We start from the raw sequence: 56,526 nt of genomic DNA on the forward strand, positions 1-56,526 counted from the left end.
GCGAAAGCTATAACTCACCGGCACCATCGAGCAGGGCGCGGAAGGCGATCAAGGGCTGGGACACCGCAGACCATGGAGGTCTGCCTCGGCCTGCGGGAGTTGCCAGCCACAGCCCAGGCAGCGCGGCTGTCCCGCGCCGCTCTCGCCGGTTCGCTCTGCCCGGCCTCGGCGGCGCCCGTCGGCCGATGCGAAATCCTGACGCCGTCGAGGAGTAGAGAGCGGTCCTCATCCCCGGTTGCCCTTACGGGCGCGGTATAAGTGCGGCCCGGCGCGGTCGTAGCGCAGCCAGGTCCGCCGGAAGGTCAGCTCTCATGTGGTCAGCACGCGGGCGCGCAAGTGAATGCCTCGGCGTGGCGCGCGGCTCGTAGCGCCGGCCCGCTGACCAGCTCTGCCGCCGTCAGCCAGCGCGGGCCAGGACGTTCGCGCGGGCCACGGCGTACCGTTCGCGGATCGCCGGCACGGCGCCCGCCTCGTGCGTCTCAACCTGCCCGACCGTCCACGATGGCGGCCGCTGCCCGCCCGACAACACCCAGGCCGCCTGTTGTGCACCGATTGGATGAGGAATCCCAGCCCGTCGGGGGCGTTCTCCAGTCGCCAGCCCTGCCAGGGCTCATCGTGACGTTCCCACTGGGTGGATGATCTGATCCGTGATCGGCACGGTCGCGTCGATGACCAGACCGCCGGCGGCCGACACGATCACTGCTTGGCCTTTGGACCCGCTCGGTGACAGATACCACAGCTGCAGGGGCTGCCCGTGCGCGTTCCACATGTGGGGACGGCCGCCGAGGTCGTGGTGCAGGGCGGTGTCCAGGGCCAGCCCGCTGGCACGGTTGAGCAGGATCTAGGGTCCCGCTTCCCGTGACCGTGCTTTGAGCGGGGAGCGAGCCTCGGTGCGCACATCGTCGACGCCGATGGTGATGAACGGCAGACGGATCTCAACTTTCCAGCTCGCCATGCGGTGTCCGGCTGGCGCCGCGGAACACCAGGTGGTTGGAGCCGGCGTAGTTGAAGAGCATGCCGGCGGCCACCCCCGCTGCCGCGGCGGTGGAGATGCCGGTTGTGCGGTAGGTCAGGGTGAAGATTGCGGTGTTCGCGCAGAGGGCAGTCAGGGCGGTCGCGTTGTAGGCGAGTAGCCGGGTCAGTATCCGGCGGGGGGATCCGCTGGGGCGGTCCTTCCAGGTCAGGAGTGAGCTGAGGGTGAAGTTGAGCTGGGCTGAGATCGCGATGCCCACCGCGTTGGCGATGGGGGCGCGTACGCCCAGCACCATCAGGCTGGTGAGCAGGAGGTACTGGACGGCGAAGCAGGTGCTGCCGACGCCGGCGAAGGTGGCCTTGCGGCGGTGCCGGCGAAGTAGGGCCGTCGCGGCGGCGGAGATGGTGGCGAGACGGCTGTGCCGGAGGGCACCGGGATTCCGCCCGTCGTCCTGGTCCGGTGGCTGGTCGGGGGGTTCGCTCGCGGTCCGGTAGGTCAGCTGTCGCATGCGATCCCATTCCGGTCGGGGTCCAGCCGATGTCGGTCGCGCGGGTTGTTGACGGTGATCCCAGCGAGTTTGTGTGCTCGGATCCAGTCGCAGCGGGTCTCGCCTTTGGCCAGTTTGGGGAAGTCCCAGGGCACGCACTGCCCGGCCGTGCCGTAGGCGTGGTCGCAGCCGTCGATGCTCGCCGGGATGTCGAGTTTCTTCGGCCGGGCGGCGAGGCGCGGCCGGGGTGACCGCAGCTTCTTCGCGAACGGGAGCACGTGCGGGCCGGGAGTGGCACGGACGACAGGTGCCGGGCGCGCGTCGGGGGCGCCGGAGGCCTGGGCGGCGAAGAGCACGGCGGACGGCACCGCGATCGCGGCGGCCGTCAGGGCCACCGCGAGCCTGGTCACACGGGTTCTCATCAGGCGCCTCCCACGTGTACCCAGCTGGCCGCCGAGGGCACCCCGGCCGCGTCGACCACGGTGAGCATGTACCAGCCGGGAGGTGCGATGTTCGGGTTCGTCGTCAGGTTCAGGTCGATCACGTTGTCGGGGAACACCGTCAGGGGCAGGTCGACGTACCGCTGGTTGGGGTCGGAGGAGTGGGTGACGGCGGCCGGGCGGATCAGCGACGCCTTGACGATGGGGCCGTCGGTGACGATGCGCTGCGCCGTGCCGTACGTCCAGTGGGTGTTGGGGATGGACACGATGACGGGACGGGGGCCGCGGAACAGGTACGGCGGTGAGTACATCGAGATGCGCAGGTCGAAGCTGCCGTCGCCGGGGTTGTTGCCGAAGGTCATCACCCGGCCGTCGGGCAGCAGCACGGCCGAGGAGTGGTAGGTGCGGGGCACCGGGTCGGTCGCCATGCCGGGGGTGAAGGAGTTGGTCGCGGGGTCGTACATGGAGGCTCCGAAGACCGGGGTCTCGCGGTAGGTGTGCAGGGCGCCGCCCGTCTCGAAGACCTTCCCGTCCGGGAGGATCACCGTGGACAGGTAGACCTTGCCCTCCGCGCCGGTCTGCGGGGTGCCGTCGGCGTAGTGGCCGTGCGGCAGGTCGGGGCCTGGCACGTACGCCGGCGTGGGCTGTTTGAGGTCGATCAGGTCGGTCAGCCGGTGCGCGCTGGGGCTGATGGTGTGGTTGCCGCCTCCCACGGTGAGCACCTTCTGGTCCTGCGCCGGCGGCAGCAGCACGCTCATCGACTGGTCACGTTCGTCCTTTCTGCGCAGCCCCGGCACGTCGGTGATGGTGCCCGCGTCGTAGTCGTAGACGGACGCGCCGGTGCCGGGCAGGCCGACCCCGAAGACGTGCGAGCCGGTGTAGAACAGCCGCCCGTCCTGGAGCAGGATCATCGCCGGGTACAGGCCCCAGAAGCTCCACGCCTGCTTGGCCTGGCCCATCGGCAGCCACTGTCCCTGCGCGGCGGAGAAATGCTCGTTGACCACGGTGCCGGAGGAGTCCTCGGCCAGCCCGCCCAGCGAGATGACGTCGCCGTTGCCCATGATCGTGGCGGACGGGTACCAGTGCCCGGCGAGCATGTCGTTGGTACGGGTGTAGGAGTTGGTGGCCGGATCGAAGATGTAGGAGACCTTCAGGCCCTTGTATCCGACGGTGCCGTCCGGGGCGGCGTAGTCCTTGTTTCCGCCCATCACCAGCACCCGGCCGTCGGCGAGCTGGACGTGGCCCGCGCAGAAGAAGTCGGCCGGCGTGGGCACGTCGGTGAAGGTCCCGGTCACGGGGTCATAGATGCTGGTCTTGAAGTCGCCGGCCTGGAACAGGTCGGTGTCGTTGCCCGATCCGGCGATGAGCAGGACCTTGCCGGTGCGCAGCAGCACCGCGTGCATGGCCCGCGCGGGCGACTGTTCGGGGCGTATCTGCCACTGGCCGACGCATTCCGGGCCGATGCCGGTGCACGGCGGGTCGGGGACGAGGGCGGCGGCGTCCACCATGGCGTAGTCGTCGGTGACCAGGGTTCCGACGCCGTAGTTGGTCACTCCCCAGGTGAGCCGGTCGGTTCCGGGCGGCACCGGCGGGGTGCGTACCAGGGCGCGCTGGAACGTTCCGGTGACCGGCAGGGCGGCCAGGTCGGTCCACCACTGCCAGCCGGCCGTCGTGTCGTGCCGGAACACCGTGATCACGGTGTTGGGCTGAGAGGTCGTGTACCAGACCGACAGGTCGTACTGGTGTCCCTCGGTCACCGGCGGCGCGCAGTCCGGGTTCTCCGTCATCATCGCCTTGCGGTCGCCGCCGGCCAGCCGGGTGATGGTGAGGTCCAGCGCCCGGGAGCCGCCGTGTGCCGTCCCGGTCACCGTGAAGGTGTGGTCGTTGTCGCCGTATCCGGATTTCTCCCAGCACTGCGGGAAACCGGTGGTTCCGTCCAAGATTTCCAGGCCGGGGTTCTTGAGCAGGTTCACGTCGGCGACGGCCATCGGAGTGCCGAGCGCAGCCAGGGCCAGCGCGCCCGACACTCCCAGCACCACCCGCACCCGGGCGCGCCGGGTCCTGTGTCGGTACGGCCAGGCCATCAGGCCTCACCCGGTCGAGCCAGGGTGGCGGAGCCGGTGGAGATCCGGAGCCGGGCGAGGTGCCGGAGGAACCGCACCCCCTCGCGTACCGAGGATTTGGAGTCCCCGGTGGCGCGCTCGCGGAAGCCGTACGGGACCTCGCTGATCCGCCGGATCTGGCAGCGCACGATCACCTCCAGCAGGACCTTGTAACCGACCGGCCGCAGGCGGTCGGTCCGCAGCGCGGTGCGGCGGACCGCGAAGTAGCCGCTCATCGGGTCGCTCACCCGGTACAGGCGGCGGAACAGGACCTTGGCCGCCAGGGTGGACAGCCGGGAGGCCAGCACCCGGTGCCGCCCGGCGAGCCCGCCGTGGTCGCCGCCGGGGATGTAGCGCGAGGCCACGACCAGGTGCGCGCCGGTCCGCTCGCCCTCGGCGATCAGCGTGGGGATCACCGACGGCGGGTGCTGCAGGTCGCCGTCCATCACCACCACCCAGGAGCCGCGGGCCACCCGCAGGCCGTCGGCGACCGCGCCGGCCAGCCCGCCGGTGGCCGCGGCGCGGTGGATCAGCGACACGCTGCCGCGCCGGCCGGCGGACTGCCGGCTGATCACCTCAGGGGTGTCGTCGGTGCTGTCGTCGACGAAGATGATCTCCACCGCGGTCCGCGCGTCGATGGTGTCGTCGATCTCGGCGAGCAACGGCGCGATGTTGCCGGACTCGTTGAACGTGGGTATCACGATGGAGAGGGACGGGGTCACGATGCCTCCCGTTCGGGGCGTGTGGTCGTCGTCACTTCGCGGACCTCGATCCGGCCGCCGCCGGTGCCGAAGGTCGCCACCACCCGCGAGTGCGCGAGCGCGCCCGCGAGCGTGGGGAGCTGCGCGGCCTCACCGCGCACCGCCGGGGTGGAGACCACGTAGTCGACGTCGCGCCAGCCGTTCGGCAGGGTGCTCTGCACGGCGGGGTCGAGGTCGATCTTGTAGTGCCAGATCGCCCCGAGGCCGGGCGCGTGCCCGGCGCGGACCAGGTCCACCCAGAGCACGCCGTCCACGATGGTGCGCTGTCCCGGCCGGACCGGCATCTCCTCCCGGAGCCATCGGGACGCGGCCGTGTATCCGTCGTTGGTGGACTCGGTGAGCATCCGCGCGTCGGTGACCGGCCAGCCGGTGAGCGCGATCGCGCCGGTGACGATCAGGACGGTGGTGACCAGCGCGCTGCCGAACCCGCGTTCGGCCCGGATGACGATGGCGGCCGCGACCCCGGCCACCGACAGCGCCAGGAACGGCACCAGCTGGACGATGTACATCTTCGGCAGGTATCCGCCCGGCCGCAGCGCCACCACCACCAGCAGCAGCACGGCGAGCGCGGGGGCGCGCGCGGGACGCACCGCCAGGCCGGCGACGGCCGCGGCGAGTCCGCCGATGAGCAGGACCGGATCGTTGGCCAGCCAGCTCATCAGCAGCTCATGCGCCTCCGTGCCGGGGACGAACACGCTGCCGGTGCCGGCCCGGTCGTGCAGCTGGAAGGCGAGCGTCCCCAGCAGCGACACGTGGTCCTCGCCGGGGAACAATTCGCCCTTCAGCGCCGCGTAGAGCGGGTACAGCGACGCGGTGAAGATCATGCCGGAGAGGAAACCGGCCAGCGAGAAGCGCCGGGTGCTCGGGTGGCTGCCCTGCCACAGCGCCACGATCACCGCGGGGACGGCGATCGCGATGGTCTCCTTGGAGAGCACCGCGAAGCTGGTGGCCACCCCCGCCGCCACGTGCTGCCACAGGTGCGTACGCGGCGACAGGGCCAGCGCGAACGCGGCCAGCAGCCACATGACCGCGAAATTGTCCAGATACACCTGGTGCTGCATGCTCAGCGCCAGCGGAGACAGCCCGGCGATCGCCATCGCCAGCAGCGCGGTCCAGCGGGTGCCTTGCAGCCTGCGCGCCACCGTGTACACCAGCAGCAGGGTGATCGCGAGCACCACGAGCATGGCGATCCGGCCGTGGACCAGCGCCGGCAGGCCGGGCAGCAGCCACTGGCCCGGCCAGGACAGCACGGCGAGCTGGATCCAGCCCAGCGGCGGATGGTCGTACCAGTAGGTGTAGTGCGCGAGCTGGCCGTGCTGTACGGCCCACGCCTGGGAGATGTACGCGCCCTCGTCGTCGTTGGGGAAGGGCTGGTCGGCCAGGTTCCAGGCGTGTGCCGCGATCAGGATCACCAGCAGCACGGCGACCGGCAGGAACCGGCGGCGGCGCGGCGGGCGGGCCGGGGCGCCGACCGGCGGGGTGGCGGGCGCCAGCAGGACGGCGGTCATGTCTCCTCCCGGAGCCGCAGGTGGGCGCCGGCATGATAGGTGAGCTCCCAGTCGCCCCTGCCGGTGGACTCCCGCCAGACCGAGCGCAGCGCCGCCACCGCCAGGATCGCCTGGTAGAGCGGCAGTCCCGCGATCAGCTTGGCGTAGTGCCCGGCCCGGACCCGCACGCCGTACTGCCTGCCGAAGTCGTGCAGTCCGGCCAGCTCGAAGGCGAGCATGGTCAGGGTCGGCAGCAACGGCAGGAAGGTGATCAGCGCCACCCCGTCGGGCACGTCCAGCAGGAACCCGGCCAGGATGCCCACCGGGATGACGGCGCCGGTGAACGCCTGAATGAACGGTGAGGTGAGGGTGAACCTGGCCAGCAGCCGCTGGCGCAGCGTGGGCAGCGCCTTCCACTCGCCCTTGCGCAGCACCTGCAGGAACCCCTGGTTCCACCGGGTGCGCTGCTTGACCAGCGCCTTGATCGAGCCGGGTGTCTCCTCCCTGGTGACCAGCACCGCGTCGTAGGCCACCGCGAACTTCTTGCCCCGGGTGGAGAGCCGGACGCCGAGATCGCAGTCCTCGGCGAGGCAGTCCTGGTCCCACCCGCCGTTCTCGCGCAGCACCTCGGTACGGACGAACACGGTGTTGCCGCCCAGCGGGATGAAGCCCATCCGGGCGTGCAGATGCAGCCGGCTGCGGAACCAGAAGAAGTACTCCATGCAGTTGCGCAGGCTGTACCAGCTGGAGTGGAAATTGATCAGCTGCACGCCGCCCTGCAGCACGTCGGCGCGGGTTTCGCGGAACTCGTGGTCGACGTGTTCGAGGAGCAGCGGATGGACCTCGTCCTCGGCGTCGAAGACCCCGACGATCTCCCCGGTGCAGTACGGCAGCGCGGTGTTGAGCGCCTTGGGCTTGTTCTTGCGGGGGTTGACGTCGGTGATCACACGGACCTGGTCCGGGTGGTCACGGGCGAGGTCCGCGGCGATCGCGGCGGTGCCGGGATCGTCGTGGCCGACGATGACGAGGATCTCGAAATCCCGGTGGGTGGACTGGAGCAGGCCGGTGACGGTGGCGGCGAGGACGTTCTCCTCCATGCGGGCCGGAACCAGCAGGGAGAAGGACATTCGCTGCTCGCCGTCGGGAGCGGAGAAACGGGTCGCGTTCAGCGTTTCGGGGGTGCGCCACGCGTGCAGCATCCACCACATCGTCAAGGCTGCGGAGGCGGTCAGAATGACGGAAATGAAGATCGCCATAAAGGAGATCATCATGGTCGGAAGTTATGTCGCATGGATGTCCTTAAGGCGGGCGATCTTCAGTTTGGTACGTGCCAATCGTCAGGAGCGCTCATAACAGAACGGAATCTCCAGGGTAATGGGGACGTAAACAAGGGAACCGTCCGTCGAGAAAATACGCAGTGACATATGTGTCGCGGCAATTACATATTTGTTATGCCGGTCCAGAATGCGGAAACAAGCGCGATCTGGGGCCTCGGCTGTATGCGGGCACGTCAGCGCACACCAATGCGCTCACCGCCAACCAGTCACTTGAGCCACTTCTGACAACCCCGAGCGCCTTCATTGACAGGCCGTGGATCCCGTCGTATTTTCTTAGGAAGGTTTCCTAACAAAAATGCAACGTCTGGGTCGAAACGCGGGGCTGACGCGGCCTATCCGGCGCGTCCCGGCGAGTTGCCGTGGATGCGCCCGTATTCGATCTTCATTCGGTGGCCGGCTGATAGACTCATAGCGCGAATGGCGACAATTGAGTTCGCGCTTCGACATCCTGGCCATTAATTGCGCGTCCCTTTACGCCGCCATCGGACTTCGCGGGGAGGAACGCACATGCATACGCATCACCATTACGAGATCGTGGACGGGCAGCAGCTGTTCTACCGGGAGGCGGGCTCGCCCGGCGCGCCGGTGGTCGTGCTGCTGCACGGCTTTCCGACCAGCTCGTTCATGTTCCGCGACCTCATCCCCCAGCTCGCGGACCGGTACCGGGTGATCGCTCCGGACTATCTGGGATTCGGATTCTCCGACGCGCCCCCGGCCGGTGAGTTCGACTACAGCTTCGACGTTCTGGCCCAGCTGACCGCCGGTCTCCTCGACCAGCTCGGCGTCACCGAATTCGCCATGTACGTCCAGGACTACGGCGCGCCCATCGGCTGGCGGCTCGCCCTCGCCAACCCCGACTCGGTGTGGGCGATCGTCACCCAGAACGGCAACGCCTACGAGGAGGGTTTCGTCCAGGACTTCTGGCAGCCCGTGTGGGCGTACACGCATGCCCCGACCCCGCAGACCGAGGCCGGCATCCGCGACACGTTCGACGTCGACGGCATCAGATGGCAGTACCTGCACGGCGTCCCCGACCCGAGCGTGGTCAGCCCGGACACCTGGGAGCACGACGCGCAGCTGCTGAACCGCCCCGGCAACGACCTCGTCCAGTTGCAGCTGTTCCGCGACTACGAGAGCAACGTGGTGATGTATCCGGCCGTACACGAATATTTCCGGACCACGCAGGTGCCGCTGCTGGCGGTCTGGGGCCGTAACGACGGCATCTTCGGCCCGCCCGGCGCCAACGCGTTCCGCGCAGATCTGCCCAACGCCCGGATCGAACTGCTGGACGGCGGGCATTTCCTGCTTGAGAGCGAGGTCGACCAGGTCGCCTCCCTCATGCGCGACTTCCTCGCCCCGCTACGCCCCACCATGGCGCGGTCTGCCGCTTGATCCCCCGCTGCTGGCACGGTGTTTGCCCAGGTGAGCCCTTCACTTGTGGGCGGAGTGCAAGACTGGAGAAGGTCTTCCGACAACGGAACGCACGACCGGAGGAGGTGCCTCATGCACGCCGAGATCGGAGACGAACTGGTCGTCGAAGGGACGTACCACGGAGAACCACGGAGGGTCGGCGTCATCATCGCGGTCCGCCACCAGGACGGCACGCCGCCGTACCTGGTGAAATGGGCCGACTCCGCGCACGAGACGCTGGTCTTCCCCGGCCCTGACGCGCACATCTCCAGGAGCCGCATCTCCGGATGATGACGGAGTCAGCTCCACTCCTACAACCGAAGCCAAGTCGCTGTCATACCTCGATTTCCGGTACGCAACGGGCATCCCGGGCAGTGACGGAGCGATATGATCTCACCTGATTTCGGGCGGCGAGTGCGCCGATGCCGCCTGCCGGCGGAGACCGACGAGGTAGGAGATCCTCCGTGGCTGACGAGAACCCGGTGAAGATCGACAGCACGGTGCCGCATTCGGCCCGTGTCTGGAACTACATGCTGGGCGGCAAGGACAACTATCCGGTCGACCGGGCGGCCGGCGACCGGGTCCGCGAGGTGTTCCCCGGCATGGTGGACATCGCCCGCCAGTCGCGGTACATGCTGACGCGGGTCGTCCGGTATCTGACCGAGGACGCGGGCATCCGCCAGTTCCTGGACATCGGGACCGGGCTGCCGACCGTCGACAACACCCACGAGGTCGCCCAGCGGGCCGCGCCCGAGTCCCGGATCGTGTACGTCGACAACGACCCGCTGGTGCTGGTGCACGCCGAGGCGCTGCTCACCAGCGCGCCGGAGGGCGCCACCGACTACATCCAGGCGGACGTGCGCGACCCGGAGTACATCCTGGAGCAGGCGGCCAAGACGCTCGACTTCGGCAAGCCGGCCGCGCTCATGCTGATGGGGATCATGGGGCTGGTCGCCGACTACGAGGAGACCCGGTCGATCGTGGCGCGGCTGCTCGCGGAGCTTCCCCCGGGCAGTTACCTGGCGCTGTACGACGGCACCGACACCGATCCGGCCTATGTCCAGGCCCTGCGCGGGTACAACGGCAACGGCGCGGTGCCGTACACGCCGCGGAACCCCGAACTGATCGTGCGGCTCTTCGATGGCCTGGAGCTGCTGGAGCCGGGGGTCGTCTCGGTGGCGCGGTGGCGGCCGGACCCGAACCCGTGGGGCACGCCGCCGGAGGTGGCCTGCTGGGGCGGGCTGGCCCGCAAGTCCTGAGATACCGCGCCATATTTGACGCACCCCGCACTTGTTTGACATCTTACAATTCATGCCCAATAGTCCGTATTCTGCGGTTCCGGGACAGCGGTTGCCTCTCTCCGAAGAGGTGCGCGGACTGCTCATGGCGCAGATAACCGAAGGCACGCTGAAGCCAGGCCAGCGCCTCCCGTCCGAACCGGCGCTGGCCAAGCAGTACGGCATCAGCCGCCCCACGCTGCGCGAGATCCTCAGCGGCCTGGAAGCCGACGGCCTGGTCCGGCGGGTCCACGGAGTCGGCACCTTCGTCACCCAGAAACAGCCCCGCGTCGAAACCTCCCTCGACCTGGACATCGGCGTCACCGAAGCCGTCATCGCCGCGAAGAAGACCCTCGGCGTCGAAGTGCTCAGCGCCCGCCGCAAGAACGCCGAGACCTGGATCACCGACCAGCTGGCCCTGAACCCGGGCGATCAGGTCTTCTCGGTCGAAAGAATCATCCGCGTCGACGGCCACCCCGCCGCCCACGGACTCGACGTGATCCCGTGGCACCTCATCGAACGCAACGGCTCCCCCGCCTACGACGGCGCCTCGATCTACCGCTTCCTCGAACGGGACTGCGGTATCCACCTGCTCGGCGGCGTCGCCGAAGTCTCGGCCACCCTGGCCAACACGCGGATGGCCGCCGCGCTCGACTGCCGCCGCAACAGCCCGATCCTGCGCCTCGACCAGATCGAGAAGTCCGCGGACGGCCATCCCGTGCTGCTCTCCCAGGAGCACTACGTCCCCGGCGTGTTCAACCTCACCGTCCGCAGGGTCCGCCGCGGCAGGCCCGGCCCGTACGACGACGAACCCGCCAAATGAGGTAACCCCTCACCGCCCCCGCCGAGACGATGGCGGCGACCAGCAGGTCGGGGCGAGCGGCCAAGTGGGCCGGCATCGTAACGGGGCCCGGCCGCTCGAAAAGGCCACCAGTGAGGAATCCATGCCGTTCGCCGGGATCGGCCTGAACATGGACCTGCGCCGGATGATCGTCAGCGTCGGCTCCCGTACGGGCTCCGCCGCCGGCGAGGCCGCGACGCTGATGCTCAGCTCCGCCACGTCCTCGGCGCTGGAGGGCGAGATCTTCGAGATGGCCCAGAGTGTCACGGCCACCTCCACCGTCAACCTGATCGCCAAAGCCAACGCCGAGCGGGTTCCGCTGGGGCTCGTCAACGCGGGCAACGCGGCTCAGGCCGTATCGCGGCTGGATCTGCCGGCGGAGCATCGCGCGGCGATCGCCGCCGACGCCCAGGCCGGGCGGACCGTGGTCGCCACCGGCCGGGTGCTCACCACCGGGGACTGGACGGGCGCCGCCTGGGCGAGCATCGATCCGGCGACCGGCGCGTCCGCGTAAATCATCTCGCGCGGGCTGGCGGGCGGGAACACCACCGGCCAGCCGGACGCGACGAGCCTGATCAACAATCTGATCACCAACAGCATGAGCGCGGCCGGCAAACTGCGCATCCCGCCGGAGTTGGCCGCCCGGGCCGGCATCGTGAGCAACCGGCTGACCGGCCTCGGCGCGATCTCCACCGCCCTCACGGTCACCGGCAAGACGAAGGACCCGGTGCGCGGGCTGGCCGCCGGAGCCGTCTCGTTCGGCATCGGCTACTACGCGGGCGTCGGGGTCGCCGCGCTCACCGGATTGATCATCGCGGCGAACGTGCCGGCCATTCTGACCGCGGTCGCCGTGGTGGGTGTGGTGGTGGGCGTCGCGCTCGCGGCCGACGCGCTGTCCTCGGCCATCGTCCGCCAGATCGAATCCTGAAACAGGGGCGTGCCCGCCTCTCCGGAGCTGGGCACGCCGGTCAGGCCGAGGGGAGGTAGGCGGCGCGGCCCAGTTCTCGGCGGAGTTTGACGCCCGCGTCGATCAGGTAGGCGATGACGATCAGCACGATGAAGGCCTTCGCGGTCTGGTCTGCCGGTTCCGCCGCGAAGATGCCGCCCCCGAGGAGCCAGGTGAGGAAGGCGCAGCCGGCGAAGGTGAGGCCGATGTCGATGCGACGGGTCAGCGGCTGCCAGCGTCCGCGCACGATCAGCACCGCGTAGAGCGCGAGTTGCAGGCTCAGCAGGGCCACCAGCCAGGGTGCGCGGGAGCTGGTGAAGTCCTCGTCGAGGGCCAGCGCCCGGTAGGCGCTGGCGGCCGCGCGGCCGTTCCAGAAGAAGTCGAGGATGGCGCCGGGGTTGAACAGCAGGAGCAGGCCGCAGATCGCGGCGGCGATCACGGCGAGGTAGCCGAACCGGTTGACGTGGTCGCGGTCCCGCCGGCGGCGGGGTTCCCACGCGGCGCGCTCCGGCCGGCTCCGGCGGAACCAGGCGGCCGCGGCGAAACCGGCCACGAGCGCTCCCGGCCACCACAGCGCCCCCAGCCCGTAGCTGGTGGCTGGGGGCGCTCCCGGCCACCACAGCGCCCCCAGCCCGTAGCTGGTCCACCAGGTCCCGAGGACGGTGAGCGGGTCGGTGGCCAAGGGCCGTCGCAGGATGTCCACCAGGCCGAGCAGCCAGATGACCGCCAGGCCGATCAGGGTTAGACGGAGGAACCTGCGGGAGTCCGCGGGGTCGATGACGTTGAGGCCCGGGTGGTACCGCGCGGCGGCCTCGGCCGGCCGGCCGAAGGCGAGGACCAGTTCGCGGGCCATCGCCTCGTCGGCGGGGCGGCCCGATTCTGCGGCTTTGGCGGCGAGTTCTTCCGTCAGGAGGGCGCGCAGTTCGAATGCGACGTCGCGCCGCTGGCCGCGCGGGAGCAGGCGGGCGACGTCGTCGACATAGTTCTGGATGAGATCGTCAGGGTTCATGGCGCTCTCCGCCTTTCAGGAGAAGATCCATGGTGTTGTTGAGTCCTTGCCATGCGCTCGTCAGCCGTCCGTACAGCTCGTGGCCGGCGGTGCTGAGCACGTAGTAGCGGCGTGGCGGGCCGCCGTCGGTGCGCCATTCGCTGGTCAGCACGCCCTGGGATTCCAGCCGCCGGAGCAGGGGGTAGAGCGTGCCCTCCTCGATCGGCATGCCGTTCTCGGACAGCGACTGGCGTAGCTCGTAGCCGTATCGAGCGGTGTGCAGCTGGGACAGCGCGGCGAGGACGACGACGCCGCGCCGCAGCTCCAGTTCGAGCTTGTCGTACGCGTCACCGGTCACCATGCGGCACACAGTACTATGCGCCACACAGCTCGTCAAACCCTTTGACACGATAAGTGGAACTAATCCTCCACTTATGCTGATATTCTCCGTACGATCCGGACTTTTCGCTGGAAGGAACCCCCCATATGCGCGCCTTCTCTCTCTCCGCCTTCGATACTCCCCCCGGCTTGGTCGACCTGCCGACCCCCGAGCCCGGGCCCGGCGAGGTCCTGGTCCGCGTCCAGGCGTCGTCGATCAACGGCTTCGATCTGGCCGTGGTGGGCGGCTGGCTGCGCGGCGTCATGGAGCACCTGTTCCCGGTCGTGCTGGGCAAGGACTACGCCGGCACCGTCGAGGCGGTCGGCGAGGGCAGCGCGCGGTTCGCGGTCGGGGACGCGGTGTTCGGGGTGGTGTTGCAGCCGTTCGTCAAGGACGGCGGCCTGGGCGACTACCTGGTGGTCGGCGAGGCCCACTCCATCGCGCCGGTACCGGCGGGGCTCCCGGTCGCCTCGGCCGGCGTGCTCGGCCTGGCCGGGTCGGCCGCGCTCGACTCGCTGGCGGCGGCCAAGCCCGAGCCGGGAACGTTCCTGCTGATCTCCGGCGCGACCGGCGGGGTGGGCGCGATCGCGACCCAGTACGCCGCGGCGGCCGGCGTCCACGTGATCGCCACCGCGCGTGCGGGCGCGGAGGCCGACTTCGTCCGTACCCAGGGCGCGGAGCACGTCGTCGACCACACCGGGGACCTGGCCGCCCAGGTGCGCGCCATCGCCCCCGACGGCGTTCCGGCGATCCTGCACCTGGCCGGCGACGCCGGCACACTGACCGGCCTGCTGACCGAGGACGGCAGGATCGCCTCCACCCTCGGCTGGGCCCTCGACGCCCATCCGGCAATGATCTCGATCGCGGCCGAGGCCACCCAGGACAACCTGCGCCGCCTCTCCGAGGACGCCGCCGCGGGCCGCCTCACCGTGCCGATCTCCCACAGCCACCCCCTGACCGACGTCGGCCAGGCGCTCGCCGACTTCGCCGCCGGCACCCTCGGCAAGATCGCCATCACCTTCTGACCAAGCGCACGGCCGGGTCCTGCGGCACCGATCACGCGCCGGACCCGGCCGGGGCGAGCCCAGCGCGCACGCCTGTCATGTCCGGTGTGGTCGCTCGTTGCCGTGACACGCGATGGAACCCGCTGGAACGCCCTACTGATACACCCCGATATCAAACGGGTCGGCTCCGGCGTCGAGGACACTCGACAGCCAAACAGGCAGGAGGGACGCGTGGTTCAAGAAGATCAAGCGGCGAGGCCGCCCTGGTTCAGGTCGCTGCCGCTGTGGTTCCGGCTCCTCGGCCTGCCCATCGCCGTGGCGATCACCTACGGCATGTACCAGGCTCGTGGTCTCCCGATGGCGATCGTGGCCGGTGCCGTATACGGGGGACTCGCCCTGGCACTGCTGTGGTGGAAGCAGACGCTGGCCTGGTCCGCCGCACACCCGCTCCTGGACAGCCTGGCGGCAGCGCCGGTCATGTTCGTCTCACTCGCGACCCTCACCGACCTGCCACTGCTCCTCTGCGGGATCGGCGCCGTGGCCGTCGCGTCAGTGCTGGTACTGGTCAACTACCGGAGGCTGCGCCGGAAAGCCTGACGCTCATGGATCAGGGAGTTCCCGCTGCGCCCGCGATCTGTTCCAGGACTCGGAGGTCGGCGGCGAATCTGCCTCCCGGCATCGGCCAGTGCACCACGATGTCGGTGATGCCGAGTGCCTCATACCGGCCGGCATAGTCGGCGAAGGCCTGCACCGAAGCCAGTGGCCGTTCGTCGGTCACCCCCGACAGCAGGAGTCGGTCAAGCTCGCCCGGATCGCGGCCGATCTCCGCGCAGGCCTCACCGAGCAGGGCCAGCTGGCGCCGTACGGCGGACTCGGCCGTTCCCGTACGGCGGTAGCGATTGCCCAAGGTCACCCACGTCTGCGCATGGCGGGCGGCCACCCGCATCCCCAACGGTCCGCCGGCGGCGATCGCGAACGGCGGGCGCGGGCCACCCACCCGCGTCCGCGTCGTCGACCAGGTGTGACCCCGCCGGCTGACCGGCTGGTCGGCGAAAGCCACGCCGAGCAGTTCGACCCACTCGCCGAAACGCCGGGCACGTTCGCGCGGGTCAGGCGGCTCCGCACCCAGCACACCCAGGTCGTCGACATCGCTGCCCGCGCCCAGACCCACCGTCAGCCGGCCACCGGATATGTCGTGGACAGTCTTGAGCGCGTGCGCGGCCGGGACGGGATGCCGGAAGTTGGGCGTGGTCACCAACGGCCCCAAACCGATCCTCGTGGTGACCGCGGCGGCCGCGGCCAAAATCGCGTACGCGTCGAACCACGGCCGGACCCCACGCCATTCGACATGGTCATACACCCACGCGTGGGAGAACCCCCACTCCTCCGCCCGACGCCACACCTCTGCCGCCGACGACCATGATTCGCCGGCCCAGATCAACACACCGACCCGGACACCCATCTTCTCATCCAACCCTCAAAACGCGCACAGAACACGGCCTGACATGCGTCTACATCAGAACACTAGTGCGCACCAAGTCGCGCACAGGTGATCGCCAAGTGGCCCCCTGTCTACTGAGATCCGTCAACAACGACATCTCAACAACAGGAGATCCCCCATGCGCACGCTCAAGCGCGCCGCCGCCCTCGCCGCCACCGCCGCGGTCACCATCACCACCTTCGCCGTCCTCTCGGCTCCCGCCAACGCCCAGCGCGCCGAGTGGTACCCCTGCAAGATCGACGGCAAGTGGATGTGGTGCCTGGACGTCTAAACGACCGAGCCTCCGGCGCGACCGTGCAACCCCACTCGAACCGATTGCCCGGCCAGCGACAGACACCAGCCCCGTCCCACCTCAGGTGGGGCGGGGCTCGTCATGTCTACTCGGCCGCGACCAGGGAACTCGCGCGAGCGCGGGTCAGGAGCGGTCGAACAGGCGGTCGCGGGTGGCGCGGGCGAGGCCCGGGTCGTCGGCGAAGACGCCGTCGACGCCGAGTTCGAAGAGGCGCTCCACCCAGCCCATGACGTCGCCGGTCGCCCGCGGGTAGGCCGGGCTCGCCGGGTTGCCCATGCGGTAGTCCAGCGGCAGCTGGGAGTTCTCGTCGCGGATGGTGAACGGGTGCACCTTCAGGTCGCGGCGGTGCGCGTCACGGATGAGGGAGGTCGGCTGGCCGAGCTTGCCGGTCGCGTCCACGGGGATGATCCGGGTCGTGGCCGGGCCGATGCCGTCGGCGTACTTGGCGATGTCGCGCAGGCCGTCGGGGGTGATCAGGTTGTCGTAGGTGCGCGGGTCGCCGGCGGCGACCAGGTCGTACGGCGCGCCGGAACCGTTGATCAGCTGGATGATCGGCAGCTTCGTCTTGGTGCGGAGCTCCTTCAGGTTGGTGGTCTCGAACGACTGCAGGAAGACCGGGGAGCGGCGGTCCCGCCAGCCGTGCCGGTTGAGCACCTCCAGCAGCGGCTCCTCCAGGGACAGGCCGATCGAGTCGAAGTACGTCGGGTGCTTGGTCTCGGGGTAGACGCCCATGCCGTACCGCTTGGCCAGCTGGATGACCTCGTCGAAGGTCGGGATGAGGGCGAGACCGTTGTAGGCGGTGTTGTCCGGCCGCAGGTCGGGGATGCGCTCCTCGGCCCGGAGGGTGCGCAGTTCGGCCAGGGTGAAGTCCTCGGTGAACCAGCCGGTGATCGGCAGGCCGTCGATGGTCTTGGTGACCCGGCGGGCGGCGAACTCGGGGTGGCTCTCCACGTCGGTGGTGCCCGAGATCTCGTTCTCGTGCCGGGCGACCAGGATGTGGTCCTTGGTGGAGACCAGGTCCGGCTCAATGAAGTCCGCGCCCATCTTGGCGGCGGCCTCGTACGACAGGAGGGTGTGCTCGGGCCGGAAGGCGGGAGCGCCGCGATGCCCGATGATGAGCGGCGCGTCGCCGTCATGCCGCTCGCCGCCGAACCGGTCCGCGGTCGCGTTGCCCGGCACCAGGACCGTCACCAGCGCCCCTCCGGCGAGAACGGCCAGCGCACCGGCCACCAACTTGCTTTTCGTCATGGCGAATCCCTTTCTGTAGAACTCGCGGGCACGCTAGCGAGGCCACCTGTCCCAGGAATGTCGCGGCAGTTAACGATCAGTGGGTATGCGGAGTCAGAACCACGGGGCCGCCGATTTGTCCCAAAGATCCCTCGCAAACCATAATGTCGGCTCGAACTGCCGAGAGAAGAGGCCATGAGCGCATCCCTGGCTGCCCTGGACCACCCGTTTCCGCTGATCCGGGGCGGGGGCATCTTTCTCATCTGCGTGGGACTCGGTTTCTTCCTCGGGCTTTTCTTCCCGCGCAAATGGATCCCGCTGGCGGCCGGTGGGTTCATCGTCGGATTCACCGGCTCGGGGCTGAGCGCGCTGCTGCCCTCGCTGGGCACGCCGTCGCTGCTGAGCATCGGCGCGCTGGTGGCCGCCGTCGTGTTCGAGGTGGCGGTGATCGTCTATCTGGTACGGCGGCTCGGCGACGGTGACGAGCGGCGGCTGACCCTGAGCATCATGCTCGTCGTGGGCCTGCACTTCGCGATCATGGGCCCGGCCCACGGCCCGCTGATCGCCGCGCTGGGCGTACTGACGGCGGTCAACGCCGCGATCGGGCTCTGGGCCGCGCCCAAGGCGCCGATCACGCCTTTCTTCCTGGTGGACAGCGTTATGAAGATCGCGTTCGGGGTGTGGATGCTGGCGTTCTACCCCGCGTACACGTTCTTCTGATCACAGCAACCCCTATGATCTTCCATTTGATCGCCAATCGGGGGTTCTGACGTGCTGCGTCACCATTTGGGGTCGATTGTCGTATGGCTCTACCTGGCGCTCACAGCCGCCGCCGCCGTGTTCGGGGCCGTCACCGGTGACTTCGGCTACGTCTGGCTGATCGTCACGGAACCGCCCTCGGGTGAGACCGACATGAGCCTGCCCGAGCCGACCTTCCCGGAGTTCGGGGCGCTCGCCGTGATCCTGGCGTTCAACGCCGTGCTGCTGCGGCTGATCTTCACGCTTCCCCCGCGCGGCGAACCGGCCGACCGGCGGGTGGTCTGGCTGCGGCGGCTGCTCTACCTGGCCGTCGCCGACAGCCTGATCCTCTGGCTGCCGGCCGGGCTGCTCCCCGGCGCTCTCACCGCGACGCTGACCCTCGCCGTGTGGGGCCCGATGCAGGTGCTGTTCGCCCAGGTCGTCTTCAGGCCCGGCCAGGTCCGGAGGGTCGTCGTCGCGTTCGCCTGGATCAACGGGGTGGGCCTGGCGCTCACGGCCATCGACGAGATCTCCGGCGAACGGATGTTTCAGGACCTGGAGCTGATCGGCCTGACCGCGCTGGCCTGGCAGGTGACGATCCTCATCGGGCAGGGCCGCGACGCCCGCTGGAGCAGGATGACCGTCACCATCGGCTGGCTCTTCCTCGCGGTGACGATCGCCGCCCCGCTCCTCTTCTCCCTCAGCGCGTCCGAATCGCTGTTCTGGCCGCTGGCGGCGTTCAGCCTGCTGTTCACGGCGTGGCTCGCGTGTTCCGCCCACGAACTCACCAGCCAGGAAGACGCCGCCCACCCGGCGCCCACCCGGCCGGCCCCCGCGCTCCGCCTGGTTCCGGCGGCGATCGTGCTCGTCCCCGTCCTCGGAAATGGTCCAGCCCGAGGCCACGCCCCGGCTCACCTTCTCCGGCTGGGAGGACGCCTGCATGGCCTACCGCGAGTACGGCCACACCCGCCCGGAGGACCGGGAGAAGGCGTTCCTCTGCCGCGTCCGCGGAGCCGCGCTCGGCCGCCCGCCGATGTTCCCCGACACCCTCCCCGACGAGCAGGTCCTCGGGTACGGCAGGCTCCTGTGCGCGACCTCCGACCAGGAGCGGCGGCGATCGCTGCTGAGGCGGGCCGGGAGCGACCGCAGCGGCTGGGGCGCCGCCGCGGACGACCTGATCTTCCTGTGCCCGGAGAAGATCGTCGCGGAGCGGCCCGGCCTGCTGCATTCGGGCATCGCCGGACGCGCCGCCGAGAACGAGTTCGCGGCCGAGGAGAACGCCCGCTGCGCCGACCCCTGGCCCCGCGTGCGCGCCGTACGGCAGGGCACCGCCGCGTACTTCCTGTTCGAGGGCGGCGGGTACGGCGTCTTCGACGCCGGCGCCGAGATCGCGGAAGACATCTTCGGCGCGGCCTCGGAGGACGGAATCGTCGCCGGCAGCTCGGCGGCCGTGATGACGTACGGCGAGAACGAGGCGATGTGCCTGACCGTGAAGGCGTTCGGCTCGGCTCCGCCGCCGCGCCTCCGGGGCTGGGACGAGGTGGCCGAGGTCGGCATCATCAGCCGCAGCGGGCAGCTGGGCGTGCCCCGGATGGAGGACGGCGCGGAGGAGGGAGCGGGGGGGCGGCGCTCCCCAACCTGGCGGTGAACGGCCCTGGCCGCTACCGGCTCCGGGTCTACGCCCGGGTGACCGACGAATACGAGCAACACCTGATAGTGGCCTATCCCGGCCGTTCCACCAAGAAGGTCGTCTACCGGGCCCAGTGATTACCCAACTACCTATTTGGGCATAAACCACGACATTAAGGACTGATATCACTAAAGAGGAATATGAATTCTCTGATCGGGTCCGTGGCCGCGTTCAGCGTGCTCGTCACATCGGCCGGCAGTCCCACGCCAGACCATGCCAAACCCACGATCATCCTGGTGCACGGCGCGTGGGCCGGCACGTCGAGCTGGGACGGCGAACTGCGTTCCCTGCGAAAATCGGGCTACCTGGCCCGCGCCATCGCGAATCCGCTCAGGAACCTCACCACCGACGCCGCGTCGATCGCCGATTTCCTGAAGACCATTCCCGGCCCCGTCGTCCTCGTCGGACACTCCTACGGAGGTTCGGTGATCACGAACGCGGCCGCGGCCGTTTCCAACGTCAAAGCTCTCGTGTACGTCGACGCCGCCGCGCCCGACGTCGGTGAGACCACCGGCCAGCTCAGCGGCTCCGACTCGGCGCTCAACCAGGAACCGAAGTCCCTCTACGACATGGTGCCCTACCCTGACGCGCCCAAGGGAGCGGACGACCTGTACCTCAAACAGGACGTCTTCCTCCGCTCGTTCGCCTCGGACCTGCCGCGGGACACCGCCCTCCAGCTGTGGGCCTCGCAGCGCTCCGCGTCGACCGGCGCGTTCATGACCCCGTCCAAGGCCGCCGCCTGGAAGAGGATCCCGTCCTGGTATTTCATCAGCACCGGCGACCGGATCATCACCCCGGGCTCGATGCGCTTCATGGCCAAACGCGCACGCTCGAAGGTGACCGAGTTCGACGGCGGCTCCCATCTGACGCTGATCTCCCACCCGGAGGCGGTGACGGCGGTGATCAAGGAGGCGGTTTCCGCCGTGAGCTAGGCGCCGGAGCCGGGCTGAACGTTTCACCTACCTGGCAGGGTTTCGCCAGGTCAGGCCGGGGGTGGGGGGCATGATCTGGTTGGCGGAGGTCGCCGGTGTGATGCTTCCCGAACCGGCCGAACCGAAGCCGGAGAATCGACGGCAGGAGGATCCATGCGCAAGGTTCGGGTTCTACTCGGGGCGACTGCTCTGGGGATCGGCATCATGGTGACGGCCACCGCGGCGCCCGCGCAGGCCGACAGCATCAAACACGCCTGGTTTTCGGAAGGCGCCTGCATCTACGGCGGGAACATGGGCATTCAGGCCGGGTGGTGGACCACGTACAGGTGCGTCCACGGCAACGAGCAGAACCCGAACCTGTGGTTCCTGTACGCGTGATTGATTCACGGCTGATACACGGCTGAGCCGTCGCGGAGGCATGTCTCCGGCACCATGCCGAAGACCGACACCCTCTCCACGAGAGTCCATATATTGTCTTTTATGACTCTTTCACCACATATGGAGAGCTATGTCGGTTTCTGGCGTCGGGCCGATCGCTTCCGTGCCGCTCGTCGAGGACGACGAGGTGATCCGCAAGACGGTCGGCCTGGTGCTGGAACGGTACGGCTACCACGTGAGCACGGCCGGCGACGGCCTGACCGGTCTGGAGCTCTTCCGGGACGCCCGGCATGACCTGCTGTTGCTCGACGTGATGTTGCCGGGCCTGGACGGGATCGGGCTGTGCCGGCGAGTCCGGGAGACGAGCCTGGTCCCGATCCTGATGATGTCCGCGCGCGGGGACGCATTGGATGTGGTGTCGGGGCTGGAGGCCGGCGCCGACGACTACGTGGTCAAACCGGTCGACACCGCCGTGCTGGTGGCCAGGATCCGCTCGCTGTTGCGCAGGGCCACCGTCACCTCCGCGCTCGACCCCGGCGGCCGGGACCGGCTCGTCTTCGGTGACCTGGCCGTGGACACCGGCGCGCTGGAGGTGTTCCGGGGCGGCGAGCAGGTCGCGCTGGCTCCCACCGAGTTGCGGTTGCTGCTGGAGTTCGCCGCCAATCCGGGGATCGTCCTGGCCCGGCAGACGCTGTTGCGCAACGTCTGGGACTACGGGTGGGACGGGGACAGCCGGGTGGTCGACCTGTGTGTGCAGCGGCTGCGGAAGAAGATCGGCGCCGATCGGATCGAGACCGTCCGTGGTTTCGGCTACAAGTTGCGGCGCTGAATTGGGGCGCCGGCTGTTGAACTGGCGGTCGCTGCGCTGGCAGATCGCCGCGCTGGTGGCCGGGGCGTCCGTGGTGGTCGCGCTGGCCGTGGGGATTCTGGTCCACCAGAGCACCCTCGATCGTTCCATGAGCCTGGGCCGGGGTCAGGCGTCCGTCGCGCTGGCGTCCGTGATGGCCGACTATCGCCGTACGGGTGTGGTTCCGGCTGATCCGGCGGTGATTCCGGCCGCGCTGCTTCAGGAGGTCAGGAACACGGGGCTGGAGGGCACCTGGTATGACGATCGGCGGCCGGACATTCCCTGGATGTGGGCGGCTCAGCCGGTCGGCGGGGAGGTGCTGGCCGTACAGGTCGATATGGGGTCTGAGCTGCGTAATCTGCGGGCGCTCGACCGGCACATGGTGATGGCGTCGCTGGGTGTGCTCGGTGTCGTCGTGCCGCTGGCGGCGTTGGCGGCGGAGTTGCCCAACCGGCGGCTGAGGCGGGTGGCCCGGATCGCGCGGCGGATCGCGGACGGTGATCTGGGCGCGCGGACCTCGGCCGGCGGGGGTGGTGACGAGATCACCGAGATCTCGGTGGCCGTCGACTCGATGGCCGGGGCGCTGCACGAGCGGCTGCTCGGTGAGCAGCGGTTCACCGCAGACGTGGCCCACGAGCTGCGTACGCCGCTGATGGGCCTGATCACGTCCGCCGAGCTGCTGCCGGATGGCGAGGCGGCGGAGCTGGTGCGTGACCGGGTGCGGGTGCTGCGGACGCTGGTCGAGAACCTGCTGGAGATCTCCCGTCTCGACGCGGGCGCGGAGGAGGCGGAGCTCTCGTCGGTGCCGCTGGGTGAGGTCGTCGAGGACTCCATCCGCCGGACGGGGCTCCAGGTCAGGGTGACCGTGAGCGGTGAGCCGGTCGCGTACACCGATGCGCGCCGGATGGACCAGATCATCGCCAACCTGGTCGTCAACGCGCACCGCCACGGACGGCCGCCGGTGGAGGTCCGCGTGGCCGGGACGACGATCGTCGTGCGTGATCACGGCCCCGGATTCCCGGACGAACTGCTGGCGGAAGGACCGCAGCGTTTCCGTACCGGCGCGGCGGAACGCGGCCACGGTCACGGGCTCGGCCTGACCATCGCCGCCGGTCAGGCCCGGGTGATCGGCGCCGTGCTCTCTTTCGGCAACGCCCCGGACGGCGGCGCGACGGCGACACTCCGCCTGATACAGCCCTGATACGCGGCCAAGCGGCCATGGATACGTGGTCTCCACGGCATGGACACCCGGGCCGAACAGGGTGGCTGACATGCGGATCAGTGGACAGACAGCTCAGCGCGGCATCATTGGCGTGCTCATCGCCCTGACGGCCGGCCTCGTTGTGGCGGGCGTGGATATCGTCGCGCCCGCCGCGAGTTCGGTCGTCGGCGTCGACGACGGACTGGTGCCGGATGGCGGACGGCTCTCCCCGCACGACATCGAGTCGCCCGCGATCGCCAATCTGGACCCTGCGCTGCCGCGCGCCGTACAGCAGGCGGCGGATGACGCGGCCGGCGACGGGATCGACATGTTCCTGACGACCGGGTGGCGGAGCGAGGCATATCAGCGGCAGCTGTTCGGCGAAGCGGTCGTCAGATACGGCAGCGAGCGAGAAGCCCTCCGTTACGTCAGCACTCCGGAACGGTCGCACCACGTCACCGGTGACGCGGTGGACATCGGGCCCACCGACGCCGACAGCTGGCTCAGCCAGCACGGAACCGGCTACGGGCTGTGCCAGACCTACGCGAACGAGATGTGGCACTTCGAACTCGCCACGACGCCGGGCGGCGTCTGCCCCGAGATGCTCCCCGACGCGAGCGCCGCGGCGCACTAGCCACCTGAGGTTACTTTAAGTACCTGATCAGATGCTTATCGTGACGCGTTTATGCGGCGGGGTATGAGAGTTCCGTCCGGAGGCGGAAGCCCCTCCAGGGCAACCCGTAAGATGATCAAGAGAATTGGTGTCCCTTCACCCCCGGGGAGCGATTGCGTGCCGACTAGGCATCGGGTTCGTCAGGTCCTGGAACACCGGCTCGTGCAGCGAGCCCTCATCGCCGTCATCGTGATCAACGCCGTGACCATCGGGTGCGAGACCAGCTCGTTCCTGATGGAGCGGGCCGGCGGGCTGTTACACGCCATCGACCGGATCGCGCTGGCAATCTTCATCGTCGAGATCGCCGCCCGCCTGTACGCGGACGGGCGCGCCTTCTGGTCCGATCCGTGGAACTGGTTCGACGCGATCATCGTGGGCATCGCGCTGGTCCCGGCGTCAGGGCCCGCCTCCGTGCTGCGGGCGCTGCGGATCATGCGGGCGCTCCGGCTGGTCTCGGCGGTGCCGAGCATGCGGCGCGTGGTCAGCGCGCTGCTGACGGCCGTACCCGGCATGGCCTCCATCATCGGGCTGCTGGTCCTGATGATCTACATCGCGGCGGTGATCGCCACCAAGCTGTTCGGCGACATCGTCCCGGAACGCTTCGACGCGCTCCCCCGCTCCCTGTTCACCCTGTTCCAGATCATGACCGGGGACGACTGGGGAAATGTCGCCCAGGAGGTGATGGAGGAGAAGCCGTGGGCCTGGATCTTCTTCATCGTCTACATCCTGATCTCCACCTTCGTCGCCCTGAACCTCTTCATCGCGGTCGTGGTCAACGCCATGAACGACGCCGAACCCTCCCCTTCCGAAACCCGCGCCCAAGAGGACATCGAAGCCCTCAAACAAGACCTGGCCGCCGTCAACGCCAAACTCGACCTACTCCTGTCCCATACCTCGCAGGTACGGATGAGCACCAACGGCCGCTCCCACGCCGACTAGAAATCGCCGGGTTCGACTGTGCCTGCACTGATGCAGCCGGCCGAATTCCAGGTGATCGTAATGTGTGGCCACCAGACGCCTGCTGATCGTCGACGACGATCCGGCTTTCCGTACCGTCGCCCGCGCGCTGCTCGACGGGGAGGCGTTCCAGGTGGCCGGTGACGCCGCCACCGGCTCGGCCGCGCTGGCCGAGGTGGTCAGGCTGCGCCCGGCGGTCGTCCTGCTGGACGTGCAGCTCCCCGACACCAGCGGGTTCGAGGTGTGCCCCGCGCTGATTCGGGCCGGCGCCGCGGTCGTGCTCACCTCGGTACGGGAGGCGGCGGACTACGGCCCCCTGGTGGAACGCTGCGGCGCGCGGGGATTCATACCGAAAAGAGCTCTATCTGCAGAAGAACTGACCCGCGTCCTGGATACGGTTTGACCTTGAATGGACGGCCGACAAGACTTCAGGCGTGACGCCGAGGCCAGCTGAATCACCACGCTGGTGGGACGGGCACAAAGCCATGGGGGCGCTCGCTCTGGGGGGAGCCGCCTTTGGCGTGCAGACCACCTTTATCGCCGCGGGAGTGCCGAATTCAGACGCATTTCGGGTGACATTACACGCGGTCGCCGGAATGCTCTTTCTCGTTTCCGGCCTGCTGGCGCACTATCGGCGGCCGACCAACAGAGTCGGCCTGCTCATGATGGGGGTGGCGATCGGTTTCTTCGCCGAGGACCTGCAGCTCTCCGGCGTCGCCTGGGCGCACACCCTCGGCCAGCTGACCGTGGCCGCCTCCAGCCCGTTCCTGGTCCAGCTGGCGCTGGCGTTCCCGACCGGCAGGCTGGAGACCCGCCCGCAGCGAATCCTTGCCGGGGTCGCCTACGCCGGGGCCGCGGCGACCGGCCTGATCATCGCGCTCTTCGTGGACCAGCACGCGCGCTTCGCCGAGAACGCGGTCGGCCTGCTGCTCATCAGCGACAACGTCGCCGTGGAGTCGGTGATGAAGGTCGCCTCGCCGCTGACGGCCTTCTTCGTCTCGGTCGGGCTGATGGTCGTCCTGATCCGGCGCTGGCTCAGGTCACGGCAGCTCATGCGCTCACTGCTGGCGCCCGTGCTCACCCTCCTGATAGCGGGCGGGCTGTTCTCCTCAATCGGCCAGTTCTCGCAGAGTTTCAGCTTCATCGAGGACCGATTCTCGCTGTACGACACGTTCATCCGTTCCTATGACGTGTTCTTCGCCATCCTGCCGCTCGCGTTCCTATCCGGAATGATCTATTTCTACCTGGGTCGCGGCGCGGTCAACCGGCTCCTCCGGCAGCTGCGCGAGCCGAAAGAAGTCGGCGAGATCGAGGAACTGCTCTCCCACTCACTCCGGGACGACTCCCTGCGGGTGGCCTTCACCGCCGATCCGGGCCCGGTGGACGAACAGGGCGCCCCGGTGCCGATCGCGCCGTTCCAGACCGTCACCCCCCTCGGCGGGAGCGGCCACCGCCAGGCCGTCCTCGTACATGATTCGCTGCTGACCGAGGACCCGCGCGTGCTGGAGGCCGTCGCCGCGGCGGCCGGCCTCGCCCTGGCCAACCAGTCACTGGCCGCCCAGGTGGCCGCGCAACTCGCCGAGGTACGCGCGTCCCGGGCCAGAATCGTGAAAGCCGCCGACGACGAACGCCGCAGAATCGAGCAGAACCTGCACGACAGCGCCCAGAGCCGCCTGGTCACCGCGTTGCTCAACGTCAACCTGGTCCGCCGCACGCTCGCCCGGCAGGACGCGCGGGAAGCCGATCTGCTGGCCCTGGTCTCCGAGGCGCTGACCGCGTCCCTGGCCGAGATCAGGGTCCTGGCCCAGGGCCTCTACCCGGCCCTGCTGACCGCGGGCGGCCTGTCCATCGCCGTCGACGAGCTGGTCGCCCAGCTGCCGCTGCCGGTCGACACCGACCTCGGCCCGCTGCCCAGATTCGCGCCCGAGGTCGAGGCCGCCGCCTACTTCGTCGTCGCCGAAGGCCTGACCAACGCGCTGAAACACGCCCAGGCCACCCGCCTGCGAGTCGGCATGCGCCACGCCGGCGCCACCCTGACCGTCACGGTCGCCGACGACGGCCGCGGCGGCGCCGACCACGCCACCGGCTCCGGCCTGCAAGGACTCCTCGACCGCGTCGCCGCGCTCGGCGGCGACCTCACCCTCCACAGTCCCGCCCAGGGCGGGACCACCATCAAGGCGGTGCTTCCCGTTGACACCCGCTGACCGCGCGCCCCTGCGCGTCGTCCTCGCCGAAGACTCAGGTCTGGTACGCGAGGCGGTGGCCAGAGCCCTGCGCAACGAAGGCGTCGAGGTCGCCGCCGAGGTCGGCGACGCGGAGACCCTGCACGCCGCCGCGGCGGAACACGCCCCGGACGTGGCCGTGATCGACGTCCGGATGCCCCCCGGCTACCGGACCGAGGGCCTGCGCGCCGCCCTCGACCTGCGCCGCCGCCACCCGGGCATCGGCATCCTGCTGCTGTCGGCCCGGCTGGAGACCCGCTACCTGTTCACCCTGCTCGACGGCGCTCCGCGCGGTGTCGGCTACCTGCTCAAGGACCGGGTCGCCGGGATCGAGGAGTTCGTCGACGCGCTCCGCCAGATCCACGCGGGCGGCTGCGTCATCGACCCCGAGGTGGTCGCCAAACTCCTGGCCCGCCGGGCCGCCCAGGCGACCCTGCTCAGCTCCCGCGAACTGGACATCCTGGGCTTGATGGCCGAGGGCCTGTCCAACCAGGCCATCAGCCGGCGCCTGCACCTGGCGCCCCGAACCGTCGAAGCGCACATCCGGAGCGTGTTCATCCGGCTCGACCTGCCGCCCGCGCCCGACTACCACCGCCGGGTCCAGGCCGTCCTCGCCTACCTGCGGCGGGACGGATCGTCGTAGCTTGCAGGAGATGGGCTGCTCCCCCGCATCCCAAACCTCGCCGAACTCATCGCTGAACAGCTCGCGCCGGACGGGCGTCACCGGCGGGAGACATCCTCTCCAGGCGGGTGCGAGCCGTGCCAGTTCGGTCTGGACGGAGTCGTTGAGGTCGGCCTGGAGGTCGAGGTTGGAGACGGGAGGGAGGCAGCCTTCGATGATGTGAACGGCCGCCCGGGGTCCTTCCGCGTAGCTGAACATGAGGCGGAACGAGGCGCCTGGCTTGCCTCCCTGGCAGCCGTCGCCGCCCGGCCAGTGGTCCAGGGAGTTCAAGGCCGCCGCGAGGCGCCGCGCCTCCTGCGGGCCGTGCTGCGCGCGCGTGTCCTTGCCGGTTGGGCCGTGCTTGCAGATCAGCACCGAGACGGGCGTTTCTGGGACCATCAGGGTTTCCTGGCCTCGACGCCCGCCCGGCCCGAGGCAGACGTCCTCCGGCGGTTCTATCCGCCAATTTCCGGTGGGTAGGCGGCGGTGATCGTCTTTCCGACGTAGGACCGGGATTTGATGGTGCCGTTGGTCGTCGTCGCGCAGGAGTTGACCTCCTCGGCGCTGCCCAGCCACAGGGACTTTCCGCCGGGGTAGTCGAAACGGATGAGGTAGTTGATCATCGGCCCGCCCATCATGGTGCACGACCAGCCGTCGTCCCGGGCGATGGGGAGATAGGACAGGTCCCGGGCCATCCTCTGAACGCCGTCCGCCAGTAGCCGAGATCCGGCGAACCGTTCGCGGCCCATCTTCATGTTGCTCCCCGGGTAGGCGCAGATCGTCGCCGCGACCGGTTCGCCGGGCACCAGCGTGTCCCCGGCTCCGTCGATGCCCGAGGCCGCGGGAACCCATCCCCCTGCGCCTCCCCCGCCGTACTGCGGCGGGCAGGCTGACCGCACGGTCGGCGTCTCGGAGACCGAGGCCGAGGTCAGAACAGCCAGCGAACACAACACGACCGCCGTCAGCGCGAGACCGGCCCCCAGATGGCGCTTCACACCAGTGAAGACGTCGATCACACCCGATCGGTTCGCCGGGCGCGGCCAAATCATCCATGCCCGGCTACTAAACGGTCAGCTATCGGGACAGGTCGCAGCGGCCACGTTGTGGCCGGAACGACGGCCCGCCCTGATTGAGGGCGGGTGATAATTCTGTCGTGACGGGGCATTCCAGGCGGTTGTTCTTCCAGGCCGGTGCTGTCGCCGCCGCTGGGGTGCTTGGTGCGCTGGTTCCGGCGCTGCCGGCGAATACGCCGGGCAGTTCATTCATTCTGTTGCGGCGGCGTTGGCTTGAGGTGACCGCGGGGTCCGGGCTGGACGCGCGGGTGGAGCCGTATCGGACGAGGTTGGCCGTGCTGGGGGCGAAGGCGGCGCGGCATCGGGATGCGATGGTGCTGGGCGAGGGGTCGGTTTGGGGGGATCTGCCGTTTCCGTCGTTCATGGCGACGCCGGCACGTCTCCAGCAGATGGCGCGGGCTTTCGTGCTGCCGGGGACCGGGGTGACCGGGGACGCGCGACTGGGAGAGGCGGTCGCGGCCGGGGTCGATCACTATCGGCGGCAGGTGTACGCGGCGGGGGCGGATCCGGTGGGGAATTGGTGGCATTGGGAGATCGGGGTTCCGAAGCGGTTGCTTGACGCGGCGGTGCTGGTCGGGGATCACTTCGGCGAGAGGCGGAGCGCGAAGCTCCGGGATGCCGTGGACTATTTCGTGCCGGAGCGGCGGCTGGGGAGTTATCGCGGGAACAGCACCGGGGCCAATCGGGTGGATCTGTGTCTGGTGATGTTGTTGCGGGCGATGCTGCGGGCGGATCCGGAGAAAGCGGATCTGGCGGTGGCCGCTCTTTCGCCGGTCTTTCCCTATGTCGAGGAGGGCGATGGGTTCTACCGGGACGGGTCGTTCATCCAGCACACGTTCATTCCCTACCAGGGCGCGTACGGCTCGTCGTTGCTGAACGGGATCGCCACCATTTTCGCGGTGCTGCGCGGATCCCCGTGGGAGATCACCGACGAGAACATCTTCGAGACCGTGGACCGGTCATTCGCACCTTTCATTCACAACGGGTTCTGCATGGATCTGGTCCGGGGGCGGGGAATCAACCGGAGGCCGTTCGGGGACCATCAGCGGGGGCGGGAGATCGCGGCCTCGATTCTGCTGCTCGGGGAGGCGGCGGAGCCCGCGGTGCGGTCGCGATGGCAGGGCATGGTGAAAGGGTGGGCTCAGCGGAACACGCACGAACCCATGCTCAAGGCCGCCGAGCGGGATGATCTGGGGTTTCATGCCAGGCTTGCCGCGGTTCTGGATGATGACGCGATCGCGGCCGTGGATGAGCCGGTCGGGCATCGGTTGCTGCCGATGAGCGCGCGAGCCGTACATCGGAGGGCGGGGTGGTGTGCGGGGCTGAGTATGGCCTCGGATCGGGTCGGGCACTATGAGCATGGGAACGGCGAGAACCTGCGGGGGTGGCACACCGGTTCGGGGATGCTCTACTGGTGGGCGGCCGGGCATGGGGATCAGTATTCGGATTCGTTCTGGCCGACCGTCGATCCGTACCGGCTGCCGGGCACGACCGTGTCCACGCGGCGGCTGCCGGACGGCGCGGGGGGCGGGTGGGGGGATACCTGCCCGCCGGGGCGGTGGGTCGGTGGCGCGACCGACGGACTGTACGCGACGGTGGGTCAGCACCTGAACGGGCTGGAAAGCACGATGGAGGCTTTCAAGTCGTGGTTCTTCCTGGACGACGCGGTGGTCTGCTTGGGCGCGGGAATCACCAGTGAGGACGGCGTTCCCGTCGAAACCATCGTGGACAACCGCAGAACAGATGCGTTGCTCATTTCTCACGAAAAATGGGCGCATCTGGATGGGCATGCTGGTTACGTGTTCCCGCCCGGGATCAAAACGCTCCGGGAGAGACGCACCGCCGGCCTGGTGGCCCGGGATTATGTGACGCTCTGGCTGGATCACGGGACGGATCCCAGTTCAGCCGGATATTTCTACGTTCTCCTGCCGGGGGCGACGCAGGCGGAGACGCGGGCCCGCGCCGAAGACGCCGCCTGGGTGAACGTCCTGGCCAACACCGCGCGGCAGCAGGCCGTGCGCATCCCCTCCCTCGGGATCACCGCGGCCAACTTCTGGCGCGACGGGGCCGCGGGCCCGCTGATCGCGTCCGCGCCGTGCGCCGTCCTCGCCAGGGAGCACTCCGACGGCACGGCGACCGTGACCGTGTCGGACCCCCGGCGGGACCTGTCCGGGCTCACCGTGACCTGGAGACGCGCGACCACCGGGATCCTGCGCGATCACCCTCTCGTCACCGGCGTCCGGACCGGTTCGGAGCTCACCCTGACCTTCGGCCGGCTGGCCGACCGGCACGGCGCCTCGATCACCGTCACGATTTCCTGAGGTCGCGGACGTACAGGCCGAACCAGGAGTAGCCGAAGTCCTCGGTCGACTCCAAAGTGAAGTCCGGGTCGGCCATGAGGGCCAGGTATCGCTCGTCGTCCTCGGCGAACGCGCTGTTCTGATGTTTGCGGCCGCCCGTGACCACCCAGATCCTGTCCACGCCGGCCAGGGCGGCCGTGAGTTCGGGTGCGGTTCTGGGTGTGTCGCGGTCCGGGGGGTAGGTGAGATCGCGCAGGTCGCGGTAGGCGGCGTCGTACACGCCCGCGAACAGGCGGCCGAACTCGTTCACGTAGAGGACGGCGTCGCCGGGGCGTCCCCGGGCCTGGAGCGCCAGAGCCATGCCGCGCAGATCGTCTGGACGGGAGTCGGGTTCGCGGATCCGCAGGTGGGCGGGGACGGTCAGCGCCACGACGAGCGCCAGGCCGAGCCACGTCAGGGCGCGGGGGCGCAGGGCGTCGAGACCGGCTCCGGCGAGCAGCGCCATTGCGGGGACGGCGAACAGCAGGTAGCGCGGGCTGTAGACGGGATAGAGCTGCGAGATCGCCATGGACAGGACCGGCAGGAGCGCCCAGGGCACGGCGACAACGGCCAGCCGACGGTCACGAACGGCACCGCAGATCACGAGAACGAGCAGTGGCAGGGCGACCCAGGCGTTCCCGGCGATCTCGTCGCCGAGTGTGGGGACGGCGGCGAACGTGGGCGGCTTCAGCCACCCCAGCTGTGCGTCCCGCTGGCTGACCGCCAGAAACGCCAGCGGCAGGATCCCCACCCCGGCCAGCGCGAGCGACTCGCCGAACCTGCCCACGCCACGACGCCAGTACGCCACGGTGATCGCGTGCGCGAAGACCAGCAGCAAGGCGTACACGTGGAACCATCCGAGCAGGATCAGGCTCGCCGCGTAACCGGCATACCATCCCCGATGCTCCCGGCGGACGGCCTCGACCAGCAGCCAGGTGGACAGCACGGCCACCGCCGTCACGATCGCGTAGCTGCGCGCCTCCTGGGCGTACCGGCTGACCATCGGCAACGCCACGAAGACCAGCCCGGCCAGCAGACCGGCCCGGGGCGAGACCAGCCGCCGTCCCAGCACCACGATCCCGTACGCCGCGGCCACGGTCGCCAGCACCGACGGCAGCCGCAGCGCCAGCTCACCGGTCGAGACCGCCGCGAACGGACGCAGGATCAGGTAGTAGAGCGCGTGCACCCGATCGATGTGATCGAGCAGCCGCCACAGGTCGCCGAAGGGCATCGACGCGGCCAGGGCGCTCACCGATTCGTCCCGCCAGAACGACGGCGTGGTGACCCCCCACAGGCCCACCACGGCCGCCGCCACTGCCGGAACCGCGTCCGGCCAGCGCGACCGGATTTCGGTTGCTTCAAAAATAGCCCTTGCCATGGGGCTATTTCATAGCATCACGCCAAGTCGGCACCCCTATCAGCCCCGGCCTGGGGTCGGCCTCGCCGGCCACGGGCCTTCGGGTAGTCTGTCGATGCGTACCGACGCGACCAAGGAGGTGAGACCCATTACCGCCAGATCAGGCCGGGTGCTCTCCTCTCACGGCCGTCCTCGGTGACATCGAGAGCGCCCTTCGGCTTCCCCGGAAGGTTGCTCAATGTCGCTTCTCACTCTGCCCGCCATCGTCATCCGGCTGCGCGCCGCAGGCTGCGTATTCGCCGAGGATGAGGCGGAGCTGCTCGTCTCCACCGCCACCACCCCCGATGATCTCGCGGGTATGGTCGACCGGCGGGTCGCCGGGCTCCCGCTGGAACATGTCCTGGGCTGGGCGGAATTCTGTGGTCTGCGGATCGCCGTGGATCCCGGGGTGTTCGTCCCGCGACGCCGTACCGAATTCCTGGTCGCGCAGGCGCTCGCGCTGGCGGCCGGCCGGGACGTGATCGTGGACCTGTGCTGCGGCTCCGGCGCGGTGGGCGCGGCCCTGGCCGCCGCGCTCGGCCAGGTCGAGTTGCACGCGGTGGACATCGATCCGCTCGCCGTGCGGTGCGCGCGGCGCAATCTCGACGCTCCCGTGTACCAGGGCGACCTGTACGACCCGCTTCCGCCGGACCTGCGGGGGCGAGTCGGGATCCTGGTGGCGAGCGCCCCTTACGTCCCCACCGACGCGATCGGCCTGCTGCCGGCCGAGGCCCGGGTGCACGAGCCGAGAGTCGCCCTCGACGGCGGGGCCGACGGACTGGACGTCGTCCGCCGGGTGGCCGCCCAGGCGGTGCGCTGGCTCGCCCCCGGCGGGCGGCTGCTGGTCGAGACCAGCGCCCGGCAGGCCGGCAGCACGGCCGAGGCGGTCGCGGCGGGCGGCATGGTCCCCCTGGTGACCGGCTCCGACGACCTGGACGCCACCGTCGTGATCGGAACCCCCATCGGGGTGGCATAGATTCACGGGTCCGCCGCGTCCTTGGTTGGTGACACGGCGAGGAGGACCGGGTGGATCCAGGGTTTGAGGCGGACTTCCAGCAGTTCGTCGTCGCTCGCTCCGGTGCGCTGTTCCGCACCGCGTACCTGCTGACCGGGGACAGGCACGCCGCCGAGTACCTGGTCCAGTCGGCGCTGGCGAAGACGGCGGCGAAGCTGGCCGATCTGCGCGACCCGGCGGCCGTGGAGGGGTACGTGCGCCGGGTCATGTACCACGAGCAGGTGAGTTCGTGGCGGCGGCGGTCGCGGGTCAGCGAGGTGTCCACCGAGCACCTGCCCGACCGGATCGGGGCCGGGCACGCCGACGTGACCGACCTACGGGTGGTGATGCGGGCGGCGCTGGCGCGGCTGACCGCGCGGCAGCGCAGCATCCTGGTGCTGCGCTACTTCGAGGACCTGTCGGAAACCGAGATCGCCCGGGTGCTGGGGCTCCGGGTCGGTTCGGTGCGCAGCCAGGTTCACCGCTCGCTGAAGCGGCTCAGGAAGATCGCTCCGGAACTGGACGCGGTGAGGGAGTTCGGATGAACATCGAGGATCTGCTGCGCGAGGCCCTGGCCGACATGTCCGTGGAGGCGGAGCCGCCGCCCCCGTCCCGGTTCCTGCGTTCCGCCCCGGCGCGTCCGCGCCGCCGGTGGGGGGTGGCGCTGGTCTCGGCCGCGGTGGTGGCCGCGCTGGTCGGCGGGTCGACGTTCCTGATCGAGAAACTGTCCGCCGCCGGGCCGGAACCCGCGGACCGGACAGTCGTGCTGCCACCGAAGCCCGCGCCTCCTCGCCCGTTGAAGGAGATCTGGCCAGGAGCCGTCCATACGCTCCCGCTGGAGCTCCAAAACGGCCTGGAGTTCGCTCCGCAGGTGTTCCTCGACGACCGGACGCTCCTGGTCAGAACGGGTGAAGGGCCCAAGCCGGGCTTCTGGGCGTACGACCTGCGTACCGGCCAGGCCAGGAGGCACATCACGTTCGCCGCGCCCGCGGGGACCGACCACACCTCCTATGTGACCATGTCGGCGGGCCAGCTCCTCTGGTTCACCGTGGGGCCGGGCGGCATGCTGGACATCTTCACCGTACCGGTGGGCGGCGGAACCGCCCGCAAGGTCACCTCAATCAATCAGACCATGAAATATGGCGACATCGATCTGATGGCGGTCGCCGGCGGGAAGCTGTACCTGTCGCGCCGGAAGGGCGGCGTCTACACGGTTCCGATGTCCGGCGGCGTTCTGGCCCTGATGCCCGGCACGGACAGGCTCCACCTCATGCAGTGGCCCTGGGCCGCATACCCGCAGCCCCCCATGGCGCGTGGCTACATGCCCAGAGGCGACGTCATCGTCAACGTCCTGACCGGCGAGCGGATGGGCCGCTTCAAGGACCCCGACGAGAGCGCCTCGCCATGGGACTGCCTGCTGGTCTGGTGCGTGCAGGCCTCAACGAATGAGGCGCGCCGCCGGGACGGCTCCGGGGCGCATCAGATGCCCGGATTGTCCTATGACCACGCACCCGTGCTCGATCGGTTCAAAACCCTGACCACCAGAGACGACACGGTCCGCGTCTTCCTGTACGACCTCGCCACCGGCGACACCGCGGACCTCGGCATCCGCGAGAAGGCCGGCACCAGGCAGGCGTCCTCGCTGCTGGAGCAGACCTCGCTGCACCCCTACAACGCGCCGGTGCTCTTCTACCGGCTCAACGGCCGGATGGTGGTGGTGGACCTCACCGCGATCGACTGACGATCATTCGCCAGATGCCGACCTGCACCAGCCCGAGCACGATGGCGAACGGCATCAACGTCCAGACGCCGACGCTCTGCGCGATGGCCCCGGCCATCCACGGCAGCACGGACCCGCCGACGACCGAGACCCCGTTCATCACGCCGATCGCGGTGGGCACCAGCCGATCCGGGACCAGGTTGGGCACCACCGCCATCGCGGTCGGGAAGATCGGCCCGAGGAAGAAGCCCAGCAGCACGAACCCGACGGCGGCCACGGCGTACCCCGGCGCCACCCAGATCAGCGCGGCGGACGCGGTCACCCCCGCCAGGCAGCCGAAGGTGATCCCGGTCGGCCCCACCCCGAACCGGACCGCGATCGGGCTGATCAGGAAGCGGCCCAGCGTCAGCCCCAGCCAGTAGCCGCTGACGGTGTACCCGGCGACCAGGTCCACCTGCGCGTGCTCGTCCACCAGGAAGGTGAACCCCCAGTTCCCGACGCCGATCTCCAGCCCGACGTACACCGCGAGGAAGACCGACGCCAGCACCACGACCGGGCTGCGCAGAACCGTAGGCAATAACCGCGTCTGTACGGCTTCGCCCGCCGCCGCGACCTCCCGCCGCGGAAACACGACCAGAAACCCGATGACCAGCGGCACCGCGATGAGCCCCAGCACCAGCCACACCGCCGTCCACGGCAGGAACCCCACCAGCCAGGCCGCCAGCAACGGCCCCAGCAGCGCCCCCACCCCGAAGAACGCGTGCAGCCGGTTGAGCAGCGTCGTGGCCGAAGGCAGTCCGGTCAGGTAGGTGTTGAGCACCGACTCCAGCAGGCCCGTGCCGTACCCCACGAAGAGCTGGACCACGATGAGCCCAATGAAGGACGGCCGGATCGCCGTGTACAGGGCCGCCGCCACGAACGCGCCGCCGCCCACGGCCAGCGCGATCCGCGTCCCGAGCCGGTGGATCAACGCGCCCGAGGACGCTCCGGCGAGCATGAACCCCGCCGAGAAGGCGAAGAAGGTGATGCCGACGGTGGCCTTGTCCACGCCGTAGTCGTCGATCTGCGCGGGGAGCAGCACACCGCTCACGCCGGTGCCCAGGCCGACCAGGATGAACGCGGCATACGCCAGGACAACCGAAAATCGCCAGGGAGAACCCAACACGGACACAAATCCCCCATCGTTGTACGGTCGGGACATCTCCACCGAACGGCAGCATACGCGGCGAGAAGCATCGCAGACTAGTCAGTATCGGCACGAATCACCGCCCAGCTGACGGACCGGCGCGTCTCAAATACCGGGAAAGCGCGTGTTGTTTTCGGTCAACCCGGCGCGCGGGCGGCGAAGATCGGGAAAGACCGGGTGATGCTGCATGCCACCGATCGCGCCGAGAACGAGTTCGAGGACATCTACTCCGGCCATCTCGGCCGGCGATCCCTGCCCAAGCTGGTCATCCCCGACGGCCCCAGCGACCCCCGCACGGTGTACGCCCTGATCCGCGACGAACTGGCTCTCGACGGCAACTCCTCCCAGAACCTCGCCACCTTCTGCACGACCTGGACGGAACCGGAAGTCCACCGCCTGATGGACGACTGCGTCAGCAAGAACATGATCGACAAGGACGAGTACCCGCAGACCGCGGAGATCGAGTCCCGGTGCGTGCACATCCTGGCCAACCTGTGGCACAGCCCGAGCGGCGCCCGGACGATCGGCTGCTCGACGACGGGATCGAGCGAGGCGGCCATGCTGGCCGGGCTGGCGCTGAAGTGGCGCTGGCGCAAGCGGCATGGGACCGGGCGTCCCAACCTGGTGTGCGGCCCGGTGCAGGTGTGCTGGGAGAAGTTCGCCCGCTACTTCGACGTGGAACTCCGGCAGGTCCCGCTGCGACCCGGCGCGACCGGCCTGCGGCCGGAACAGCTGCGCGCCCACGTCGACGAGAACACGATCGGCGTCGTGGCCATCCTCGGCGTCACCTTCACCTGCGACTACGAACCTGTCGCCGAACTCGCCGCCGAACTGGACGCCATCCAAGCCGACACCGGGCTGGACATCCCCCTGCACATCGACGCCGCCAGCGGCGGATTCATCGCCCCTTTCGTCCAGCCCGACCTGGAATGGGACTTCCGAATTCCCCGGGTGGCGTCGATCAATTCCTCCGGCCACAAATACGGCCTGGCCCCGCTCGGCGTCGGCTGGGTGGTCTGGCGCTCGGCCGACCTGCTGCCGGAGGAACTCATCTTCCGGGTCGATTACCTGGGCGGCGAAATGCCGACTTTCGCGCTGAACTTCAGCCGTCCCGCCGGGGAGATCGTCGCCCAGTACTACAACTTCCTGCGGCTTGGCCGCGAAGGCTACACCGCGATCCAGCGCGTCTGCCTGGACACCGCCGCCCACCTGGCCGGACAGATCGAGCGGATGGGCCCTTTCACCCTTCTGTACGACGGCGAGGGCGGCCTTCCCGCGGTCTGCTACACGACCACGGACGACGCGGGATTCTCCCTTTATGACCTTTCTCTCCAGCTCCGCATCAAAGGCTGGCAGGTTCCCGCGTACCCATTGCCGCCCGACCGGCAGGAAACGGTCGTGCAGCGGGTGCTCGTCCGGCACGGCATCAGCCGGGACGTCATCTCCCTGCTCGCCCAGGACATTCGCTGGGGTGTCGAGCAGCTGATCGGCGCCCCCGCCAAACGCCCGCACGTCAGCTTCCACCATTAGGAAAGGCCCAAAATAGGATTTGTCCCACCCTGGCCCCGGCAGGCACTCGATTTTGTCGGGTTCGGTAGGTAATACTCACCCAATGGTGGCGATTCCGCCCCGCTTTGGATGGTGCCCATGCCTCGTCGTTGGTGTTCCGCGTTAGGCCTGATCACGGTCGCGCCGTGGCTGCTGGTCTCCGTCCAGAACCTCACCGACGACGCCCCCGACGGCACCTACCGCTCGGTCCTCGCCATGCTCGCCGCCCAGCTCCTGGTCCTGCTCGCCTTCGCGGCGACCTGGACCCGCTGGAAGGCCGTCCCCGCGCTGCTGGCCCTGTCCGTCGCCGCGTACGCGCTGGCGGCGATCTTCGCGGCGATCGAGAACGACGGCAGTCCGGTCTTGGCGGTCATCCTGTTCACCCTGGCCCCGGCCATGGCGGCGTTGCCGATCATCTTGAGCAGCCGGGGCCAGACAGCCGGGTCAGGCCGGGTTCCTCAACCGCGACCGGCCGCCGAGCTCGTAGGTGCGGCCGATCCGCGCACCCCGGTTCAGTGAGCGGCGTCCGGGACTCGTGATTCGACCGGCGGCCTTTCGGACGGCGGCCTGAGGCCGGGGGCCAGCGCCAGCGTGACGGCCACGGAGGCGACCGCCATGAAACCCATCGCGGTGGCCGGGCTGGTGAGCTGGGCGATCGTGCCCGCCACGGCGGAACCGACACCCTGCATGGTGAGCAGGCCGGAGGATTGCAGGCCGAGTGCCTGGCCGGAGACGGACTCAGGGGTCAGGGCGAGCAGGCGTTCCTGGAGCAGCAGGCTGGCCGAGAACCCGATCGAGGCGAGGGTCACGGCGGCCAGGGCGACAGGGAACGGCGGATCGACCAGGAAGATCAGGTACGGGATGGCGAGCAGGAGGCGGAGCGGGGCGCCCAGCCGCAGCCGCCAGTACGGCGTGATGAAACGGCCGGCCGCGACGTCGCCGGCGAGCATGCCGAGGGCGGTGCCGGCGAACAGCAGCCCGGCTCTGACGGGGTCGAAGGACACGAAAAGGGACTCGCAGCCGACGATCAAGCCGTTCGGCACCCAGAGGGCCAGGTAGATGGAGCGGCGGGACCCCGCGGACCAGAGGAGACGGTTGGTCCGCCAGGTTTCGGAGATCGAGGGGCGGCCGCCGGCGCGGGCCGGGCGGCGGGTCAGGCCGAGGCGGGCGATGAGGGCGGCCAGCAGGTAGAGGCCGGCGCCGGTGAGCAGGGTGAGGGCGGGAGTCAGGAGGGTGACGAGGAGGCCGCCCACGGCGTACCCGGCGATCTGCTGGACGGCGACGGACATGCCGATCGTGGAGCGGCCGAGCAGGAAGCCGTCCCTGGGCAGGATCTCGTTGAGCAGCCCGAAGCGCACGCCACCGCCGAGGGAGGCGGCCAGGCCCAGGGCGAAGATGATCGTGAAGATCGCCCAGAGGGGCAGGCCGGGAACGGCGAGCGACGCCGTCCCCACGCCGAAGACCACGGCGAGAGCGGTCAGGGCGGCCCGCGGCGGCACCCGGTCGGCGGCCGACAGCAGAGCCATCGCGCCGATCATCTGCGCGAAGGACGGGCCGAACATGCTGAGCGCCGACAGCAGCGGCGAGTCCGTGGCGCGGTACACGAGCACGCCCAGGGCCAGCCCGCTGACGGTGGACGCGGCGATCTGAACGGATACGAGGGTGAACAGGGGGGTGAATTCGGGTACGCGAAAAAGCTCCCGGTAGGTGCGCATGCCGGGCAGTCTCCGGGCCACCCCAGGAAGGGCGTTATTGTTTCGCGGGGAGGCGAAACCAACAGGGTTGCGGCAGGCATGGTTTCGCGGAGAGGCGGCCAATGGGCCTACGGCAGGCCAGCCCTGATTCGCGGAGAGGCGACCGACGGGGTTGCGGCAGGCCGACATCGTTCCGCCGAGAGGCGACCGACGGGGTTGCGGCAGGCCGACATTGATTCGCCGCAGGCCGGCATTCCGCCGAGAGGCGACCAATGGGTTGCGGCAGGGCGGCATTGATTCGCAAGGAGGCGATCGATGGGGTTGTGGCAGGTCAACGCGGACACAATGGCGGGCAGCCGGTTCGTGGTCTCAGTCGCGGCCGAGACCACGGCCTGTATGTTCGCCCTGCGGAAGGCCCATGCCGGGCATCCGGCCGAACAGCGGTGGCTGGCCGCACATCTGCCCGCCTACCAGGCCAGGCTGGCCGGTGACCCGATCACCGCACTGCTGCTCCAGGCGGCGTTCGGCCGGAGCTGGATCGCCGACTTCCTCACCCCGACCCCGCCCGGCGACGGCGCCCCCAGCTTCCTGGATGAGGTCGCCAAAGTGCGGAACACGCCTCCCGAGGTCGTCCACGCCGACCTGGAGGTGTGCCTGCGCCGCCCTCTCCCGGCCGCGCTCCGCCGCGACGACCTCGCCGACCGGGCCGCCGACCTGCTGGAATGGGTGTGGGCGGAAGCCGTCGAGCGTTACTGGCCGAAACGGCAGCGCATCCTGGAGGCCGACATTGTCGCCCGTACCTCGCGGCTGGGTCAGGGCGGCTGGGCGGCGGCGCTGGACGACATGCGCCAGGGCATGCGGTGGCTGGGCGAGAACCGGCTCCAGATCAACACGCTGGACAATCCGCCGCGGGATGTGCGGAACGCGCAGCTGATGTTCGTACCGGTCACGCCTCGATGGGGGTGGGTCTCCTGGAGCAGCGGGCGGCGCTTCTGCGTCGTCTACCCCTGCTCGGGCACGCTGGCCGAGCCCGATCCCGCGCCGGTTCCTGACGCGCTGGCGCGGCTGCTCGGCGCGGGCCGCGCGGCCGTCCTGATGCTGCTCGACACCCCGAAGAGCACTTCTCACCTGGTGGCGCTGACCGGTCAGCCCCTGGGCTCGGTGGGCCGCCACCTCAAGATCCTCCTGGACGCGGGCCTGGTCCAGCGCCGCAGATCGGGACGATCCGTCCTGTACTACTGGACCGAACCGGGCCAAGTGTTGGTGACCGCTCCGGCTCGCCACCACCGGTAACGCCCCGGCTCGCCACCACCGGTAACGCCCCGGCTCGCCATCACGGGTAGCCGGTCACCGGGCGACCCGATGTTCGACCTTCGGACGCGGCAGGCCGGTTGCCGGGTGGCCGCCGCAAGCTTTTCCACGATCGGAGCGATCTCCTCGAAACAGGCGATCAGCTCCTCTTCGCTCACCGGTCCGACAGATCACCGGTGCCGCCTGCGCTTCTTCGACGCGCCGGGCTTACAACTCCCAACCGAAAAGGCGAGTCGCTGGGTCGGTCGCCGTTATCCAGCGCCGTTCACGCAGGTGATGCTTCTCGCCGCGCCGGCACCAAGAACGCGCGGCCCATTCTGTTAGTGGTTCCTAGGATCCGCCGAGAATTAACTTGCGCGCCCACAAAGGGTTCACCGAGGTCAGAGACCTATGAATTAACGGGTGAATTCTCCGCAAGCCCTTATCGCACGGCCGGGGCGATCAAGTTGCCAGACCGACGCGGTCAGGTTGCCGGGCCGACGCGATCAAGTTGCCGGAGCGGCGCGGTCAGGTTGCCGGGCCGACGTGGTCAGGCTGCCGGGGTGGCGCGGTGTCCTGGCCGTCCACCTGGGCACCGCGCCCGGTGTTCTCCCACCGACAATGAAAGCGCTGTTCGGCGTCGGCGCACAGGTCCACTCCTACTCGGGAAAATGAGTGAGGTGGCCCTTTCGGCGCTCGGCCGGGGGCTTCGGAAGTTCCGGGGCGGGGAACAGGTCGCCGACCAGGAGCGCCGCAGCCTGGATCGCGGTGGCGAGGATGTCGGCGTCGTCGGCCTCGGTGCCCCGGGCGGCCAGCACGGTGGTGTGCAGGCTGAGCAGGGCCAGCCGGATCCGCAGGCGATCTTGTAGGGGCGCGCAGGGGCCCAGGATCAGCAGGGTGGCCCGCTCGATCCGCTGGAACACGCCGTCCTGGCCCGCGGGCATTGCGGCGCGCAGGGCGGTCTGGTTCACGGCCGCGAACCGCATGGTCCGCAGTCCGCGCCGGGTGCTCAGGGCGAGCCATCGGCTCAGGATCTCGCACGAGCGCTCCGGGGACGGCGGCTGCCCGTCGGCCCAGTCCAGGAGTTCGTCGAGCGCTCCCAGGTGCTCCTGCAGGAAGCCGAGAAGAATGGCCTCCTTGCTGGCGAAGTGGTAGTAGAGGGCGGCCTTGGTGATGCCGAGCTGCTCGGCGATCTCACGCATCGACGTGGCGTCGAATCCGCGCTCGGTGAACAGGTCCACCGCGACGTCCTGGATCTCGGCCCGCCTGTCGCTACCCCTGCGCCGGGTGCCGCCCACATGTTCCGCCTTCCTCGCCGTTCCTCTCCTTGATCCTCACATGGCCTGGTCTTCCCTGGAGTCTATTCGCTTGGTTGCACGTTTGCTTACCGGCCGGTTAGCAAGGTACGCTTACCGACCGACCGGTCAGTTGCCTGAGGTGTAGGAGAGCGGCGATGGACAGCGCGAAAGACACAGACGACGCCTCCCCCGAAGACATCATCACCCTGTTCACCTCGGGCGCGACCGTGACCGCCGCCGGCATCGTCACCCACCGGGCCCCGCTGCGCGTCACGGCCAAAGCCGTCACGGCCGAAACCGTCACGGGCAAGCACGGCGCGGGCAAGCGCATCGCGGCCAGGCCCGGCACAGGCAAGCCGGAGCTAATCGCGGTCGGCAGCTGAATCCGGTCACGACGCCGTCATGCTCGATCTCGCGCTTCCCTCCGCTCCGCTGCTGGCGTACCTGACAGTCGGTGTAGTTGCGGCGCTGGACCTGTTCGTGCCGGTCCTCCCCTCCGGCACGCTGCTGATCACCGGTGGTGCCCTGGCCGCCCAGGGTGAGCTGACCGTCATCGGCCTGATGGCCTTCGGGGTCGTCGGCGCCTGGGCCGGGGACCTGGGCGGTTACCGGCTCGGCCGGAACGTCGCCCGCGGCCTGGCCCACCTGCGCCATTCCGCGTCGGCCGCCCCCAGTCGTCCCCGCGTGGCCGCCACGTCCTGGCAGGCACGCCTCCTGCGGCACAGCGTGCTCACCCTGATCGCCGCGCGCTACCTGCCAGCTGGCCGTACCGTCGCGGCCGTGACCGCCGGTCGGCGGGCCTACCCCTGGCGCCGCTACGCCCTGTCCGCACTGGCCGCCGAAACACTGTGGGCGGTCCCCGCCGTCCTGCTCGGCTACCTGGGCGGTCAGTTCATCCCTATCCCACTCCTGGTCGCCTTCGGCCTCACCACCCTGGCCGTCACCGTCATCGTCACCATCGTCCGCCGATTGCGGGGATCATCCGGCCCCTGACGTCAGACCGTGTCTCCTCCTGCCGCGGCTTAGGACTTGCAGAGAATTAACCCGTAGGTTCCAGATCTCTGACCTCGATAAACCCTTTTGTGGGCGCCAATTTAATTCTCGGCGGATCCTAGGAACACCAACAGAATGGCCCGCCCTTGGCACCGGCGCGGTGAGAAGCATCACCTGCGTCAACAGCGCTGGATAACGGCGATCGACCCAGCGACTCGCCTATTTCATTAGGAGTTGTCAAGCCGTACAAGATGGCCTGAGTGGTGTCGCCCAGTTCACGGAAGGTTATGCTGGCGAGAGCGAACTCGTCTGAGCCGAGCATCGTGGCGGCTGTCGGGATCCTTCGTCAGCCGGCGGACATTCCGCCGTCGATCGCGAGCGCGGCTCCCGTAATGAACCTGGCTTCGTCGCTCAGCAGGAACGCCACGAAGGCCGCGATCTCCTCCGGCTGTCCGATCCGCCCGACCGGGTGCATCGCCCCGGCCGCGCGCAGGGACTCCTCTGGTGTCGGGCCCATGTTGGCACGCAGCAGCGGGGTGTCGACGCCGCCGGTGATCAGGGCGTTGATCCGTACGCCGGACGCGGCCGTGTCGAGCGCCGCCGACCGGGTGAGGCCGACCACGCCGTGCTTGGCGGCGCTGTAGGAGGCCATGCCCGCCTGCCCTGTGACGCCAAGGATGGAGGCGTTGTTCACGATCGCGCCGCCGCCGCTCGCCCGCAGCGCGGGAATCTGGTGTTTCAGGCCGAAGAAGACGCTGCTGAGGTTGAGCGCCAGGTCAGCGTGCCAGGCGTCGCCGTCCACGTCGGTCACCGAGCCGGCCGCGGTGGCGGCGCCGACGTTGTTGAACGCGCCGTCGAGCCGGCCGTACCGGCTCACCGCCTGCCGGACCAGCTCCGCCACCTCAGCCTCCACCGTCACATCGGCCGGGACGAAGACGGCCTCCCGTCCGGCGGCGCGCAGGCCGGCCACCACCGCGTCTCCGGCCTGCTTGCCGCGGGCCGCCAGGACGACCTTCGCGCCCTCGGCCGCGACCCGCTCGGCGACGGCACGGCCCATGCCGGAGGTGCCGCCGGTGATCAGGATGACTTTCTCTGCGAAACGTGCGGACACGACTACTCCTTTGTCAGTACGGGTTGGTGAGGTCAGAAGGTGAGCACGAGCCGGCCGCGGAGACCGCCGGCCTCCAGCCGCCGGTGCGCGTCGGCCGCCTCGGCGCCGGGGAGGGTCGTCGCGACGCGCGGGGTGAGGACGCCCGACTCGGCGAGCCGTCGGATCTGGTGCAGCTTGTCCGTCCGCCCCGCGTAGTCGGGGACGAATATCGCCCGGAGGGAGATCCCGCCGCTGCCGTCGAGCTCGTGGCCGCCGGGTTCATCGGCGCTACGGAATCGGGCGTACGCGCCGCCGTGACGTACCGCCTCGAAAAGGCGCGGCCCGGCCAGCGCCGTGTCGGCGATCGCGTCCACGCCATCCGGATAGCGGGCCCGGATTCGTCCGGCGACGTCCGATCCCCTGGCCACGACATCGGCCGCGCCGGACCGGCGGACCAGGGCCTCGTCGGCGGGCGCGGCATCAGCGACGACGGTCAGTCCCGCGTGCCTGCCCAGCTGGACCAGGTAGCCGCCGAGTGTCCCGGCGGCTCCGATCACGGCGAGGACCGAGCCGGGGGCGAGCGCCAGCCGGTCCAGCGTCAACTGCGCGGTGAGCCCGTTCATCGGCAGCGTCGCCGCCGCCGCGTGATCGGTGCCCGCCGGTGCGCGGACCACCCAGCCGGCCGGCAACACCACATACTCGGCGTAAGCGCCGGCGGCCGGGCCGAGCGGCATCACCATTGCCATTACCGGCTCACCCGGGGACAGCTCGGTCTCCGTTCCCGGGCCGATCTCGTCGATCACTCCGGCGATGTCCATTCCGGGTACGTACGGGCCGGGCACCCCGGCGAACGCCCGCGCCTGCGCGCCGGAGCGCAGCAGCGTGTCCGCCGGATTCACCGCGGCCGCACGCACCCGCACCCGGACCTCACCGGGCCCGGCGTGCGGCTCCGGCAGGTCGACGACCCGCAGCACGTCGGGCCCCCCGAATTCATAGAAACCAATTGCTCGCAAAACCCCAGCTCCCCGATGGTTCTCTTTTGATACCAGGTACGTTTCGTACCCTCGCATCGGTGTGTCGGACGCGGCAAGAGAGCACTTCGACGTGCCCAGGTATCACCGGGAGAACCACTCCAGGCGGTACCTGGTACCTCTCGTACACTGGGGACATGGCGTATCCGATCGTGGGAGCGGCCGACGCCGACCTGTGCGAGCAGGGCCGCGACCTGATCCGTGACGTGCTCGAACGGATCGGCGACAAGTGGTCGGTGGTCGTCATCTGCCAGCTGGGCGACACCACCCGGCGGTTCAACGAGCTGCGCCGGATGAGCGAGCCCATCACCCAGCGCATGCTCAGCGCGACTCTGCGAGGGCTGGAGCGAGACGGCCTGGTGACGCGCACCGTCCACGACACCAAACCCCCGCGAGTCGACTACGCCCTGACCCCGCGCGGGGTCAGCCTGCTCGAGGTCGTCCGCGCCCTGGCCGGATGGGCGGAGCACAACGCCGCCGGCATCCTGGACTCAAGAACGGCCTTCGACGCCCGATGACCCGAGGGCTGGCGCGGCCACCACTCACCCGACCAACGGGTTCGCCACCTGCGACGATCCCGCGGCGCTGCAGCCCATCCGCGATTCTTTCTGCCCCGGCCATATCAAGACCTTCACCGAACGCTGGTGGGCCCGGCTGCCGCTGAACTCCACCGACCGCCAGGCCGGCTGCGAGGGTCATCCGGCCGCTGACGTGAAGCCGTGTCCGCTCCTGCCGCGGCGGCGCTTGAGACGTTCGGCGAGGATTATCGGTCCCAAGCCGGCCAAGAACCAGGCGCAGTACAGCACCATCAGCGCGATCCATAACGTCTTGTCGGTCACCTCGGCCCAGCTGAGGAGCGTGGTACCGATCATGATGAGGTAGCTGATCAGCAGGCAGGCGCTCAATATCCGGCTGGTCCTCAAGGCTCGTTGTAGCGTGCGCGGCCCGAACCACCACCGCACGGCCCACCAGCCGATGATCGATAGGCCGATCACGCCGACAAGTGACAGGAGAGCGACGTAAGTCGGCTGAGGGGTGCCGTCTGCGGCGTTGGCGGCGAGGAATCCTGTTAGCAGAATGGGCATCAGGCAGAAAGCGGCAGCCGCATCAGTGGCCTTAATGCGCAAACTCTCCTCGTCGGCCAAGTGCAGGGCGCGCGAAAGTTCTCTTCTTCGGCCGATCGCCACGATCAGCCGGTCGCCTCTCCGTTTTGCTCTGATATTTACCCTTATAAGGCGTACAAGACCCCAGATGAGGGCTGCGATCGCGGCGATGATCAGCAGGCCTTGGGCAGAATGCTCGCTATCTGGCTCGTTTCCCAGCAGGAGGGCTACGCCATCCCCCGCCTTTTCGAAGAGCACTCGAGCAGCCACGTAGGCGGCAATCAGGGCGAGCAGCGTCAAGCAGCCCAACCGGGCGGAGATCTCCTTGCCTGGACGGGCTTTCGCCAGTGCCTTCTGGATCCCGGTGTTGTCGGGATCCAACTCGGCGGCGTGTTCCAGGGCGGCGACGGCTTCCGCGCGGGCGTGTTTGCGTCCGGGCACGTAAGCCAGCAGAGCCTCGCCGAGAGCCAGGTGGGCGGAAGCCTCGTCCGGGGCGAGTCCAATGGCCCGGCGTGCGGCGCGTTCGGCTTCGTGCCGGTGATTTGCTGCCGCGGCGCGGGCCAGTGCCACGTGTCCCCGCCAGTCCTGGGGGTTCAGGTTGGTCGCGCGTAAGCCGTACAAGATGGCCTGAGTGGTGTCGCCCAGTTCACGGAAGATCATGCTGGCGAGAGCGAGGCAGTCGGAGCTGGGAGAGGAGAGGAGCATGGCATGGTCGATCAGCTCGCGTGCCGTCGCGGCCTCGGCCTGACGGGCGTGGACCAGCGCGTCGAGAAGGATCGGAAACGGCTCCCCGGGGCGTTCGGCGCTGAGGTGCCCCACGAACGCGGAGACTTCAGAGAACGATCCCCGGTCGCAGAGGTCGATCACATGGCCAAGCTCATCGGACACGCGGCGAGACTATGCCAAACCGCGTTGGACCGCTCAGATCGCCAACGAAATGATCGGGATATATCCGGCGCCGCTCAGGTGATGATCATCGATACACCGGGCCAATGAAGTGCGGCCCCATTCCGTTCGTAGCTCTCAGCGGGCGAAGGGGGCGACGATGTCCCTGGCCATCGCCGCCGCGCCCCAGTCGTCGCCTCCATGGGCGATCGTGCTCAAAGAGTTCCTCGCGCCAGCAGGGCGGTCATCAGCCGATGACGGCCGCGACCACCTGGGAGGGGTCGCGTTCGAGCTGGTCGCGGGTGTGGATGTAGATGTCGGTGGTGGAGGAGCTGGCGTGGCCGAGAGCGTGCTGGAGCTGCTTGACCGAGGCGCCGCGGTCGCTGGCCACGGTGGCGAAGGTGTGCCGCAGCGAGTGCGGGGTGACCTTGGCGGCCAGGCCCGCGGCTTTGGCGACCCGGATGACCAGCCGGTAGGCGTCGGTACGGTCCAGTGGTCGGCCGGAGGCGGTCGCGAACAACGGGCCGGTGAGTTCGGCGACCGGAATTCCGGCGGCCGACGCGCGGGACTCCAGATAGGCGTCGATGGAGGCGGCGGTGGCTGGCGGCAGGTTGCGTACCCGCGTCTTCTGGCCCTTGCCGACGATTCGGAGTGTCCGGTGGCCACGCTGGTGCCCGAGATCGGCGATCGTGGCGGCAAGCGCCTCGGATACGCGTGGCCCCAGTTCGATCATGAGCCGGATGAAGGCGGCCGTCCGGGCGCCCGTGAGGCCTGGGGCCGCGTCGGCGGCGGCCACCATGTCCCTGGCCTCGTCTTCGGTCAGGCCCACGGTTTCCGATTGGAATCGCTCGACCTTGGGCCGCCGGACCTTGGCGAACGGGTTGGTGGCGAGCACGCCTTCTTCGGTCGCGTAGCCGTACCAACTGGAGATCGCGGAGAGCTTCCGGGCAAGCGTGCGAGGAGCGGTAGGCGCAGGCCCCGCGTCCAGCCAGCGGGCGAACGCGTCCCCATGCACCCGCACCGCCTGCAACGGATTCAGCTCATGATCAGCACAGAAGGCAAACCACTGATCCAGATCCGTTCCATACGCGGCCCGGGTATGCGGCGACGTGAACGACACCAGCCACGCCTTCTTCAGCCGATCCAGCAACGGCGGCAGATCCCCCAGACCCGCAACCGTGCCCTCGATGATGCGCTCAGGAACCGTCGTCACCCGAGCATTTTACTGATCATCACCCCGAAAGGGGCCTCCCCGGGAGCCGCATCCCGGGGAGACACCTCAACGCTGATCGATCCGCGGAAACCGCGAGCAGGGAGGGTTCGAGGTCAGGAGAAGATCTCGTCGGCCGCGTTCGCGAATATGGCCTTTTTGACCCAGGAATCGAGTAGGGCCTCGTCCTTGCATGTGACGATCCGCTGGCGCTGGTCTTCCGAGAGCTTGATGCTCCGGGAGTCCAACATCATCAGCAGGATAGCTACTTCCTTCTCTATCGCGCCTTCAGCCTTGCCTTCAGCCTTGCCTTGGGCCAGGAGGCCCTCGGTGTAGGCACCCTGGTATGGGTAGGTCTTGGCGGCCATGAGTCTCTCCAGTTCTCGTTGTGGTTCGCCCGTCAAGGACACGAGGACGTACCTAGCGTAACGTTCGGCGAGAGGTTGTCCGAGTACGTTCCAGGCGGCTGTCAGTGTCGCGAGGATCTCGTTGATCTGCGGATGTTTGCTCTGGGTGATGGCGGCGATGCTGGCCAGGCCGATGTTGCCGACGGCGTCGGCGACCTCCGTGTAAACCGGTGTGTTGTCGGGACCGATGACCAGAGGCACCAGGGTCAGGCCAGGGTGGCCGATTTCGATGGGCTGGGATGCCCATTTCGCGGTGCGGCGACTGGGGCAGATGACCACCAGGCAGGTGGGGCATTCGTCGCGGGCGCGGAGGTTGGTGATGTAGGCGGGCCAGCTCATGCGCTTGTCCTGGTCGGGTTTGAGCTGAACCTCGACGATGACGCCGAAACGGTTGGGCTCGGTGCCGTAAAGCAGTGCGGCGTCCGCGCGATATTCGCTTGGCGTGCATTCGGTCAGGTTGCCGGAGAGCACACGGGCGGGGTCGGTCGATGATACGGGGAGTTCGAAAAGAGCTCGGAGGGCGTCTGCGGTATGGCCAGGGTCGAGTGTGGCGATACCGGCAAGACCCTCGTGGAGGGAACTAACCATGGCCAGAAGATTACTAAAGACATGCAATCAATTTCAGGAACTACAAATCATTCCTAGTATATAGGACCTCTATTTATCTATAAAGTGGCCGAGGATGTCTATACGTTCGTGGGATTGTTATGCGTTGAAAGCTTCGGCCAGGAGGGACATGCCTTTGTCGATGTCGGTGGGGTGGATTAGGCCGTAGCCGAGGATGAGGCCAGGGTGGGGGTGGTCGGCGTAGGAGGGGGCGAGGTCGGTGAGGGCGAGGCCGGAATGGTGGGCGCGGGAGAGGGCTGTTTCGAGGTCGGGGTTGGCGCCGGGGGATGGGCGGGTGCACAGGTGGAGGCCGGCGGCCGAGGGGATGAGGTCGAGGAGGCCGGTGAAGCGGGTGCGCAGGGCGGTGATGATGGCGGTGCGGCGGAGTGCGTACTCCTGGGTGGCTTTGCGGATATGGCGGGAGAGGAGGCCCTCGTCGATGAGGGTGGCGAGGGCACCTTGGGCGACCTGGTCGCCGTGCCGGTCGGTGAGGTGTTTGGCGGCGCGGAGAGCGGGGCGCAGGGAGGCGGGGGCGATCAGGAAGCCGAGGCGGAGCATGGGGAGCAGGGTTTTGGAGAAGGAGCCCAGGTAGATGACGCGGCCGCAGGCGTCGATGCTCTGCAGGGAGTCCAGCGGGCGGCCCTCGAAGCGGTATTCGCTGTCGTAGTCGTCCTCGACGATGACGGCGTCGTGGCGGGCGGCCCAGGCCAGGAGGGCGGCGCGGCGGCGCAGGGACATGGGGACGCCGAGCGGGAACTGGTGGGCGGGCGTGACGTAGACCAGGCGGGCGTCATCGGGGAGCGCGTCGACGTCGAGGCCCTCGTCGTCGACGGGGACGCCGGTGACGTGGGCGCCGAGAGAGCGGAAGAGCCGGCGGGCGGGGCGGTAGCCGGGTTCCTCGACGGCGACCCGGTCGCCGGGCTCGATGAGGACGCGGCCGATGAGGTCCAGGGCCTGCTGGGCGCCCTGAGTGATCAGGACGTCGTCGGCGCCCGCGTGCACCGACCGGGAGACGCCGACGCTGCGGGCGATGGCGTCGCGCAGGCCGGCGTGCCCGGCGGGGTCGGCGTAGCCGGGGAGGTCGGCGCGGCGCAGTTCGCGGGAGATCAGCCGGCGCCAGGTCTCCAGCGGGAACAGGCCGGGGTCGGGCAGGCCGGACCGGAAGTCGTACCGGATGTTTCCCGGCGGTTCTGGTACGGCTTCGCCGGCCAGCGACTCCCACAACGGCCGAGACCGGACCCCCCGCCCAGCGGGCGCGGCCCGGGGACGCTCGTGAATGAGGTGCCGAGGGCACACGTACGTCCCGGCCCCGGTCTTGCCCACCAGGAACCCTTCGGCGGCGAGCCGGTCGTAGGCGACGGTCACTGTGTTCCGCGACACACCCAGTCGTCCGGCGAGTTCCCGGGAGGGCGGCAGCCGCTCCCCCGACCGCAGCCGCCCGTCCAGGATCGCGTCCAGCAACTCCCGGTAAATCTGGGCCGCCAAGTCCCCGCGCCCGGTGAGGCTGACCCGAATCTCCACCCGATCCTCCAATTGGCCCAGTCGGCTCCCCCAATATTGGACCTTACACTCAGCCAATCGTCCCTCTAAAGTGATCAATGAGCACCATTTCGTCACCTATAGGAGAAAAATGACTACAACGACGGCAGACATGTGGTTTGACCCGGTTTGCCCGTGGGCGTGGATCACCTCACGCTGGCTGCTGGAGGTCGAGCAGGTCCGTGACGTCCAGATCCGGTTCCACGTCATGAGCCTGTCGGTGCTCAACGAGGGCCGTGACGAGCTCCCGGAACAATATCGCGGCTTCATGACCACCGCCTGGGGCCCGGTCCGGCTCGCCATCGCGGTCGAGCAGAAGTACGGCCCGGCCATCCTGCGCGACCTCTACACCGCCTTCGGCACCCGCATCCACCACGACAAGATCCCCGTCGGCCCCGACCTGTACGCCGCCGTGCTCACCGAACTCGGCCTGCCCGAGGACCTCGCCGACGCCGCGGGCGACGACTCCCTCGACGAGCTGCTGCGGGCCAGCCACCACTCCGGCATGGAACCGGTCGGCTACGAGGTCGGCACCCCTGTGATCCACATCCCCGGCTCGGACGGCGAACTGATCGCCTTCTTCGGCCCGGTCGTCACCCCGATCCCGCGCGGCGAGGCCGCCGGCCGCCTCTGGGACGGCGTCCTGCTGGTGGCGGGCACCGACGGTTTCTTCGAGCTGAAGCGCAGCCGAACCCGGTCACCCGAGTTCGGCTGACACGTTCAGCGATTCGCCCGCAACGCCGCGATCAGCCACTCGAACGCCGCCGCGGCCGGCGGGAACGGCGGCCGGTCGTTGAGTACGCCCATCAGCTGCCAGTAGCGCTCGACCCGCACATCGGTGAAGGTCGCCAGCTGGTCGGCCAGCGCCCGTCGTTCCGCGCCCCCCAGGCCGGGGTCGACGATCAGGTCGACCACCGGCTGCGCCTCCGGCGAGGCCGGGTCGAGGCCCGCGCCGGAGGCGGCCCCCGCGTGTTGCAGGACCGCCGCCGGTTCGCCGATCGGCGAGGCCCCGGTGTTGCGGGCGCCCGCCTCGGCCATCTCCCGCACCCGCAGCCGGAACGCCTCGTCGCCGACCAGTTCGGCCAGTTCCACCCAGGCGTCCACCTGGGCGTCGGTCGGATCGTCCGGCAGCTCGGCGGGCATCAGCCGCATCGCCTCGGCGATCTGCGCCCCGGGCGCGGCCGGGTCCAGGCCCGCGAAGGCGCGGTCCACGAATTCGTCGATCAGGTGCTGCCGCTCTCGCGCGGACAACCGGGCCATCCGGTGCATCAGTCTCATCTCCTCGGTGTCGCTTCCCCGTCGAGCGATCGACCGCAGCACCGCCCGCTTCAGCCGCAGGGCCCGGATCTCCGCGTCCAGCGCGTCGGCGTGCGCCGCGGCGATCTCCGCCACGCTCTCCTGCCGCCGCACCACCCTGACCACGGTGCCCAGATCCAGCCCCAGCTCCCGAAGGGTGCGCACCAGCTCCAGCCGCGCCACCGCCGCCACGTCGTACAACCGGTATCCCCCGGTCGAACGCCGCGTCTCCGGCAGCACGCCCTGGTCAGACCAGAACCGGATGGTACGCACCGACAGCCCGGTGCTCCTGGCGAGCTGCCCAATGGTGAACAGCTCGATACGTTCGCTCACGGACCCAGCCTCAACCCTCCACCTGGTGGAGACTCAACTCTTTATCGCCCCGGAATCGGCGAGCCGCGCCGCCCGCGCCTCCAGGTAACTCCGCTCGGGCAGGCTGGTGGTCCGGCGGGCCGCCTCCCGGTAGCGCTCCCGCGCCGCCGCCGGATCGCCCGCCATCTCCAGCAGATGCGCCCGGACGGCCGCCAGCCGGTGATGCCCGCTCACCCGGCCGTCCTCGTCCAGGGTGGCCAGCAGGTTCAGCCCGGCGGCGGGCCCGTGCACCATGGCGACGGCGACCGCCTGGTTGAGCGTCACCATCGGGCCGGGCGAGAGGCGGGCCAGCAGCTCGTACAGGGCCAGGATCTGCGGCCAGTCGGTGTCCTCGGCCCGCTCGGCCTCGTCGTGCACGGCCGCGACGGCCGCCTGCAGCTGGTACGGACCGAGCGGCGACCGGCTCATCGTCGCCGTCAGCAACTCGACCCCGGCCTCGATCGCGCGCCGGTCCCACCGCCCCCGATCCTGCTCGGCCAGCGGGATCAGCCCGCCGTCCGCGGTGGTCCTGGCCGGGCGGCGCGCCTCGGTGAGCAGCATCAGCGCCAGCAGCCCGGCCACCTCCCCGTCCCCGGGCAGCAGCCGGTGCACCGCCCGGGCCAGCCGGATCGCCTCCCCGGTCAGCTCCGCGCTGGCCAGTTCGGGGCCCGACGTGGCCGTGTACCCCTCGTTGAAGATCAGGTAGAGCACGTGCAGGACCACCCGCAGCCGTTCCGCGCGCTCCCCCTCGGGCGGCAGCCGGAACTCGCTGCCGGTGGCCTTGATGCGCTGTTTGGCCCGGCTGATGCGCTGCGCCATGGTCGCCTCGGGCACGAAGAAGGCGTGCGCGATCTGCGCCGTGGTCAGGCCGCCGACCGCGCGCAGGGTGAGCGCCACCTGGGACGGCGCCGACAGGGCCGGATGGCAGCACAGGAACAGCAGCGTCAGCGTGTCGTCGCGGTCGGCGGGTTCGGCGTCCACGGGAGCCATCGCGGCCAGGGTCACCTCGCGGCGGGCGCGTGCCTCCTCACTGCGCCACTGGTCGGTCAGCCGCCGCACCGAGACGGTGATCAGCCACCCCTTCGGGCTGTCCGGAATCCCCTCGTCCGGCCACTGTACGGCCGCGGCCAGCATCGCCTCCTGGACGGCGTCCTCGCAGGCGTCGAAACGGCCGTACCGGCGCACGAGCACGCCCAGCACCTGCGGCGCGAGTTCGCGCAGCAGCTCCTCGATCACGGCATCCCTCTTCACCCTGACGATCGTAGGCCAATTATGGCATTGGCTTTGACCTGGGCTTTTAGTGAATTGGCCGGGGAATGAGCGGCCGGGTAGCTTCGAAACGGAAACGCTATTCGGGAAACGCGGAAAGGAGCGGGGTATGACGGACCTGGCCGGTCTGATGACGATCACCGAGGGCCTGTGGGCGTCCCAGACGCTGGCGGTCGCGGTCCGGCTCGGCCTGTTCACCCAGCTCGCGGAGGGCGGGGCGAGCGTGTCCGAATTGGGGTCCCGGCTCGGCCTCGCCGAACGTCCTGCCGAGATCCTGACCACCGCGTGCCTGGCGCTCGGGCTGCTGACCCGGCGGGACGGCGTGCTGCGCAACTCGGCGACCGCGGAGGAGTACCTGGTGGAGGGCAAGCCGTACTACTTCGGCGGATACGTCACCATGCTTGAGGAGTACGACTATCCGGCGTGGATGCGGGTGGCGGAGGCGGTCCGGACCGACCGGCCGACCGCGTGGGACTCCGGCCGGCAGAGGTCGCTGTTCGACGCCGCGGATCCGGCCGCGCTGACCCCGTTCTGGGACGGCATGTACTCGCTGTCGGCGCTCACCGCCCGCCGCCTCGCTGAGGTCTTCGACTTCACCGCCGTGAGCCGGCTGCTCGACGTGGGCGGCGGCGGAGCCGCGTACGACATCGAACTGTGCCGCCGGTATCCGCGGCTGCGGGCCACCGTGTACGACCTTGCCTACGTCTGCGACCTGACCGCCAAGCGGATCGACGAGGCCGGGCTGGCCAGCCGGATCGCCCTGTGCCCCGGCGACTTCTTCGGCGAACCGGAACTGCCCCGCGGCCACGACCTGATGCTGCTCTCGATGGTCATGCACTGCTGGGACGAGACGCGGAACCGCGAGATCATCGGCAAGTGTTTCCGCGCCCTCCCGCCGGGCGGGCAGCTGCTGATCAGCGAACTCCTCGTCGACGACGACAAGAGCGGCCCGCCGGGGCCGGCGCTGATGAGCATGGCCATGCTGGTGGGCAACTGGGGGCGCGGTTACACCGCCGCCGAGTACACCGCCTGGCTGACGGCGGCGGGGTTCACCGACGTCAGGACCATCAGGTTCGACGCGCCCGGCGCGAACGGGGTGGTCGCCGCCCGCCGCCCGTGACGGTCAGGCCGACTTCTCGTGGTGGCCGGAAGCGCGCACGTCACGGGGGATCAGGGTGGGGTTGACGTTGTCCAGGACGGTGTCCCTGGTGACCACCACGCGGCCGACGTCGTCCCTGCTGGGCACCTCGTACATGACGTTGAGCAGGACCTCTTCCAGGATCGCGCGGGTGGCGCGGGCGCCGGTGCGGCGCAGCAGGGCCTGCTCGGCGATGGCGGTGATCGCGTCCTCGGCGAACTCGAGTTCGACGCCGTCCATCTCGAACAGCCGCTGGTACTGCTTGATCAGCGCGTTGCGCGGCTCGGTGAGGATGCGGGCCAGCGCGCTCACGTCCAGCGGCTCGAAGGTGGAGATGACCGGGAGGCGGCCGACGAATTCCGGGATGAGGCCGAATTTCACCAGGTCCTGCGGCATGACGTCGGCCAGGCTCTCCTTCTTCTCCCGGCTGGTCCGCAGGGTCGCGCCGAACCCGGAGCCCTTGCGGCCGACCCGCTGCTCGATGACCTTCTCCAGGCCGGCGAACGCGCCGCCGACGATGAACAGCACGTTGGCGGTGTCGATCTGGATGAACTCCTGGTGCGGGTGCTTGCGCCCGCCCTGCGGCGGCACGCTCGCCGTCGTCCCCTCCAGCATCTTCAGCAGCGCCTGCTGCACGCCCTCCCCGGAGACGTCACGGGTGATCGACGGGTTCTCGCTCTTGCGGGAGATCTTGTCGATCTCGTCGATGTAGACGATGCCCTTCTCGGCCCGCTTCACGTCGAAGTCGGCGGCCTGCAGGAGTTTGAGGAGGATGTTCTCCACGTCCTCCCCGACATAGCCGGCCTCGGTCAGCGCGGTGGCGTCGGCGATCGCGAACGGCACGTTCAGCATCCGCGCCAGCGTCTGCGCCAGGTACGTCTTGCCGCTCCCGGTCGGGCCGATCAGCAGGATGTTGGACTTGCCGAGCTCCAGCCCGTCGCTGGTGCCGCCCGCCTGGACCCGCTTGTAGTGGTTGTAGACCGCCACCGACAGCGACATCTTGGCGCGCTCCTGGCCGATCACATACCGCGCCAGGAAGTCGAAGATCTCCCGCGGCTTGGGCAGCTCGGGCCGCTCAGGCCCCGCCGTCTCCTGCCGCTCCTCTTCGATGAGCTCGTTGCACAACTCCACGCACTCGTCGCAGATGCAGATCCGGCCCGGTCCCGCGATGAGCTTCTTGACCTGCTTCTGGCTCTTCCCGCAGAACGTGCACTTCAGTAGATCGCCGCCGTCACCCATGCGTGCCACGCGTCTCCTCAAATGATCCCATCATCCAGATGGCGACGGTATCTTGGATACGAGGGTACGGCAACGCGGCA

58 protein-coding genes are annotated in these 56,526 nt (G+C 69.2%); 33 read left to right on the forward strand and 25 right to left on the reverse strand.

The window, feature by feature from the left end; all coding sequences use genetic code 11:
• Positions 1-935: 935 nt before the first annotated feature.
• Genes Acor_RS18215 through Acor_RS18235 form a run of 6 tightly spaced genes read right to left on the reverse strand, consistent with a single transcriptional unit; the run spans position 936 to position 7,506 of the window.
• Complete coding sequence (locus Acor_RS18215; RefSeq protein ID WP_155337877.1) at positions 936-1,481, reverse strand: GtrA family protein; 546 nt, start codon at positions 1,479-1,481, stop codon at positions 936-938.
• Positions 1,469-1,882, reverse strand: coding sequence for a hypothetical protein (locus Acor_RS42810; protein WP_174876163.1), 414 nt, complete (start codon positions 1,880-1,882; stop codon positions 1,469-1,471). Before Acor_RS42810 ends, Acor_RS18215 begins: the two co-directional genes overlap by 13 nt.
• Positions 1,882-3,984 (reverse strand): galactose oxidase early set domain-containing protein, encoded by a 2,103-nt coding sequence (locus Acor_RS18220; RefSeq protein WP_174876164.1) that lies wholly within the window; start codon positions 3,982-3,984, stop codon positions 1,882-1,884. The genes Acor_RS42810 and Acor_RS18220 overlap by 1 nt, the downstream gene beginning before the upstream one ends.
• Positions 3,984-4,724 carry a glycosyltransferase gene (locus Acor_RS18225; protein WP_170316985.1) on the reverse strand — a complete coding sequence of 247 codons (741 nt, stop codon included), beginning with the start codon at positions 4,722-4,724 and terminating at the stop codon, positions 3,984-3,986. Before Acor_RS18225 ends, Acor_RS18220 begins: the two co-directional genes overlap by 1 nt.
• Entirely contained in the window at positions 4,721-6,271 is a 1,551-nt protein-coding gene (locus tag Acor_RS18230) for an ArnT family glycosyltransferase (RefSeq protein WP_155337879.1), read from the reverse strand. Before Acor_RS18230 ends, Acor_RS18225 begins: the two co-directional genes overlap by 4 nt.
• On the reverse strand, positions 6,268-7,506 hold the full coding sequence (locus tag Acor_RS18235) for a glycosyltransferase family 2 protein (RefSeq protein WP_218034353.1): 1,239 nt from the start codon (positions 7,504-7,506) through the stop codon (positions 6,268-6,270). The genes Acor_RS18230 and Acor_RS18235 overlap by 4 nt, the downstream gene beginning before the upstream one ends.
• A gap of 588 nt (positions 7,507-8,094) precedes the next feature.
• Between Acor_RS18235 and Acor_RS18240 the strand changes: the two genes are divergently transcribed.
• From Acor_RS18240 to Acor_RS18265, 6 genes are all read left to right on the forward strand, one after another.
• Positions 8,095-8,979 (forward strand): alpha/beta fold hydrolase, encoded by an 885-nt coding sequence (locus Acor_RS18240; protein ID WP_155337881.1) that lies wholly within the window; start codon positions 8,095-8,097, stop codon positions 8,977-8,979.
• A 111-nt stretch (positions 8,980-9,090) separates the two neighbouring features.
• The gene (locus Acor_RS18245) at positions 9,091-9,288 is read left to right on the forward strand and encodes a DUF1918 domain-containing protein (protein ID WP_155337882.1); all 198 of its coding nucleotides are present in this window, start codon (positions 9,091-9,093) and stop codon (positions 9,286-9,288) included.
• 173 nt (positions 9,289-9,461) lie between these two features.
• Entirely contained in the window at positions 9,462-10,256 is a 795-nt protein-coding gene (locus Acor_RS18250) for an SAM-dependent methyltransferase (protein ID WP_246238727.1), read from the forward strand.
• Between the two features lie 52 nt (positions 10,257-10,308).
• The gene (locus tag Acor_RS18255; protein ID WP_155337884.1) at positions 10,309-11,097 is read left to right on the forward strand and encodes a GntR family transcriptional regulator; all 789 of its coding nucleotides are present in this window, start codon (positions 10,309-10,311) and stop codon (positions 11,095-11,097) included.
• Between the two features lie 121 nt (positions 11,098-11,218).
• Positions 11,219-11,629, forward strand: coding sequence for a hypothetical protein (locus tag Acor_RS18260; protein WP_155337885.1), 411 nt, complete (start codon positions 11,219-11,221; stop codon positions 11,627-11,629).
• A gap of 84 nt (positions 11,630-11,713) precedes the next feature.
• A complete protein-coding gene (locus Acor_RS18265) occupies positions 11,714-12,043 on the forward strand; it encodes a hypothetical protein (protein ID WP_155337886.1) in 330 nt (109 codons plus the stop codon).
• A 40-nt stretch (positions 12,044-12,083) separates the two neighbouring features.
• Here Acor_RS18265 and Acor_RS18270 read toward each other — a convergent pair whose 3' ends face one another.
• A complete protein-coding gene (locus tag Acor_RS18270; RefSeq protein WP_155337887.1) occupies positions 12,084-13,070 on the reverse strand; it encodes a hypothetical protein in 987 nt (328 codons plus the stop codon).
• Positions 13,060-13,410: a PadR family transcriptional regulator gene (locus Acor_RS18275; protein ID WP_155337888.1), complete on the reverse strand. Its 351-nt coding sequence runs from the start codon at positions 13,408-13,410 to the stop codon at positions 13,060-13,062. The genes Acor_RS18270 and Acor_RS18275 overlap by 11 nt, the downstream gene beginning before the upstream one ends.
• 125 nt (positions 13,411-13,535) lie before the next feature.
• On the opposite strand from Acor_RS18275, the gene Acor_RS18280 reads away from it, so the two are divergent.
• A complete protein-coding gene (locus Acor_RS18280; RefSeq protein ID WP_155337889.1) occupies positions 13,536-14,453 on the forward strand; it encodes an NADP-dependent oxidoreductase in 918 nt (305 codons plus the stop codon).
• Between the two features lie 210 nt (positions 14,454-14,663).
• Positions 14,664-15,029, forward strand: coding sequence for a hypothetical protein (locus tag Acor_RS18285; protein WP_155337890.1), 366 nt, complete (start codon positions 14,664-14,666; stop codon positions 15,027-15,029).
• A gap of 10 nt (positions 15,030-15,039) precedes the next feature.
• Here the strand turns inward: Acor_RS18285 and Acor_RS18290 are convergent, their stop codons facing one another.
• Positions 15,040-15,894, reverse strand: coding sequence for an LLM class flavin-dependent oxidoreductase (locus Acor_RS18290; RefSeq protein ID WP_155337891.1), 855 nt, complete (start codon positions 15,892-15,894; stop codon positions 15,040-15,042).
• Between the two features lie 157 nt (positions 15,895-16,051).
• Here Acor_RS18290 and Acor_RS18295 point away from each other — a divergent pair, with 157 nt between their 5' ends.
• Positions 16,052-16,204 (forward strand): hypothetical protein, encoded by a 153-nt coding sequence (locus tag Acor_RS18295; RefSeq protein WP_155337892.1) that lies wholly within the window; start codon positions 16,052-16,054, stop codon positions 16,202-16,204.
• Positions 16,205-16,348: 144 nt separating this feature from the next.
• On the opposite strand, the gene Acor_RS18300 is transcribed toward Acor_RS18295, so the two are convergent.
• Positions 16,349-17,473 carry a glycerophosphodiester phosphodiesterase gene (locus Acor_RS18300; RefSeq protein ID WP_155337893.1) on the reverse strand — a complete coding sequence of 375 codons (1,125 nt, stop codon included), beginning with the start codon at positions 17,471-17,473 and terminating at the stop codon, positions 16,349-16,351.
• Positions 17,474-17,647: 174 nt separating this feature from the next.
• Here Acor_RS18300 and Acor_RS18305 point away from each other — a divergent pair, with 174 nt between their 5' ends.
• Complete coding sequence (locus tag Acor_RS18305) at positions 17,648-18,172, forward strand: DUF6609 family protein (RefSeq protein ID WP_155337894.1); 525 nt, start codon at positions 17,648-17,650, stop codon at positions 18,170-18,172.
• 12 nt (positions 18,173-18,184) lie between these two features.
• Here Acor_RS18305 and Acor_RS18310 read toward each other — a convergent pair whose 3' ends face one another.
• The gene (locus tag Acor_RS18310) at positions 18,185-19,093 is read right to left on the reverse strand and encodes a hypothetical protein (RefSeq protein WP_155337895.1); all 909 of its coding nucleotides are present in this window, start codon (positions 19,091-19,093) and stop codon (positions 18,185-18,187) included.
• Between Acor_RS18310 and Acor_RS18315 the strand changes: the two genes are divergently transcribed.
• The 11 genes from Acor_RS18315 (at position 19,074) to Acor_RS18360 (ending at position 27,733) form a co-directional block, all read left to right on the forward strand.
• On the forward strand, positions 19,074-19,838 hold the full coding sequence (locus Acor_RS18315; protein ID WP_155337896.1) for a hypothetical protein: 765 nt from the start codon (positions 19,074-19,076) through the stop codon (positions 19,836-19,838). The two genes, Acor_RS18310 and Acor_RS18315, sit on opposite strands and share 20 nt — an antisense overlap.
• Complete coding sequence (locus tag Acor_RS45470) at positions 19,835-19,957, forward strand: hypothetical protein (RefSeq protein ID WP_281353238.1); 123 nt, start codon at positions 19,835-19,837, stop codon at positions 19,955-19,957. Before Acor_RS18315 ends, Acor_RS45470 begins: the two co-directional genes overlap by 4 nt.
• A gap of 63 nt (positions 19,958-20,020) precedes the next feature.
• Positions 20,021-20,812, forward strand: a complete 792-nt coding sequence (locus tag Acor_RS18320; protein ID WP_155337897.1) for an alpha/beta hydrolase — start codon at positions 20,021-20,023, stop codon at positions 20,810-20,812.
• Between the two features lie 153 nt (positions 20,813-20,965).
• Entirely contained in the window at positions 20,966-21,190 is a 225-nt protein-coding gene (locus tag Acor_RS18325; RefSeq protein WP_155337898.1) for a hypothetical protein, read from the forward strand.
• 130 nt (positions 21,191-21,320) lie between these two features.
• Positions 21,321-22,019, forward strand: coding sequence for a two-component system response regulator CseB (cseB, locus tag Acor_RS18330; RefSeq protein WP_155337899.1), 699 nt, complete (start codon positions 21,321-21,323; stop codon positions 22,017-22,019).
• A 16-nt stretch (positions 22,020-22,035) separates the two neighbouring features.
• A complete protein-coding gene (locus Acor_RS18335; RefSeq protein ID WP_246238729.1) occupies positions 22,036-23,238 on the forward strand; it encodes a sensor histidine kinase in 1,203 nt (400 codons plus the stop codon).
• 70 nt (positions 23,239-23,308) lie between these two features.
• Positions 23,309-23,872: a M15 family metallopeptidase gene (locus Acor_RS18340; protein ID WP_155337901.1), complete on the forward strand. Its 564-nt coding sequence runs from the start codon at positions 23,309-23,311 to the stop codon at positions 23,870-23,872.
• A gap of 156 nt (positions 23,873-24,028) precedes the next feature.
• Positions 24,029-24,850, forward strand: a complete 822-nt coding sequence (locus Acor_RS18345) for an ion transporter (RefSeq protein WP_246238734.1) — start codon at positions 24,029-24,031, stop codon at positions 24,848-24,850.
• 64 nt (positions 24,851-24,914) lie between these two features.
• Complete coding sequence (locus Acor_RS18350; RefSeq protein ID WP_155337903.1) at positions 24,915-25,271, forward strand: response regulator; 357 nt, start codon at positions 24,915-24,917, stop codon at positions 25,269-25,271.
• A gap of 193 nt (positions 25,272-25,464) precedes the next feature.
• On the forward strand, positions 25,465-27,072 hold the full coding sequence (locus tag Acor_RS18355; RefSeq protein WP_170316987.1) for a sensor histidine kinase: 1,608 nt from the start codon (positions 25,465-25,467) through the stop codon (positions 27,070-27,072).
• Positions 27,059-27,733, forward strand: a complete 675-nt coding sequence (locus tag Acor_RS18360; RefSeq protein WP_308805663.1) for a response regulator transcription factor — start codon at positions 27,059-27,061, stop codon at positions 27,731-27,733. Before Acor_RS18355 ends, Acor_RS18360 begins: the two co-directional genes overlap by 14 nt.
• Positions 27,734-28,206: 473 nt before the next feature.
• Here Acor_RS18360 and Acor_RS18365 read toward each other — a convergent pair whose 3' ends face one another.
• Positions 28,207-28,746, reverse strand: a complete 540-nt coding sequence (locus tag Acor_RS18365) for a hypothetical protein (RefSeq protein ID WP_155337905.1) — start codon at positions 28,744-28,746, stop codon at positions 28,207-28,209.
• Positions 28,747-28,904: 158 nt separating this feature from the next.
• Between Acor_RS18365 and Acor_RS18370 the strand changes: the two genes are divergently transcribed.
• Positions 28,905-31,145, forward strand: a complete 2,241-nt coding sequence (locus Acor_RS18370; protein ID WP_155337906.1) for a polysaccharide lyase 8 family protein — start codon at positions 28,905-28,907, stop codon at positions 31,143-31,145.
• Here the strand turns inward: Acor_RS18370 and Acor_RS18375 are convergent.
• The gene (locus tag Acor_RS18375) at positions 31,132-32,541 is read right to left on the reverse strand and encodes a glycosyltransferase family 39 protein (RefSeq protein WP_155337907.1); all 1,410 of its coding nucleotides are present in this window, start codon (positions 32,539-32,541) and stop codon (positions 31,132-31,134) included. The genes Acor_RS18370 and Acor_RS18375 overlap by 14 nt on opposite strands.
• Positions 32,542-32,758: 217 nt before the next feature.
• On the opposite strand from Acor_RS18375, the gene Acor_RS18380 reads away from it, so the two are divergent.
• The 3 genes from Acor_RS18380 to Acor_RS18390 are packed head-to-tail and all read left to right on the forward strand — an operon-like array spanning position 32,759 to position 35,294.
• On the forward strand, positions 32,759-33,535 hold the full coding sequence (locus Acor_RS18380) for a putative protein N(5)-glutamine methyltransferase (protein ID WP_155337908.1): 777 nt from the start codon (positions 32,759-32,761) through the stop codon (positions 33,533-33,535).
• A 50-nt stretch (positions 33,536-33,585) separates the two neighbouring features.
• Entirely contained in the window at positions 33,586-34,098 is a 513-nt protein-coding gene (locus Acor_RS18385) for a SigE family RNA polymerase sigma factor (protein ID WP_155337909.1), read from the forward strand.
• Entirely contained in the window at positions 34,095-35,294 is a 1,200-nt protein-coding gene (locus Acor_RS18390) for a TolB-like translocation protein (RefSeq protein ID WP_155337910.1), read from the forward strand. Before Acor_RS18385 ends, Acor_RS18390 begins: the two co-directional genes overlap by 4 nt.
• Here the strand turns inward: Acor_RS18390 and Acor_RS18395 are convergent.
• A complete protein-coding gene (locus Acor_RS18395; protein ID WP_218034354.1) occupies positions 35,278-36,438 on the reverse strand; it encodes an MFS transporter in 1,161 nt (386 codons plus the stop codon). The genes Acor_RS18390 and Acor_RS18395 overlap by 17 nt on opposite strands.
• Positions 36,439-36,639: 201 nt before the next feature.
• On the opposite strand from Acor_RS18395, the gene gad reads away from it, so the two are divergent.
• Together gad and Acor_RS18405 are read left to right on the forward strand one after the other, a co-directional pair.
• A complete protein-coding gene (gene gad, locus Acor_RS18400) occupies positions 36,640-37,989 on the forward strand; it encodes a glutamate decarboxylase (protein WP_155337911.1) in 1,350 nt (449 codons plus the stop codon).
• A gap of 117 nt (positions 37,990-38,106) precedes the next feature.
• Positions 38,107-38,526 (forward strand): hypothetical protein, encoded by a 420-nt coding sequence (locus tag Acor_RS18405; protein ID WP_155337912.1) that lies wholly within the window; start codon positions 38,107-38,109, stop codon positions 38,524-38,526.
• Here Acor_RS18405 and Acor_RS18410 read toward each other — a convergent pair.
• Positions 38,520-39,722: an MFS transporter gene (locus tag Acor_RS18410; protein ID WP_155337913.1), complete on the reverse strand. Its 1,203-nt coding sequence runs from the start codon at positions 39,720-39,722 to the stop codon at positions 38,520-38,522. The genes Acor_RS18405 and Acor_RS18410 overlap by 7 nt on opposite strands.
• Before the next feature lie 294 nt (positions 39,723-40,016).
• On the opposite strand from Acor_RS18410, the gene Acor_RS18415 reads away from it, so the two are divergent.
• Positions 40,017-40,994, forward strand: a complete 978-nt coding sequence (locus tag Acor_RS18415) for an ArsR/SmtB family transcription factor (RefSeq protein WP_155337914.1) — start codon at positions 40,017-40,019, stop codon at positions 40,992-40,994.
• 656 nt (positions 40,995-41,650) lie between these two features.
• Here the strand turns inward: Acor_RS18415 and Acor_RS18420 are convergent.
• Positions 41,651-42,289 carry a TetR/AcrR family transcriptional regulator gene (locus tag Acor_RS18420; RefSeq protein ID WP_155337915.1) on the reverse strand — a complete coding sequence of 213 codons (639 nt, stop codon included), beginning with the start codon at positions 42,287-42,289 and terminating at the stop codon, positions 41,651-41,653.
• 155 nt (positions 42,290-42,444) lie between these two features.
• Between Acor_RS18420 and Acor_RS18425 the strand changes: the two genes are divergently transcribed.
• Complete coding sequence (locus tag Acor_RS18425) at positions 42,445-42,672, forward strand: hypothetical protein (RefSeq protein ID WP_155337916.1); 228 nt, start codon at positions 42,445-42,447, stop codon at positions 42,670-42,672.
• Between the two features lie 19 nt (positions 42,673-42,691).
• A complete protein-coding gene (locus tag Acor_RS18430; RefSeq protein WP_155337917.1) occupies positions 42,692-43,282 on the forward strand; it encodes a DedA family protein in 591 nt (196 codons plus the stop codon).
• Positions 43,283-43,628: 346 nt separating this feature from the next.
• On the opposite strand, the gene Acor_RS18435 is transcribed toward Acor_RS18430, so the two are convergent.
• Complete coding sequence (locus tag Acor_RS18435; protein WP_155337918.1) at positions 43,629-44,393, reverse strand: SDR family NAD(P)-dependent oxidoreductase; 765 nt, start codon at positions 44,391-44,393, stop codon at positions 43,629-43,631.
• A 32-nt stretch (positions 44,394-44,425) separates the two neighbouring features.
• On the reverse strand, positions 44,426-45,346 hold the full coding sequence (locus Acor_RS18440; protein ID WP_246238735.1) for an NADP-dependent oxidoreductase: 921 nt from the start codon (positions 45,344-45,346) through the stop codon (positions 44,426-44,428).
• A 194-nt stretch (positions 45,347-45,540) separates the two neighbouring features.
• Between Acor_RS18440 and Acor_RS18445 the strand changes: the two genes are divergently transcribed.
• Positions 45,541-45,921, forward strand: a complete 381-nt coding sequence (locus Acor_RS18445; RefSeq protein WP_155337920.1) for a winged helix-turn-helix transcriptional regulator — start codon at positions 45,541-45,543, stop codon at positions 45,919-45,921.
• Between the two features lie 177 nt (positions 45,922-46,098).
• Here the strand turns inward: Acor_RS18445 and Acor_RS18450 are convergent, their stop codons facing one another.
• The 4 genes from Acor_RS18450 to pdxR all read right to left on the reverse strand — a co-directional run bounded on the left by Acor_RS18450 (position 46,099) and on the right by pdxR (position 51,135).
• The gene (locus Acor_RS18450) at positions 46,099-47,394 is read right to left on the reverse strand and encodes a hypothetical protein (protein ID WP_155337921.1); all 1,296 of its coding nucleotides are present in this window, start codon (positions 47,392-47,394) and stop codon (positions 46,099-46,101) included.
• A 244-nt stretch (positions 47,395-47,638) separates the two neighbouring features.
• Positions 47,639-48,604, reverse strand: coding sequence for a tyrosine-type recombinase/integrase (locus tag Acor_RS18455; protein WP_155337922.1), 966 nt, complete (start codon positions 48,602-48,604; stop codon positions 47,639-47,641).
• Between the two features lie 113 nt (positions 48,605-48,717).
• A complete protein-coding gene (locus Acor_RS18460) occupies positions 48,718-49,596 on the reverse strand; it encodes an RpnC/YadD family protein (RefSeq protein ID WP_155337923.1) in 879 nt (292 codons plus the stop codon).
• Positions 49,597-49,713: 117 nt separating this feature from the next.
• Complete coding sequence (pdxR, locus tag Acor_RS18465; protein ID WP_155337924.1) at positions 49,714-51,135, reverse strand: MocR-like pyridoxine biosynthesis transcription factor PdxR; 1,422 nt, start codon at positions 51,133-51,135, stop codon at positions 49,714-49,716.
• Positions 51,136-51,244: 109 nt separating this feature from the next.
• Between pdxR and Acor_RS18470 the strand changes: the two genes are divergently transcribed.
• Positions 51,245-51,868: a mycothiol-dependent nitroreductase Rv2466c family protein gene (locus Acor_RS18470; RefSeq protein ID WP_155337925.1), complete on the forward strand. Its 624-nt coding sequence runs from the start codon at positions 51,245-51,247 to the stop codon at positions 51,866-51,868.
• Between the two features lie 5 nt (positions 51,869-51,873).
• Here Acor_RS18470 and Acor_RS18475 read toward each other — a convergent pair whose 3' ends face one another.
• Together Acor_RS18475 and Acor_RS18480 are read right to left on the reverse strand one after the other, a co-directional pair.
• Positions 51,874-52,782 carry a helix-turn-helix domain-containing protein gene (locus Acor_RS18475; protein ID WP_155337926.1) on the reverse strand — a complete coding sequence of 303 codons (909 nt, stop codon included), beginning with the start codon at positions 52,780-52,782 and terminating at the stop codon, positions 51,874-51,876.
• Between the two features lie 33 nt (positions 52,783-52,815).
• Positions 52,816-54,060, reverse strand: a complete 1,245-nt coding sequence (locus Acor_RS18480) for an RNA polymerase sigma factor (protein WP_218034361.1) — start codon at positions 54,058-54,060, stop codon at positions 52,816-52,818.
• A gap of 118 nt (positions 54,061-54,178) precedes the next feature.
• Between Acor_RS18480 and Acor_RS18485 the strand changes: the two genes are divergently transcribed.
• Positions 54,179-55,189, forward strand: a complete 1,011-nt coding sequence (locus Acor_RS18485) for a methyltransferase (RefSeq protein WP_218034355.1) — start codon at positions 54,179-54,181, stop codon at positions 55,187-55,189.
• Positions 55,190-55,192: 3 nt separating this feature from the next.
• On the opposite strand, the gene clpX is transcribed toward Acor_RS18485, so the two are convergent.
• Positions 55,193-56,455 carry an ATP-dependent Clp protease ATP-binding subunit ClpX gene (clpX, locus tag Acor_RS18490; protein WP_155337928.1) on the reverse strand — a complete coding sequence of 421 codons (1,263 nt, stop codon included), beginning with the start codon at positions 56,453-56,455 and terminating at the stop codon, positions 55,193-55,195.
• Between the last annotated feature and the right edge of the window lie 71 nt (positions 56,456-56,526).

Origin of the sequence: Acrocarpospora corrugata (assembly GCF_009687845.1) — a bacterium.
Classification (GTDB): domain Bacteria; phylum Actinomycetota; class Actinomycetes; order Streptosporangiales; family Streptosporangiaceae; genus Acrocarpospora; species Acrocarpospora corrugata.

Coding starts and splice junctions, on each gene's coding strand:
- Acor_RS18215 (WP_155337877.1), bottom strand. CDS start 1,481: ATGCGACAGCTGACCTACCGGACCGCGAGCGAACCCCCCGACCAGCCA.
- Acor_RS42810 (WP_174876163.1), bottom strand. CDS start 1,882: ATGAGAACCCGTGTGACCAGGCTCGCGGTGGCCCTGACGGCCGCCGCG.
- Acor_RS18220 (WP_174876164.1), bottom strand. CDS start 3,984: ATGGCCTGGCCGTACCGACACAGGACCCGGCGCGCCCGGGTGCGGGTG.
- Acor_RS18230 (WP_155337879.1), bottom strand. CDS start 6,271: ATGACCGCCGTCCTGCTGGCGCCCGCCACCCCGCCGGTCGGCGCCCCG.
- Acor_RS18235 (WP_218034353.1), bottom strand. CDS start 7,506: ATGGCGATCTTCATTTCCGTCATTCTGACCGCCTCCGCAGCCTTGACG.
- Acor_RS18240 (WP_155337881.1), top strand. CDS start 8,095: ATGCATACGCATCACCATTACGAGATCGTGGACGGGCAGCAGCTGTTC.
- Acor_RS18245 (WP_155337882.1), top strand. CDS start 9,091: ATGCACGCCGAGATCGGAGACGAACTGGTCGTCGAAGGGACGTACCAC.
- Acor_RS18255 (WP_155337884.1), top strand. CDS start 10,309: ATGCCCAATAGTCCGTATTCTGCGGTTCCGGGACAGCGGTTGCCTCTC.
- Acor_RS18260 (WP_155337885.1), top strand. CDS start 11,219: ATGCCGTTCGCCGGGATCGGCCTGAACATGGACCTGCGCCGGATGATC.
- Acor_RS18265 (WP_155337886.1), top strand. CDS start 11,714: ATGAGCGCGGCCGGCAAACTGCGCATCCCGCCGGAGTTGGCCGCCCGG.
- Acor_RS18270 (WP_155337887.1), bottom strand. CDS start 13,070: ATGAACCCTGACGATCTCATCCAGAACTATGTCGACGACGTCGCCCGC.
- Acor_RS18275 (WP_155337888.1), bottom strand. CDS start 13,410: ATGGTGACCGGTGACGCGTACGACAAGCTCGAACTGGAGCTGCGGCGC.
- Acor_RS18280 (WP_155337889.1), top strand. CDS start 13,536: ATGCGCGCCTTCTCTCTCTCCGCCTTCGATACTCCCCCCGGCTTGGTC.
- Acor_RS18290 (WP_155337891.1), bottom strand. CDS start 15,894: ATGGGTGTCCGGGTCGGTGTGTTGATCTGGGCCGGCGAATCATGGTCG.
- Acor_RS18295 (WP_155337892.1), top strand. CDS start 16,052: ATGCGCACGCTCAAGCGCGCCGCCGCCCTCGCCGCCACCGCCGCGGTC.
- Acor_RS18300 (WP_155337893.1), bottom strand. CDS start 17,473: ATGACGAAAAGCAAGTTGGTGGCCGGTGCGCTGGCCGTTCTCGCCGGA.
- Acor_RS18305 (WP_155337894.1), top strand. CDS start 17,648: ATGAGCGCATCCCTGGCTGCCCTGGACCACCCGTTTCCGCTGATCCGG.
- Acor_RS18315 (WP_155337896.1), top strand. CDS start 19,074: ATGGTCCAGCCCGAGGCCACGCCCCGGCTCACCTTCTCCGGCTGGGAG.
- Acor_RS18320 (WP_155337897.1), top strand. CDS start 20,021: ATGAATTCTCTGATCGGGTCCGTGGCCGCGTTCAGCGTGCTCGTCACA.
- Acor_RS18325 (WP_155337898.1), top strand. CDS start 20,966: ATGCGCAAGGTTCGGGTTCTACTCGGGGCGACTGCTCTGGGGATCGGC.
- cseB (WP_155337899.1), top strand. CDS start 21,321: ATGTCGGTTTCTGGCGTCGGGCCGATCGCTTCCGTGCCGCTCGTCGAG.
- Acor_RS18340 (WP_155337901.1), top strand. CDS start 23,309: ATGCGGATCAGTGGACAGACAGCTCAGCGCGGCATCATTGGCGTGCTC.
- Acor_RS18355 (WP_170316987.1), top strand. CDS start 25,465: ATGCTCTTTCTCGTTTCCGGCCTGCTGGCGCACTATCGGCGGCCGACC.
- Acor_RS18375 (WP_155337907.1), bottom strand. CDS start 32,541: ATGGCAAGGGCTATTTTTGAAGCAACCGAAATCCGGTCGCGCTGGCCG.
- Acor_RS18380 (WP_155337908.1), top strand. CDS start 32,759: ATGTCGCTTCTCACTCTGCCCGCCATCGTCATCCGGCTGCGCGCCGCA.
- Acor_RS18390 (WP_155337910.1), top strand. CDS start 34,095: ATGAACATCGAGGATCTGCTGCGCGAGGCCCTGGCCGACATGTCCGTG.
- gad (WP_155337911.1), top strand. CDS start 36,640: ATGCTGCATGCCACCGATCGCGCCGAGAACGAGTTCGAGGACATCTAC.
- Acor_RS18405 (WP_155337912.1), top strand. CDS start 38,107: ATGCCTCGTCGTTGGTGTTCCGCGTTAGGCCTGATCACGGTCGCGCCG.
- Acor_RS18410 (WP_155337913.1), bottom strand. CDS start 39,722: ATGCGCACCTACCGGGAGCTTTTTCGCGTACCCGAATTCACCCCCCTG.
- Acor_RS18415 (WP_155337914.1), top strand. CDS start 40,017: ATGGGGTTGTGGCAGGTCAACGCGGACACAATGGCGGGCAGCCGGTTC.
- Acor_RS18425 (WP_155337916.1), top strand. CDS start 42,445: ATGGACAGCGCGAAAGACACAGACGACGCCTCCCCCGAAGACATCATC.
- Acor_RS18430 (WP_155337917.1), top strand. CDS start 42,692: ATGCTCGATCTCGCGCTTCCCTCCGCTCCGCTGCTGGCGTACCTGACA.
- Acor_RS18445 (WP_155337920.1), top strand. CDS start 45,541: ATGGCGTATCCGATCGTGGGAGCGGCCGACGCCGACCTGTGCGAGCAG.
- Acor_RS18460 (WP_155337923.1), bottom strand. CDS start 49,596: ATGGTTAGTTCCCTCCACGAGGGTCTTGCCGGTATCGCCACACTCGAC.
- Acor_RS18470 (WP_155337925.1), top strand. CDS start 51,245: ATGACTACAACGACGGCAGACATGTGGTTTGACCCGGTTTGCCCGTGG.
- Acor_RS18485 (WP_218034355.1), top strand. CDS start 54,179: ATGACGGACCTGGCCGGTCTGATGACGATCACCGAGGGCCTGTGGGCG.